Origin of the sequence: Anaerococcus degeneri (genome assembly GCF_017874475.1) — a bacterium.
Taxonomy (GTDB): Bacteria; Bacillota; Clostridia; order Tissierellales; family Peptoniphilaceae; genus Anaerococcus; species Anaerococcus degeneri.
Genome location: NZ_JAGGLO010000003.1, coordinates 1 through 57,671 on the forward strand (window position 1 = coordinate 1; position 57,671 = coordinate 57,671).

General features: G+C 36.1%; 45 protein-coding genes, 2 tRNA genes and 1 rRNA gene (1 of these 48 running past the window's edge). 5 read left to right on the plus strand and 43 right to left on the minus strand.

Going from position 1 to position 57,671, the window contains the following annotated elements; translation table 11 throughout:
* The 16 genes from J2Z38_RS04305 to J2Z38_RS04380 all read right to left on the minus strand — a co-directional run.
* A 16S ribosomal RNA gene (locus J2Z38_RS04305) occupies nt 1–550 on the minus strand; the annotation flags it as partial.
* 423 nt (nt 551–973) lie between these two features.
* Entirely contained in the window at nt 974–2,074 is a 1,101-nt protein-coding gene (locus tag J2Z38_RS04310; protein ID WP_209772854.1) for a tetratricopeptide repeat protein, read from the minus strand.
* A complete protein-coding gene (locus J2Z38_RS04315; protein WP_209772856.1) occupies nt 2,074–2,775 on the minus strand; it encodes a hypothetical protein in 702 nt (233 codons plus the stop codon). The genes J2Z38_RS04310 and J2Z38_RS04315 overlap by 1 nt, the downstream gene beginning before the upstream one ends.
* A complete protein-coding gene (gene argS, locus J2Z38_RS04320; protein ID WP_209772857.1) occupies nt 2,776–4,473 on the minus strand; it encodes an arginine--tRNA ligase in 1,698 nt (565 codons plus the stop codon). It abuts the gene before it with no gap.
* A 9-nt stretch (nt 4,474–4,482) separates the two neighbouring features.
* Nucleotides 4,483–6,828 carry an endonuclease MutS2 gene (locus tag J2Z38_RS04325; protein ID WP_209772858.1) on the minus strand — a complete coding sequence of 782 codons (2,346 nt, stop codon included), beginning with the start codon at nt 6,826–6,828 and terminating at the stop codon, nt 4,483–4,485.
* Nucleotides 6,828–9,038 (minus strand): peptidase U32 family protein, encoded by a 2,211-nt coding sequence (locus J2Z38_RS04330; RefSeq protein ID WP_209772859.1) that lies wholly within the window; start codon nt 9,036–9,038, stop codon nt 6,828–6,830. Before J2Z38_RS04330 ends, J2Z38_RS04325 begins: the two co-directional genes overlap by 1 nt.
* Nucleotides 9,031–9,528, minus strand: a complete 498-nt coding sequence (locus J2Z38_RS04335; protein ID WP_209772861.1) for a cell division protein ZapA — start codon at nt 9,526–9,528, stop codon at nt 9,031–9,033. Before J2Z38_RS04335 ends, J2Z38_RS04330 begins: the two co-directional genes overlap by 8 nt.
* A 9-nt stretch (nt 9,529–9,537) precedes the next feature.
* Nucleotides 9,538–11,925 (minus strand): phenylalanine--tRNA ligase subunit beta, encoded by a 2,388-nt coding sequence (gene pheT, locus J2Z38_RS04340; protein ID WP_209772862.1) that lies wholly within the window; start codon nt 11,923–11,925, stop codon nt 9,538–9,540.
* 8 nt (nt 11,926–11,933) lie between these two features.
* A complete protein-coding gene (pheS, locus tag J2Z38_RS04345; protein WP_209772864.1) occupies nt 11,934–12,956 on the minus strand; it encodes a phenylalanine--tRNA ligase subunit alpha in 1,023 nt (340 codons plus the stop codon).
* A gap of 228 nt (nt 12,957–13,184) precedes the next feature.
* Complete coding sequence (locus J2Z38_RS04350) at nt 13,185–13,850, minus strand: TrmH family RNA methyltransferase (protein WP_225304615.1); 666 nt, start codon at nt 13,848–13,850, stop codon at nt 13,185–13,187.
* A 53-nt stretch (nt 13,851–13,903) separates the two neighbouring features.
* A complete protein-coding gene (rplT, locus tag J2Z38_RS04355; protein WP_209772871.1) occupies nt 13,904–14,257 on the minus strand; it encodes a 50S ribosomal protein L20 in 354 nt (117 codons plus the stop codon).
* 10 nt (nt 14,258–14,267) lie between these two features.
* A complete protein-coding gene (gene rpmI, locus J2Z38_RS04360) occupies nt 14,268–14,468 on the minus strand; it encodes a 50S ribosomal protein L35 (protein ID WP_037328888.1) in 201 nt (66 codons plus the stop codon).
* A 1-nt stretch (nt 14,469) separates the two neighbouring features.
* On the minus strand, nt 14,470–15,027 hold the full coding sequence (gene infC / locus J2Z38_RS04365) for a translation initiation factor IF-3 (protein WP_209772873.1): 558 nt from the start codon (nt 15,025–15,027) through the stop codon (nt 14,470–14,472).
* Between the two features lie 174 nt (nt 15,028–15,201).
* The gene (locus J2Z38_RS04370) at nt 15,202–16,056 is read right to left on the minus strand and encodes a DegV family protein (RefSeq protein WP_209772876.1); all 855 of its coding nucleotides are present in this window, start codon (nt 16,054–16,056) and stop codon (nt 15,202–15,204) included.
* Nucleotides 16,056–16,568 carry a DUF1836 domain-containing protein gene (locus J2Z38_RS04375; RefSeq protein ID WP_209772878.1) on the minus strand — a complete coding sequence of 171 codons (513 nt, stop codon included), beginning with the start codon at nt 16,566–16,568 and terminating at the stop codon, nt 16,056–16,058. Before J2Z38_RS04375 ends, J2Z38_RS04370 begins: the two co-directional genes overlap by 1 nt.
* A 41-nt stretch (nt 16,569–16,609) precedes the next feature.
* Nucleotides 16,610–17,356, minus strand: a complete 747-nt coding sequence (locus J2Z38_RS04380; protein ID WP_209772880.1) for a hypothetical protein — start codon at nt 17,354–17,356, stop codon at nt 16,610–16,612.
* Between the two features lie 74 nt (nt 17,357–17,430).
* On the opposite strand from J2Z38_RS04380, the gene J2Z38_RS04385 reads away from it, so the two are divergent.
* On the plus strand, nt 17,431–17,910 hold the full coding sequence (locus tag J2Z38_RS04385; protein WP_209772882.1) for an aminoacyl-tRNA deacylase: 480 nt from the start codon (nt 17,431–17,433) through the stop codon (nt 17,908–17,910).
* A complete protein-coding gene (locus tag J2Z38_RS04390; protein ID WP_225304616.1) occupies nt 17,907–18,590 on the plus strand; it encodes a hypothetical protein in 684 nt (227 codons plus the stop codon). The genes J2Z38_RS04385 and J2Z38_RS04390 overlap by 4 nt, the downstream gene beginning before the upstream one ends.
* Here the strand turns inward: J2Z38_RS04390 and J2Z38_RS04395 are convergent.
* The 10 genes from J2Z38_RS04395 to J2Z38_RS04435 form a co-directional block, all read right to left on the minus strand.
* Nucleotides 18,583–18,888 (minus strand): dihydrodipicolinate synthase family protein, encoded by a 306-nt coding sequence (locus tag J2Z38_RS04395; protein WP_209772884.1) that lies wholly within the window; start codon nt 18,886–18,888, stop codon nt 18,583–18,585. The two genes, J2Z38_RS04390 and J2Z38_RS04395, sit on opposite strands and share 8 nt — an antisense overlap.
* Nucleotides 18,885–19,058: a dihydrodipicolinate synthase family protein gene (locus tag J2Z38_RS10755; protein WP_209773162.1), complete on the minus strand. Its 174-nt coding sequence runs from the start codon at nt 19,056–19,058 to the stop codon at nt 18,885–18,887. Before J2Z38_RS10755 ends, J2Z38_RS04395 begins: the two co-directional genes overlap by 4 nt.
* Nucleotides 19,059–19,144: 86 nt before the next feature.
* Nucleotides 19,145–19,276: a hypothetical protein gene (locus tag J2Z38_RS10635; RefSeq protein WP_263641970.1), complete on the minus strand. Its 132-nt coding sequence runs from the start codon at nt 19,274–19,276 to the stop codon at nt 19,145–19,147.
* A 147-nt stretch (nt 19,277–19,423) separates the two neighbouring features.
* Nucleotides 19,424–20,773 (minus strand): acetyl-CoA hydrolase/transferase C-terminal domain-containing protein, encoded by a 1,350-nt coding sequence (locus J2Z38_RS04405; RefSeq protein ID WP_209772886.1) that lies wholly within the window; start codon nt 20,771–20,773, stop codon nt 19,424–19,426.
* 156 nt (nt 20,774–20,929) lie between these two features.
* The gene (locus tag J2Z38_RS04410; RefSeq protein ID WP_209772889.1) at nt 20,930–22,111 is read right to left on the minus strand and encodes an acetyl-CoA C-acetyltransferase; all 1,182 of its coding nucleotides are present in this window, start codon (nt 22,109–22,111) and stop codon (nt 20,930–20,932) included.
* A 35-nt stretch (nt 22,112–22,146) separates the two neighbouring features.
* Nucleotides 22,147–22,989, minus strand: coding sequence for a 3-hydroxybutyryl-CoA dehydrogenase (locus J2Z38_RS04415; protein ID WP_209772892.1), 843 nt, complete (start codon nt 22,987–22,989; stop codon nt 22,147–22,149).
* A 12-nt stretch (nt 22,990–23,001) separates the two neighbouring features.
* A complete protein-coding gene (locus J2Z38_RS04420; RefSeq protein WP_209772894.1) occupies nt 23,002–23,781 on the minus strand; it encodes an enoyl-CoA hydratase-related protein in 780 nt (259 codons plus the stop codon).
* A 235-nt stretch (nt 23,782–24,016) separates the two neighbouring features.
* The gene (locus tag J2Z38_RS04425) at nt 24,017–25,018 is read right to left on the minus strand and encodes an electron transfer flavoprotein subunit alpha/FixB family protein (protein WP_209772896.1); all 1,002 of its coding nucleotides are present in this window, start codon (nt 25,016–25,018) and stop codon (nt 24,017–24,019) included.
* A 9-nt stretch (nt 25,019–25,027) separates the two neighbouring features.
* Nucleotides 25,028–25,837 (minus strand): electron transfer flavoprotein subunit beta/FixA family protein, encoded by an 810-nt coding sequence (locus J2Z38_RS04430; RefSeq protein ID WP_209772898.1) that lies wholly within the window; start codon nt 25,835–25,837, stop codon nt 25,028–25,030.
* A gap of 22 nt (nt 25,838–25,859) precedes the next feature.
* Entirely contained in the window at nt 25,860–26,996 is a 1,137-nt protein-coding gene (locus J2Z38_RS04435; RefSeq protein ID WP_209772900.1) for an acyl-CoA dehydrogenase, read from the minus strand.
* Nucleotides 26,997–27,390: 394 nt separating this feature from the next.
* Between J2Z38_RS04435 and J2Z38_RS04440 the strand changes: the two genes are divergently transcribed.
* Complete coding sequence (locus tag J2Z38_RS04440; protein ID WP_209772901.1) at nt 27,391–28,815, plus strand: FAD-binding oxidoreductase; 1,425 nt, start codon at nt 27,391–27,393, stop codon at nt 28,813–28,815.
* A 79-nt stretch (nt 28,816–28,894) separates the two neighbouring features.
* Here the strand turns inward: J2Z38_RS04440 and hisS are convergent, their stop codons facing one another.
* From hisS to J2Z38_RS04505, 13 genes are all read right to left on the minus strand, one after another.
* A complete protein-coding gene (gene hisS, locus J2Z38_RS04445; protein WP_209772903.1) occupies nt 28,895–30,181 on the minus strand; it encodes a histidine--tRNA ligase in 1,287 nt (428 codons plus the stop codon).
* Between the two features lie 76 nt (nt 30,182–30,257).
* Nucleotides 30,258–30,932 carry a DUF6873 family GME fold protein gene (locus J2Z38_RS04450; protein WP_209772904.1) on the minus strand — a complete coding sequence of 225 codons (675 nt, stop codon included), beginning with the start codon at nt 30,930–30,932 and terminating at the stop codon, nt 30,258–30,260.
* 41 nt (nt 30,933–30,973) lie between these two features.
* Nucleotides 30,974–31,047, minus strand: a tRNA-Cys gene (locus tag J2Z38_RS04455).
* Between the two features lie 11 nt (nt 31,048–31,058).
* Nucleotides 31,059–31,133, minus strand: a tRNA-Gly gene (locus J2Z38_RS04460).
* A 205-nt stretch (nt 31,134–31,338) separates the two neighbouring features.
* A complete protein-coding gene (locus J2Z38_RS04465) occupies nt 31,339–32,670 on the minus strand; it encodes an MATE family efflux transporter (protein WP_209772906.1) in 1,332 nt (443 codons plus the stop codon).
* Nucleotides 32,671–32,763: 93 nt separating this feature from the next.
* Complete coding sequence (locus tag J2Z38_RS04470) at nt 32,764–34,686, minus strand: FtsX-like permease family protein (RefSeq protein ID WP_209772908.1); 1,923 nt, start codon at nt 34,684–34,686, stop codon at nt 32,764–32,766.
* Nucleotides 34,673–35,431, minus strand: coding sequence for an ABC transporter ATP-binding protein (locus J2Z38_RS04475; RefSeq protein WP_318527693.1), 759 nt, complete (start codon nt 35,429–35,431; stop codon nt 34,673–34,675). Before J2Z38_RS04475 ends, J2Z38_RS04470 begins: the two co-directional genes overlap by 14 nt.
* Nucleotides 35,432–35,511: 80 nt before the next feature.
* Entirely contained in the window at nt 35,512–36,453 is a 942-nt protein-coding gene (locus tag J2Z38_RS04480; protein WP_209772912.1) for a sensor histidine kinase, read from the minus strand.
* Complete coding sequence (locus J2Z38_RS04485) at nt 36,440–37,114, minus strand: response regulator transcription factor (RefSeq protein WP_209772914.1); 675 nt, start codon at nt 37,112–37,114, stop codon at nt 36,440–36,442. Before J2Z38_RS04485 ends, J2Z38_RS04480 begins: the two co-directional genes overlap by 14 nt.
* A 215-nt stretch (nt 37,115–37,329) precedes the next feature.
* Nucleotides 37,330–39,198, minus strand: a complete 1,869-nt coding sequence (locus J2Z38_RS04490) for an ABC transporter ATP-binding protein (protein ID WP_209772915.1) — start codon at nt 39,196–39,198, stop codon at nt 37,330–37,332.
* Complete coding sequence (locus J2Z38_RS04495; RefSeq protein ID WP_209772916.1) at nt 39,191–40,954, minus strand: ABC transporter ATP-binding protein; 1,764 nt, start codon at nt 40,952–40,954, stop codon at nt 39,191–39,193. Before J2Z38_RS04495 ends, J2Z38_RS04490 begins: the two co-directional genes overlap by 8 nt.
* Nucleotides 40,942–41,394: a MarR family winged helix-turn-helix transcriptional regulator gene (locus J2Z38_RS04500; protein WP_209772917.1), complete on the minus strand. Its 453-nt coding sequence runs from the start codon at nt 41,392–41,394 to the stop codon at nt 40,942–40,944. Before J2Z38_RS04500 ends, J2Z38_RS04495 begins: the two co-directional genes overlap by 13 nt.
* A 231-nt stretch (nt 41,395–41,625) precedes the next feature.
* Nucleotides 41,626–48,117, minus strand: coding sequence for a Cna B-type domain-containing protein (locus tag J2Z38_RS04505; protein WP_209772919.1), 6,492 nt, complete (start codon nt 48,115–48,117; stop codon nt 41,626–41,628).
* Between the two features lie 213 nt (nt 48,118–48,330).
* Here J2Z38_RS04505 and J2Z38_RS04510 point away from each other — a divergent pair, with 213 nt between their 5' ends.
* The gene (locus J2Z38_RS04510; RefSeq protein WP_209772920.1) at nt 48,331–49,236 is read left to right on the plus strand and encodes an AAA family ATPase; all 906 of its coding nucleotides are present in this window, start codon (nt 48,331–48,333) and stop codon (nt 49,234–49,236) included.
* Nucleotides 49,229–50,959, plus strand: a complete 1,731-nt coding sequence (locus tag J2Z38_RS04515; protein WP_209772922.1) for a VWA domain-containing protein — start codon at nt 49,229–49,231, stop codon at nt 50,957–50,959. Before J2Z38_RS04510 ends, J2Z38_RS04515 begins: the two co-directional genes overlap by 8 nt.
* Nucleotides 50,960–51,310: 351 nt before the next feature.
* On the opposite strand, the gene murJ is transcribed toward J2Z38_RS04515, so the two are convergent.
* The 4 genes from murJ to J2Z38_RS04535 form a co-directional block, all read right to left on the minus strand.
* Nucleotides 51,311–52,882, minus strand: coding sequence for a murein biosynthesis integral membrane protein MurJ (gene murJ / locus J2Z38_RS04520; RefSeq protein WP_209772924.1), 1,572 nt, complete (start codon nt 52,880–52,882; stop codon nt 51,311–51,313).
* A gap of 69 nt (nt 52,883–52,951) precedes the next feature.
* On the minus strand, nt 52,952–54,610 hold the full coding sequence (locus tag J2Z38_RS04525) for an amino acid ABC transporter ATP-binding/permease protein (RefSeq protein WP_209772926.1): 1,659 nt from the start codon (nt 54,608–54,610) through the stop codon (nt 52,952–52,954).
* Nucleotides 54,600–56,342: an ABC transporter ATP-binding protein/permease gene (locus J2Z38_RS04530; protein WP_209772929.1), complete on the minus strand. Its 1,743-nt coding sequence runs from the start codon at nt 56,340–56,342 to the stop codon at nt 54,600–54,602. Before J2Z38_RS04530 ends, J2Z38_RS04525 begins: the two co-directional genes overlap by 11 nt.
* 169 nt (nt 56,343–56,511) lie before the next feature.
* Nucleotides 56,512–57,671, minus strand: the 3' portion of a protein-coding gene (locus J2Z38_RS04535; RefSeq protein WP_209772932.1) for a 4Fe-4S dicluster domain-containing protein. It continues 367 nt past the right edge of the window; the window shows 1,160 of its 1,527 coding nt (coding positions 368–1,527); the start codon falls outside the window, past its right edge; the stop codon is at nt 56,512–56,514.

Below are 57,671 nucleotides of genomic sequence, written 5' to 3' on the forward strand. Positions count from 1 at the left end.
TGATTCCGGACAACGCTCGGACCTTACGTATTACCGCGGCTGCTGGCACGTAATTAGCCGGTCCTTATTCCTATGGTACTGTCATGTTCTTCCCATAGAAAAGATTTTTACAACCCGAAGGCCTTCTAAATCACGCGGCGTCGCTGCATCAGGGTTTCCCCCATTGTGCAAAATTCCCCACTGCTGCCTCCCGTAGGAGTCTGGGCCGTGTCTCAGTCCCAATGTGGCCGTACACTCTCTCAAGCCGGCTACTGATCGCTGTCTTGGTGGGCCGTTACCCCACCAACTAACTAATCAGACGCAAGTCCATCTTAGAGCGATAAATCTTTGATGATAATCTCATGCGAGGCTATCATGTCATAGGGTATTATTCTTCGTTTCCAAAGGCTATCCCCTTCTCTAAGGCAGGTTACTCACGCGTTACTCACCCGTCCGCCACTAATCCACTTAAGTTCACTCCGAAGAGATCATTTAAGTTTCATCGTTCGACTTGCATGTGTTATGCACGCCGCCAGCGTTAATCCTGAGCCAGGATCAAACTCTCATTAAAAATTTGTAATGAGTGTCATTTTATTCTGACTCTTTCATTTACATCTGACTTATATATCAAATGCGTGATTTAAAATTCTTTTTCAAGAATCATTTTTGTAAAGAAATTAACTAGGTTAATAGTTGTTTTCGTTTACGATTTTTTCGATCTTTTAAAGATCATCAAAAATCATTGATATTTATTTGTTTAAAATGCTTTTGCATTTCTGGTTCAGTGTCTGGCACCTTTCGTGTGCTGACTATTATATAGTACCACACGTTTTTTTGCTTGTCAAGTTTTTTTATCATTTTTTTATGATTTTTTTGACTTTGAACAAGTTTCTCTCTTGCCGACATTTAATACTATAACACCCTCAATGTTCTTTGTCAAATATTTTTTTAAATTTTTCCATTATAAATTAAAAAAGCCCATTTTCTGGGCTTTTTATAGTTTATAGTGTGTTTTTATGATTTGAAGGTTTTCTTTTATCTCTTCTGTTAGGTCATCATAAGTTAGGAGTTCTTCTATATCTTCTTTGGCCTTTTCCTTATTTCCCAAAACAAGATTTATTTGTATCTTGTTGTAGGTCATTCTTGGGTCTTGTGGATATTTTTTAAGTCCTTGTCCTATGATTCCTAAGGCTTCTATTTCTTTTTTATTTAAATACAAGCTTATGGCATAGTCGTTGTAGAGTTCCCTAAAGTCTGCATTTAAGTCTAAGGAATTTTCAAATGCCATGATTGAATTTTCATATTGGCCAATATTTTGATAGGCAACTCCCAAATAATAATAAGCATCTGCCCTTTTTGTTTTTGATAGGAGTTTTGTTAGAGTTCTTACAGCTTGGTCGTTATTACTTTTTCCTATATAATAGAGGGCTTGTTCTATTTCTGCATTATCATCAATGGTCATTAGCTTATTTCTGATGTCATTTTTTGCTATTTCATCATCTGTTAATCTCAATGCATTATTATAATAGGACCTGGCCTTGATATATTCACCAAGGTTTGCATATATATTTCCTAGCTCATAATAAGAAAGTTTGAACTTTTCATCATGCTTTAGGATTTCCTGAAGAATTCGTAAAGCTTCTTTTACAAAGGAATTTTGATATTCTCCATCATCTTCATAGGCTATTGGCCATAGGAGTCTGGCATACAAATAGGTATTGTATTTATTTTCTGGCGCTAAAACATAGCCTGCCCTTGCCATTAAAAGTGCCTTGGTTTTGTCAGTTTCTTCGTAGTTTACTGACTTATTGGCTGTATAATCACCAATATTTTTAAGATATTTTTTCAATATCTTTTCGTAGTCTTTCCTATATATAAAACTAGGATCAATGGCTATATTTAATAGCATGGCTTCTAGAATTATTTCTAGATTTATCTCGCTTGCAAAATCTCCAGACTGGATTCCGTCTTTCATATCTTCCATATATATAGGAAGGGATATCCCTTTGAGGTCCTCGTTTGGACTTTCTTCTTTTAATTCTATATAGGCAAGCCTGTCTGTATATTTTATAAAGTATCCGTCTAAAATACCCATTAGCACCACCCCATGAACTTTCTTTGTCTGTAGGAATGTTCATTTAAGTGTTTGAACAAGATTCCCCTAAAGAGCATGAAGCCTGTGTGGATTGCACCAATTATGAGGCAGGCAATAATTTTGTCTATCCCCATTGGTTGGCCGATAGAAAATCTCATGCTTAGGTAAAATTCAATGCCAATAAATATTAGGCTGTAAAGGCCATAGTGAAGAATGTTGTTTTTTACAAAGTTTACTGATTCAACTATTGCATTTACCCCACTTCTACCATTTAGGTAAATTTGCTCATATATTGATGATAAGAGGATTTGGATAATGATTGTTACCACAATCCTCGCCCTTGCCGGGAAGTTCACCATAAGGAGGTTTACAAACATTTCTAAGAGATAAACCCAAAACATTGTTTCTATCATAGGGCCAAAGAAATTTCCCACAGCATTTTCTAAAGAAGACTTACCAGTATTTCCGAATTTTACGACTGATACAAGGCTTTGGACTACAAAGCAGGATATGATTACTCCTATGAAGTAGTTTACAATTCCGCCTATAGTCCCGCCTACGACACCAAAATTAAATTGGTTATTTTCAAAAATTGTATTTATTAAGATAAAAATGAAGACCATATAAGACTTGTTAATCTTTTTTATAGTTTCCTTAAAAGCTATTTTAGATACTACTAAAAAGTCTTTAATTTTATTCATTTACATCTTCTCCACAGTTCTAATTCCAAGTAGGCCTAGGGCTGTTTTGATTACTATTGCTGTTACATAGGCTAGGGCTAGTCTTTCTTCCTTTAATTTTTCGTCTTCTACCATGATTTTTGATGAGTTGTAGAATTTATTAAAGCTCTTAGCTATGTCTGTTAAGTGTCTTGTGATAAGTGATGGTTCGTATTTTTCCTTCGCTTTTACAACCACATCTTCAAAACCAGCTAGTTTTTTAACTAAGGTAAACTCTTCATCGCTTGTGATTTTTTCAATATCTAGTGGTTTGATTTCATCAATACCAGCCTTCCTTAGGACGGATTTTGCCCTTGCATAGGTGTATTGAACGTAAGGTCCTGTTTCACCATCAAAGTTTAATACCTCATCCCAGTCGAAAACATAGTCCTTAATCCTGTTGTTGTATAATTCTTGGAATTTAACAGCTCCAATACCTACTATTCTTGAAACTTCATCGATATTTTCAACCGCATCATCACGATTTTCCATGATTTCACGTGTCTTATCTATAGCTTTATTTAATACATCCTCCAAGAATACAACTTGGCCCTTTCTTGTTGATAGGGTTTGGTCTTTTAGACTTACCATACCAAAGGAGATGTGTTTGCATCCCTTATAAAAGTCATAGCCCATTAGTTCAAGGATTCTCCAAAGTTGTTGGAAGTGTAAGTTTTGTTGAGTGGCTACAACGTAGAGGTTTTCATCAAAGTTGTATTCTTTTTTTCTGTTGATGGCTGTTGCAATATCTCTTGTTATATAAGCAGATGAGCCATTTGACTTGATTATTATTGATGGTGGAAGATCAAACTCCGAAAGGTCTATAATTTGCGCCCCATCAGATTCTACAAGGAGGTTTTTCTCCTTTAGTTCTTCTAAAATCGCTGGCATATATTCTGAATAACAAGCCTCGCCCTTGTAGTTATCAAATTCTATATCAAGGAGTTTATAAACCCTATCAAATTCATTGAAGGAAATTTCCTTAAACCAAGACCAAAGTCTAGTAGCTTCTTCTTCGCCTTCTTCGAGGTTTTTAAATTCTTGACGTGCCGCATCCATCATTTCTTCATTTTCGCTTGCTTCTGTGTTATATCTAACGTAGAGGTTTAAAAGTTCTTGAATTGGGTTGGCATTTAATTTATCGTCATCTCCCCAAAGCTTATAGGCTGCAATCATGGTTCCAAATTGGGTGCCGTAATCACCTATATAGTTGGTTGCTATGGTATTATAACCCAAAAATTCGTGGATATTTCTAAGAGCGTCGCCGATTACAGTTGACCTGATGTGGCCAATGTGGAATGGCTTTGCAATATTTACTGAAGAAAATTCTACAATTGCAGTCTTTCCCTTACCCATGTCAGATTTTCCGTAGTTTTCTTTTTTCTCTATGATTGTGTTTATAACTTGGTTTTCGAATTTTTTCCTATCTAAGAAAAAGTTTATATAAGGGCCAACGTTTTTAACCTCAGCAAAATCTTCAAGATCTAAGGCACCAACAAGTTCTGTTGCTATTTGGGCTGGATTTTTCCTTAAAGTTTTTGCAAGTTGGAAACAAGGGAAGGAATAATCTCCCATGTTTTCTTGAGGTGGAATTTCTATTAATTGGTAAATCTCATCTTTAGATAGGCCTAATTCTTTGCCTTCTAATTTTTCAGCAATAATCTCTTTGTAATCTTTCATTTTTCCTCCTTAGGCAAATTTTACAATGGTAACGCCGTAACCGCCTTCTTCGTCATCTCCAAACCTATAAGATTTTATTCTCTTATCTGTTTTCAAATTTTCACTTACACCCTTGATTAGGGCTCCTGTACCCTTGCCGTGGATTATTTTAGCCTGGTCAAGCCCTGCTAACATGGCATCATCAAGGTATTTATCAAGGTTTCTCATGGCTTCGTCATATCTTTGCCCTCTTAAGTCTAAGCTTACAGAAATATTCATAGCCTTTTTTACACTATACACCTTATTGATGTTTTTCTCAGTTTGGTTTTCACCTTCAATCTTCTTGACGTTCTTAATATTTGAATCCATCTTAAGGATACCCATCTGAACTTTGATATTACCCTTGGCATCTGGTGGCTCAATGACTTCTGCCTTTTCATTTAGACCGGCTATAATAACCATATCTCCGATTTTCAACTCATCAGGAGCATCCTTCGATCTTTTTTGACCAAATCTGTCCTCTTGCCTTTCTATATAAGAATCCTTGTACTTATTTCTAATCTTGTTTAGGGACCTATCAATATCGCTTGTATTAGCATTTTTGGATCTTTTGGCCTCTTTGAGCATGGCCTGGCTTTCCTTATTAGCCTTGTCAAGGATTTGGTTAGCCTTTTCTTCAGCCTCTCTTATAATTTCTGCCTTGGCTTCGTCGATTTCTTTTGATTTGTTTTTGAGTTTATCTTTAATAGACTGGATTTCTCGTCTGTAGGCCTCGATTTGCCTGTTTTTCGCTTCCATCTCAGTCTTGTCGTCTTCGATTTGGTCTAAGATTTTGTTGATATTTTTGGTATCCTCGCCAATCAGACTTTTCGCTTTGTTTAATATCTCATCTGAAAGTCCAAGTCTTTTTGAAATTTCAAAAGCATTTGACTTTCCAGGTGTGCCTATTTCTAGCTTATAGGTTGGAGATAGGGTATTGACATTAAATTCAACTGAAGCATTCATCACCTTGTCATTTTCCATGGCGTAATATTTTAATTCGCTATAATGAGTTGTGGCAAAGGTCATAACTTCTTTTTCTGTTAGGTGGGAAAGAATTGAAATCGCTAGGGCCGCTCCCTCGATAGGATCAGTTCCCGAACCAATTTCATCAAGTAAGACCAAGGAATTTCCTGTCACATTTTCTAGGATATCCACAATATTTGTAAGAGATGCAGAAAAGGTCGAAAGACTCATTTCAATCGACTGCTTATCTCCTATATCTAAAAATATATCATCAAAAACATTTACTGTAGACCCTTCTTCTGCCGGTATAAAAAGGGCAGTTTGGGCCATCAAAGTAATCAAACCAACAGTTTTTAGGGAAACTGTCTTGCCTCCTGTGTTTGGTCCTGTGATTATAAGGGTGGTATAGTCTCCGCCAATTGCCACATCTATCGGCACAACCTTGCCAGGTAGGAGTGGGTGGATGGCCCCTTTAATATTTATAATTTTTTGATTATTGAGCTTTGGCAAAGAATAGTCATTCTCAAGGCCATATTTCGCCTTGGCCTGGAGAAAATCTATCCTTGCTATGATTTTCTGATTTTCTAAAATTTCTACATCGAATTTTTCAGCAAACCTTGAAAGCCTATCTAAAATCCTTCTAATTTCCGCTTCTTCCTTAAGCTCAAGGTCCTTATATTGGTTATTTAGCTCAACAATTGCCGATGGCTCTATAAATAAGGTGTTGCCTGAAGCTGACTTGTCGTGGACAATGCCGTTAATTACAGAACGCTTGTTGGTTTTTATTGGTACGACATACCTACCATCCCTTACAGATACCACCTTGTCTTGGAGGGCGTCCTCGTATTTTGAAGAAGTTACATAGGAATTAAGTTTATTTTTAATTTCTTCTTCCTTGCGGCGTAGGCTCCTTCTGATTGACAAAAGCTCTCTTGAGGCATTATCTGCGATTTCTTCCTCATTTAGAATCGACCTGTCGATTTCATCTTTGAGAAATTCATTGGTCGAAACCCTATCAAAAAGGTCAGAGATATATGGGTCATCAATGTTTCTGCTATATTCTTTCAAATATTCCGAAACTCTCAAAAGACTTAAAATTTTCAAAAGGTCAACTGGGTCGAGAATCCCATTTCTCCTGATATAGCCAACGATTTCTGTAAAATCATAAAGACCAAAGATGTCAATATTGCCATTTCTAGCAATCACCTTGGCCATAGCACCAGTTTTTTCAAGCTCATCTTCTAGATATTCCATATCTGTGGATGGTCTTAGGTCTAAGATTTGTTTTTTGACCAGGCCTGAGCGTGCCATAGCCGAAAGCTTTTCTAATATTTTTTCGTATTCTAAAACTTCTAGGCTTTTTGCCTGCATTAAATAACTCCTCTTTCGTAATTTAGCTTGTCTTTATAAGATTTATTTTTATAAGCGATGAGGTCCTCATCAGAGAAAACTGAAACAAGCATTGAAACCCCATTATCAAATAAATTTTCATCAAATCCAGCTGGATTAAATGGATATATTTTTGTGAGCGAATCCCTTCTTACAAGTTTCATCCTATCTCCATTTATAGATAAAAACTCACTATCCCTAAATTTGCAAGTCTCACAGCCCCTTAGACCACATTTTTTTATGGTTGAAAATGGGCAATGGACCATATTCATTAGTTCAATTCTACCAAAAGATAAGGCTTCCACTTGGTATCTTTGGGCATTTTTATTTATATTTGCAAGTGTATTTTCAACTGAAGATTCGATTTTTTCTGCAAAATCCGAATAAAAATCAAAGGCATAGGAATTTATAACGTTTAAATACCTGCCAATCCTTATTTTTATGCCCGCTTCTTTGAAATCCGCAATAAAATCCAAATCCCTGTAATTATTAAAAATCACACCCTCGATGGAATTAGCCTTTATATGTGAAATCAAGTCATCAATTTCATAGTCCATATGACTGTCAAGATTTAAATACAAAGAAAAATCCTTATATTTTGGGTCGTATGATTTTATGTAGACCTTATCAAATTCTTTAAGAAGACTTGGATTTATATCATTTGTCATAAGTTCAATATTTTTTTCAGGATTTTTCGTACTTGGGTCTTCAAGTTTTGGTTTTACTATTTTTATCGCTTGCCTTTTGTATTTTCCTGCAATTTTTCCCTTTAAAAGTTCAATCGCATCTCGCCTTAATTGATTTATGTCTTTTTTTCTTAGGAAAATTCCTTGATCTATTTTGATTTCAATATCAAGGGGCTTAAATATTTCATCCTTGAACCTGTCAAGATTATCTCTGATGCTTGCTTCATCCAGAGAAATATTTTGAGCAGACTCAATTTGATTTTCGCCGAAGGCAACAACTTCCATATCTTTATAAGATATTTTAAGTCGAGGTTTTTCGACAAGCCTTCCTTCAAAATAAAGGCTAACCGGCAAATTTTGATACGAATTAAGTCCCTCTTCCAAGTCATCTTTGATATTTTCTGAATTTAGCATTAAAATATCAGAATTTACCTTGGCATCACTATACTTATCAAGGAAAATTACCTGACCTTTCTTGTAATCTTCTGTCAAAGTCAGAGGTAATTTCTTTTCCCTATCTGTTGTAACTTGGAGATTATCTCCCTTGTGAAGGTCTGAATTAGCAGTAAAAGCTTTTTTGTTTTTTATTATGTCAACAATTCCTACAGACCTATGCTTAATATCTCCTTCTTTAAGGATATAGTCACGTCTTTGGTCGAAAATGAAACCTTTTGTATAACCTCTGTTTGAAATATCTCTTAGTTTTTCGCTATCATAATACTTGCCATTTACCTTTTTCTTATAGGCTACAACTGAGTTATAGACATATTCAGGGCTCTTCATCCTGCCTTCGATTTTAAGGCAATCAATACCGAGCTCCAACAAGGAGTCGAGATTGTCAATGACATTTAGGTCTTTCATATTTAAGTAATAATCATCGCCGTAAACTTTTCCATTATTTATAAGTTTATATTTTTGCCTGCAAGGTCCAGCGCACCTGCCCCTGTTGGCAGACCTCTGTCCAAAGTAGGAACTCATAAGGCATTCGCCCGAATAGGAAACGCAAAGTGACCCATGGACAAAAACTTCCTTTTCACAAGGAAGTTTGGCTATTTTTCTGATTTCTTCTATTGGTGTCTCACGGGCAATTACAATTCTTTTAAAACCCAAATCCATTAGGGCCCTGGCTCCGTGATAGTCTCTGACTGCCATTTGAGTTGAAGCGTGAAAATCAAGACCTGGCATCTGATCTCTTATGATTGAATAAAAACCAATATCCTGGATTAAAATCCCATCAACTCCGTATTGATAGAGTTTTTCTATATAGGAAATAGCCTTATCCATTTCAGAATCTTTGATAAGGGTATTCATGGTTATGAAAACTTTCCTATCGAAATAATGGATATAGTCTATGACTTCTTCAATATTATCTATGGTGAAATTTTCCGCATAGGCTCTAGCGCCGAAATCGTCAAGGGCCAGATAGAAAGCATCTGCCCCTGCTGCGATTCCTGCATAAAGCATATCCATATTGCCAACAGGTGCAAGGATTTCAGTATTAATCATCAATTTTTCCCTTCAAAATTTCATTTTCCTTGGTAAGGTCCATGGCTTGTTTTTGGAGGGCCTTTATTTTCTCCCTTAATTTGTCAGCATCATTTTCTGCTTTTGTTAAGTTTAAAATCTCTGCGTCCTTTTCTTGGAGGAGGATTTTTAAATCTTTTAGTTCTTCTTTTTTCTCTTCAAGGTCTGTCTTGTAGGTTCCGTATTCGTTTTTAAAGGTTTCTAGCTCATCTTTTAAGGCTGGGAAATTTTCTATAGCCTCTTTATTTTCCTCGTAATATTGCCTAAAGGATTCCTTATCCTTAAAATATTCATCAGCTATATTAAGACTAGCCAAAATAAGCTGCCTATCAAAAGTGAGCTTATCAGATTTTACATCTTTAATCTTGCCGTCAACATAAGCTGCTATTTTTTCTATACTCTCTTTTGATTCTTTGGTTACAAGAGGATATTTTACACCGTCAATTTTAACTTCAAGTCTAAGTTCGCTCACTTTTTTCTCCTATCCACGTAATACTATGTTTTTCGCCTTCAATTCTTCAAGGATACTTTCTTCCACGCCCTTGATATCTTCTTCCTTTAGGGTTCTGTCGGCTTTTCTGTACCAAACCCTATAAGAAATTGATTTTTGATTATCGGCAATGCCCTTGCCTGTGTAAATATCAAATAATTCTATCTTGTAAAGAAGATCACCGGCTTTTTCTTTCATGATATTTTCAATCAATTCTGATTCCACATCCCTGTCAGCAACAAAGGAATAGTCACGTTCTATGGCTGGGAATTTTGGAATTTGCTTATATTTTTTATCAGTAATTCTAGATTGGGCAATCTGGCTTAGGTTGATTTCTAAGATGATTGCACCCTTGTTTATATTATACTCTTCACGCACTTCATAGGAAATCTCGCCAATCACACCGATTTTTTGGCCAGCAAAATAAATATCAGCGCACCTACCAGCATGGAAGGCATAAAGATTTTCATTTGTCTTGTATGAAAACCCAGTAAAACCTATATTTCTCATAGCTTCTGTAAAGAAATCTTTCATATCATAGAAAGAATAATCTCCATAAAGACCCATGGTTAGGGTGAGATTTTCCTTTGGAAGCTGATCATTTGTCTTTTCAAAAGTCCTATCAAGTTCGAAAAATCTCATGTCTTTTTGGCCGTACTTGATATTTTTTGCAATAACATCAAGCATGTTGGCTATTTGAGTTGTCCTCATAACAGAGAAATCTTCGCCGAGCGGATTTATTAGGCTGATATAGTCCCTAAGTTTTGAATCCTTTGCAATACCTAGTCTGTCATATTCTCTTGGTGAAATAAAAGAGTAGGTCGCAAGCTCTGAGAACTTTTGTCCCACGAGTTTGTATTTTAAATCATCCCTTAAAAGTCTAAGTGGAGATCTCTCACCTTTTTTAAGTGAAGATACTAATGGCTTGGATTCAATTTTTCCCATGCCGTAAAGTCTTACAACTTCTTCTATAAGGTCAGCTTCGATAGAAATGTCGTTTCTAAAATAAGGAGCTTTTGCTGTTATTGTGTCTTCATCAATATCTTTAACTTCAAATTCCAATAATTCTAAGTTTTTAATTGCCTCTTCTTTGGTAAAGTCAACACCAGTTAGGGAATTTAGCCTGGTTATTCTTAGCTTAACTTCCTTATCGTCATTTTCTTTTTTGCCTTCATCAAAAGACCCGCCGATAATTGTACCTATGCCGAGTTCTTCAATTAATTTCATAACTCTTTTTGAAGCTATCTCTGGAGTTTCAACTGCAACTCCCTTTTCAAAGCGAGAACTTGCCTCACTTCTAAGATTTAGTTTCTTAGATGTATCCCTGATATTATCAGCGTCAAAACTTGCCGCCTCTAGGAGGATATTTTTAGTATCATTTGTAATTTCAGAATCAAAACCACCCATTACTCCTGCAAGGCCAATGGCTTCCTTATCATCAGCAATAACAAGCATAGATGGATCAAGTTTTCTTTCTTCGCCGTCAAGGGTTTTAATAACTTCACCCTCTTTGGCATCCCTTACTATAATTTTTTTGCCAGCTAGTCTATCAAGGTCATAAGCATGGAGAGGTTGACCAGTTTCAAGCATAACAAAGTTTGTAATATCAACGATATTATTAATTGGTCTCACACCTGCAAGCATCAAGTAATTTTGTAGCCACTGAGGAGACTTTTCAATCTTGACATCTTTTACAACTCTTGCGGTAAATCTCAAGCAAGAATCACTTTTGACTTCTACTCCATTTGCATAGTCTTTTATATCTTCACCATTTGTTGAATATTCTAATGAAGGATAAGCGATTTTTTCTCCAAAACTTGCTGCAGTTTCTCTTGCCATACCTATTATAGATAAGCAATCAGACCTGTTTGGGGTAATTTCATATTCTATAACTGGAGTATTTGAGAAAAGTGCTTCGCAAGCAGGTGTGCCTGGTTTAAATTCTCCAGCTAGGACAATTACTCCTTCTCTTAATTCTTTTGGAATTACAGAATCATCATAGCCAAGCTCGCTATAGGCTGTAAGCATACCTTGGCTTACAATTCCAAAAAAGTCATGGTCTTCGATAAGGATTCCATTATCCATCTTTGTGCCAGATGTGATTACTGGTAGAAAATCTCCCTTTTTTGTATTTTTTGCATTGGTTATAATAGTTATTGGTTCATCTCTTCCAATATCTATGGTTAAAACTCGTAGCCTATCTGCATCTGGGTGGTCTTTTTGTTCTAAGACATGGCCTACCACAATGCCTTCAAGGTCAGATGTGTGGATGGTAACTTCTTCTACGTGAGATCCAGTTTCAGAAAGTCTGTCTGTTACCCTCTTTAAATCTTTATCTATTTTTATATAATCTTTTTGCCATATTAAAGGTACTAACATTTTTCCTCCTAAAACTGTTCTATAAATCTCTTGTCGTTATCATATAATAGTCTGATATCATCAAGGCCGTATTTTACCATAGCAATCCTGTCAACTCCAAGACCGAAGGCGAAGCCAGTGTATTTTTCGCTATCAATTCCGCAAGCTTCAAGGACATTTGGATGAACCATACCGCCGCCTAAAAGTTCCATAGACCAACCGGTATTTCCACAAGCTGGACAACCCTCACCCATACAAATAGGACAGGTCACATCTACTTCTAGAGATGGCTCAGTGAATGGGAAGTGGTGAGGCCTATATCTAAGACTCATCTTATCTCCAAACATTTCCTTGATGAAGGTCTCTAAAGTTGCTTTAAGATTTGCCATTGAGACGTTTTCATCAACTACAAGACATTCTAGCTGGTGGAACATTGGTGAGTGGGTTGCGTCAACTTCGTCATTTCTAAAAACCCTTCCGGCAGAAACCATCTTAATTGGAAGTTTGCCCTCATTCATTACCCTAATTTGCATAGAAGAGGTGTGAGGTCTTAATAGGACTTCCTCATTGATATAGAAAGTATCTGATGTAGACCTAGCTGGGTGGTTTTTGGGACTGTTTAGGTCGTCAAAAACATATTTGACTGTGTCAACCTCAGGGCCACCAACAACATCAAAACCCATATTTTGGAAAATTGTTTCAAGTTCTTCCATAGTTTGGTTTATAACTGACAGATGACCTGATTCATACTTGTCAAAATGAGCTGTTACATCTATTTTTTCTTCTTTTATCTTTTCTTTTAGAAGTTCTTTTTTAATTTTTTCATTTTTTTCTCCAAGTAAAGATTCAATTTCCTTGCTAGTTTGGTTTATTAGCTTACCTGCACTTGGTTTTTCCTCATTAGGTAATTTTGCTATTGACTTTTTAAGGTCAGTAATAGTTCCCTTTTTACCTAAAAATTTTATCCTAAGTTTTTCTAGGGCTTCAAGACTCTCTGCTTTTTCAATTTCTGTCTTGGCTGTTTCTAAAACTTGCTTTAAATTCTCTTCCATTTTTCCTCCAAATAAAAAAAATCCGTCCTCTACAAAGGACAGATATAGCTCTGCGGTACCACCTTAATTGATTTATAAATAAATCCGCTCATTACTTTAACGAAAAGTTTACGTATCGACTACTCAATTCATCTCAAAGTTCATCGGTGAATAACCCTAATCGTGACTTAAAAGGCTCTCAACATCCCTTTCTTGCTGTATAAGAATAATTAAAGTCTTTCCGAATCATCACATAAGTCTATTCATAATTATGCTTGCAGCTATGGCTGCATTTAGAGATTCGATTTCTCCTTCCATAGGGATTTTGATAAAGTCATCAGTTATTTCTCTTAATTTTTGACTTAGGCCATTGGCCTCATTTCCTATGGCAAGGATGATTTTAGAATCTTTCTTAAAATCTCTTATATCTAGCCCATCCATATCTGCTGATAGGACCCTATAGCTAGGTTTTAGTTTGTTTATATCATCATGAGTCATATCTAGGATATTTAGCCTAAAGACGGATCCCATTGATGCCCTGAGTGTTTTTTCATTGTAGATATCAACTGTTCCCGGCATTAAAATCACGTCTCTAAAACCAAAAGCTTCGGCCGAGCGGATCATTGTGCCAAGATTACCTGGATCATTTATTCCATCTAAGAGCAAAATCTTAGATGAAGAAATTTCCCTAGGTTCTTTCTTTTTTATGACAGCGCCTATTCCATCAGGGTTTGCCATTGATGATAATTTATTAAAAAGGGTTTCGCTAAAGACTAAAGTTTTATACTCAGTCTTATAAGAAAGGCCTTCTTGTAAAAAAATAAAATCTACCTTAGCAGATGAAGCTATGGCCTCATCTACTAATTTCCTAGATTCTATAATAAATGAATTTTCTTTATCTCGATACTTTTTCATTTTAAGCTTATTTATAAACTTAAAATTTTGATTTGATACCGATTCTATTAGCATTAAGCGTTTTTCTTAGCTGCTTCTACTAATTTAGCAAATTCTTCTGGGTTGTTTATTGCAAGTTCAGCTAACATCTTTCTATTTATGTCGATGTTTGCTTTCTTTAGGCCGCCCATAAGTTTTGAGTAGCTTGTGCCATTGATTCTTGCTGCAGCATTGATTCTTGCAATCCAAAGTTTTCTGAAGTCTCTTTTTCTGTGTTTTCTACCAATGTAAGCATATGATAGAGATTTCATTACAGCTTGGTTAGCTGTTCTGAATAGAAGGCTTTTGGAACCGTAATAACCCTTTGCTTGTTTTAATACTTTTTTATGTCTTTTCTTTGCATTTACTGCTCTTTTAATTCTTGCCATCTATATCCTCCTATGCACCAATTAACTTTTTAACGTTTTTGTATACAGTTTGTGAAACTTCTGCAGGTTTTCTTAGTCTTCTTTTTCTGTTTGGTGATTTCTTAGCTGTTAAGTGTCCCTTATAAGCTTTTCTTCTCATGATTTTGCCAGAGCCTGTTACTTTAAATCTCTTAGCAGCTGCTCTTTTAGTTTTAATCTTATTTTTTGCCATCTTATTCTCCTTTTTCATCATTTGGTTCTAGAAACATAACAAGAGATCTGCCTTCCATCTTAGGCTTTTTGTCAATCTTGCCACAGTTATCTAGCATACCGTTGAACTTATCCATTAATTCATAGCCAGGTTCTTTTCTACCAAGTTCCCTACCACGGAATCTTATAGATACTTTGACTTTATCCCCGTTGTTTAAGAATTTTTTAGTTTGATTTGCCTTAGTTTGCAAGTCATTGTCTTCGATATTTAAAGAAAATCTTGTCTCTTTAAGTTGAGCATTCTTTTGTTTTTTCTTATTCTCTTTTTCTTTTTTCTCTTGATCATATTTAAACTTGCCATAGTCCATAATCCTTGTTACAGGTGGCTTTGCCTGTGGACTCATAAGTACAAGGTCAAGACCCTTTTCGTCAGCCATATCTTGGGCTTCTCTTAGGGAAGTGATACCAACTTGGTTACCTTGATCATCGATTAGTCTTACTTGACTAGCTCTAATTTCATCATTGATTCTTAAATCTTTTATAGTTATACCTCCAATGTATTGTATAAAAAAAGCGGGCACAAAGTACCCGCAAATAATCTATCAAAAATAAATCTTATTAACCTAAAAGCCTATGCCGTTAGGTGAGTTTGGGTACTTCTTTGTTGTTTACATGTATCATAATACTAGCTAAAATAGTAATTGTCAAATAAATAGGGATTTTTTTGATATTTTTTTGAATTTTCAAACTGGTTTTTAGTCTAGGATAAAAAATCCTATACCAATTAGACCTGGGCCAGTATTTGCACCCAAGGTTGGGGAAATCTGTTCTTCCTTATAGACCTTAGCATTTTCTATAATATCTTTAAGTCTTTCTTTCATCTTTTGGTGGCCATCTGGATAATCGCCTTCAGATATAAAGAAGTAATAATCTTTTACACCTTCAAGATTTTTTCTAATTATCTTTTCTAATTGGCTAAGGGTTTTCTTTTCGCCCCTAACAATTTTTTCTATAGCAAAGCCGCCTTCTGGTGGATCTGTCTTAATAATAGGTTTTACTGAAAGGGCATCACCAATTTTACCAAAAGTTTTTGGCACCCTTCCGCCTTCTACTATATATTTAAAAGTATCTATAGTAAAAAAGACCTTGGAATCATAAATCTTTTCTTCTAATTTTTTTGTTATTTCTGCAAAACTTCTGCCTTCGTCAATTAGTTTTTTTGCATAAGTTGCATAGTAGCCCTGGGCAAGTGTTAGGTTACCGGTATTAAATGCGTAAATCTCAAGGCCAGGAACTTCCGCTAACTTGCAGGCATTATAAGTTCCTGAAAACTTATTTCCTATATTAATACAAATTACCTTTTCAAATCCATCTTCTTTTATTTTTTCCAAAAGCTCATTTATATCTCCTGGTGAAGGCATGGATGTCTTTGGCAATTTATTATTGGTTTTTATCCAAGAATAAAAATCTTCAGGGCTGATTTCTAGCCTATCTTTTAGGAACTTACCATCTAAATTTACATATAATGGTAAGTAATAGAACCCTTCTTCCCTTATGTAATCAAGACTTAAATCACTTCCTGAATCTACTAATATAGCTATCTTTTCCATTATATCTCCTTGCGGTTATCTATTACTAATTGGGTGTATAATTTTGTAAAAAGGGAAATAGCCAAGTAGGAAAGAACCTTATCGTGGTGGTCAGTGTAGTCAAAAGAAATATTTACCGCTTTGACCTTTTCACTTGTAAGTATGCCTTTTCTTGCTTGGTTAAATATATTTTCAAAATTTTCGTAAACGTCTTGTAGACCAAAAGTTGACATTTCTATATCTATGCCCTTGGCCAAGTCTTCTATTGAAATCACCTGTTTAAATATTGATATAACAACCAATTGGGCTATGGAAGACCTGTAATACTTTTTCTTTACTGGTTTGTCAATATATCCTAATTTGACATAATTATTTACCATAGAAGAACTGATCAAATTTTTTTCAACTACATGGAGAGGACTTAAAATTTCATTTAAGTACCTCAAAAGTCCTTCCTTATAAATACCATCATTAGGTAGACTATCCCAACTTGGCAGGTTAATATTTTCTAATTCATTAATTTTTTCAATCATATTCTCTCCACATTATACCCCATCTAGTTCATATTACTAGATTACAGGTCACAATCTATATCTATTTCTACCCTCTCATTGGCCTTTGTAATCGCCCTTATATCTGTAAAATTAGATTTATAAAACTCCTTAAATTCAAGGCTTACTTCTTCCCTATCACCTATTTTTGTTGGAAATAGGATTTGACTGTCAGCGTCATCTATCATCTTATCCAAGTAGGCAAGGGATTTTTTATTTAGATTTGTAATTGGCAAAAATATTATATCTGGATTTTCAAATCTAAGTTCATCCAAGAGGTCTAAGTACCTATCATTATCAACATTTTCAAGCTCCATCGACCCTCCGTAAAAAATTATCAAATCATCTAATTCTATTAAAAAGCAAAGTTTTATCCCATCTAGGGAAAATGCCCTAACAAATATTTCATCTCCATTAAAATGTAGACTTAATTTGTCATCTTCTCCCAAAAGATAGACATTATCCTTTTTATAGAGTTTTTTAAGGTCTTTCATCCCGAGTTCATCTTTGTTTAAGTAGATAATATTATCCTGGTATTTCAAATCTCTAATATTCTTATTTAGGACATAAGTTAAAGACCTTAGCTTACCAAGGTTGAAAATATCTTCTGTGTAGGCATCTTTTCCCTTATCTGTAGCAAAAAATATAATATTTCTTGACTCGGGTATATCAAGCAAACCCTCAGCATAGTCAAAAACTAAAAAATAATCCCCGTAAGCTAGGCTATAGCAGGAATCATAAATATAATTCACAAGTACTTTTTCACTCATCGTATCTCCTTAGATTTTTTATACCCAATATTACATTTTTTATTATTGCCGTATAATCTTTTTGAGGTGATTTTATGAAAAAAGAAATTAAAACTAATGCAATGAGATTTCTCGATAATTTAAATATAGAATATGAACACATAGATTACGGTCTTGACCACGAATTTGTTTCTTCTGTAGATTTGGCAGAAGAGGGCCATACAGACATTCACACAATCTTTAAAACCCTTGCTACAGAAAGCAAGGAGGGCGATGTTTATATACTTGTCATAAACGGAGCAGATGAGATAGATTTCAAAAAAGCCGCCAAGGCCATTGGTGTGAAGAGTCTTTCCATGCTTGCCCTAAAGGACCTTAAGAAAACTGTTGGTTATGAAAGAGGAGCTACAACTCCACTCGCTCTTAAAAAAGATTACCCAGTTTTTATTGACCAAAAGGCAAAAGATATGGATTTTATCAAGGTTTCTGCAGGTAAGGTGGGCCATTCCCTAAAAATAAGGCCAGATGATTTGCAAAAAGCTACTAAGGCTAGCTTTGCCGATTTGATAAAATGATTTTAACAAGATTTGAAAATGGCAAAAAAATAACCTACCTGGTCACAGATGGTTATGGTTTTGAAGAAATTTCCCAAAATCAAAGTCAATTTGAGGATTGTTTTTGCCTAGAAATTGAAAATGACCCTGAAAATGAAAAATTAAGACTCCTTGTTATCCTCTCCCCAATTTTTATTGCAGCCTTTGATAACGGAAGTGTAGAACTCGAATTTCTTAAAAAAACCATAGAAAATTCTTCCTATCCTTTTGCCCTATATCCAAATTTTTTTGGGGATTTTGACAAGGACCAATATTTCAAGGCTTATGAGACTAAAGACGAAGGAAAAATTACAGAAGATATAATTTTAAGGGAAGATAAGACCATAGAATTTTATTTCAATTTGCTAAAAGACACCTATCTGAAATCTCTTCTTGCCATGTTTGATGGCCTTATAGAAAATGATGAAAATAGGAAAATCCTTTTGCAATATTTTGACCAAATGAGAGATGATATTGTCATAAATGGTAGAAGGTCAATTTTAGCTAATGGCATCCAGGCTTTTTATCTAAATAAATATGTAGTTGTGTGGATGCTTGACCTTTTTGCCTTTATAAAAGAAAATAAAGCTGACGTTTTGCCCTACCTTAATCCAATCATGGACCTGGTAAATGACCTAAAAACGCCAGCCAATATTAAATAAAATTTAGAAGTGAATCGTAAGATTCTTCTGATAAATATTTTGGGGCCACATCTAAAACGGTGATGGCTCCTTTTTTGCCTTCTTGGCTTAATCTATAAAGAGCCCTAGAATAGGCAATATCTACTGCCGCTTTATAGTCAAGCTCACCACTCGCATCCTTGATTCCTACTATATTTTTTATTAGAGATAATTTTTCTACAGTTTCAATGTCAATAGACACATTGGTCCTTGATGGAACTGTATATAAAATTATTGGTAGGTCCGTACTTTCTGCTATGGTTTTAAAGTGCAGATTCAAACCTTCCTTAGTGTCGCCTTATTGTAATAAGGAGTCACCACAAGAGGGCCATCTAAGCCCTTTATTTCACTAACTTTTTTAGAAAAATCAGCCGGTGTCCTTGTATTATTTGAACCAGTACCTGCTATTACAGGGATTCTTCCATCAATTTTCTCTACTGTGTATTTTATTAGATCGTATACTTCTTTCCTCTAAGATTTCCCTAATCTTACTTCCAACTAATCCACTTGCACCAACTACCGCTACATTTACCATTTTATTCTCCTTTATATTCACAATCATTTTTTATTAAATCTTCTAAAGATTCTCTTTTTACCGCAAGATAAGCCCCGTCATCTTCAACAAAAACCACAGCCGGTTTTAGGAGTTTATTGTAATTTGAACTCATCGCCAACGAATAAGCTCCGGTGTTATCAACAACAAGTATATCTCCTCTTTTTTGGATAAGGCCTAGCAAATAGAAAAAGTAGGACAAATTGTAAAAAAAAGAAAAACCAGAGCCAGGATTCATATCCCGCTCTGGTTTTTAAAATTCTTAGATTCTCTTATTAGTATTTCTCCAAATACCGATATCTTCTGCTGCCTTGATTAACTCATCCCTATTGTCTGGGTGGGCTAGGCTTACAAGAGCTTCTGCTGCTTGCCAGGTTGTTAGACCTTTGAAGTTTACAATGCCTTGTTCTGTTGCAATGTAATGTGTGTTGCTTCTTACGGCTGTGGCTTGGGTGCCTGGTACGAATGTTGGAACGATGTTTGAAATTCTCTTGCCATCTTTATCAACTCTTGATGAGTTAAGGGCAATTATTGACCTTCCGCCTTTTGACCTATAAGCACCTAATACAAAGTCTAGGGCTCCGCCTGCTCCAGAAATGTGTTTAGTTCCAAAGGATTCAGCAGAAATTTGTCCCCAAAGGTCCACTTGTAAAACTGTATTGATTGAAACAAAGTTATCAAGAGATGCTATTACATCAATATCATTTACATAGTCAACTGGAGCTGCCATTAGCTCTTCGTTATCATCTATATAATCATAAAGTTCTTGGCTACCGGCTGCGAAAGCATATGTTTGACGTCCAACATCTATATTCTTCTTGCGTCCTGTAATCCTGCCTGCTAGGGCCATTTCCCTAAAGGCATCAACATACATTTCTGAGTGAACACCAAGGTCTTTTAGGTCAGATTTTGCAATTTCTGATCCGATAGCGTTAGGTAGTCCGCCTATACCTATTTGGATAGTATCTCCATCACGAAGCATATCTACAACAAAGCTTGCTGCCCTAAGTTCTTCTTCACCAAATGAAGCCTTTGGAAGTGTTAGCATTGGATAATTTGAAGATTGGTAAACATAATCTACATCTTTGATATTTATAAAGTTATCATATCCACCTAGGGCTCTTGGAACATTTTCATTTATTTCAAGTATTACCTTATCAGCTGTTTCAAACGATGCCATAGCGTGACTTACAGATACACCAAAATTGAAGTTTCCGTGCTTATCCATTGGACTAACTTGGAATACTGAAACTGCAGCTTTTGGAGCATTTTCTCTGATATATCTTGGTAGCTCGCTGTATTTGATTGGTATAAAGAAAGCATTATAGTCTTTTGAATTGATTAACTTTCTTTCTATACCTGATGAGTGCCAAGAATGGTAGGTAATATGTTCTCCTGTTGGATCAGCTGTAGCTGTTGGTGAATTGTAAGAAAGGATTCCTCCCCTTACCTTTACGTCTTTTAATTCATTTACTCTTTCAGCTAAGGCCTTATCGAAGTCAATAGGTGTTAGGGCGCACCATCCCATTTCTACCCAGTCGCCGTCCTTAACCATAGCTGCTGCTTCTTTTGCAGTGATTAGTTTTTCTTCATATAATTTTTTAAAATCCATATAAACCCCTTTTATAATATCGTTTTCTTATGATATTAACTATATACCCATAATTGAAAATTATTATCAATCTTTAGTTAAATTTTTAATATTTTATCGAAAATTAACAAAAAAAGGCATGCAGATAAGAACTACCTGCATACCTTAAAATTTATCTTATCTTTCTACTATAACTGCAGTACCCATACCGCCACCTATACAAAGTGTTGCGATACCTTTTTTAGAATCTCTCTTTTGCATTTCATATAGAAGTGTTGTAAGGATTCTTGCTCCTGATGCACCAACTGGGTGACCGATAGCAATAGCTCCACCGTTTACGTTAACTATGTCTGTATTTAGACCTAGTTCTTTGATTACTGATAAAGCTTGGGCTGCGAAAGCTTCGTTAGCTTCGATTAGGTCGATGTCTTCAAGTGTTAGGTTAGCTTTTTCTAGAGCTTTTCTAACTGTTGGGATTGGGCCTGTACCCATGATCTTTGGATCAACACCTTCTGTAGCATAGCTTACGATTGTAGCAAGTGGAGTAACGCCAAGTTCTTTAGCTTTTTCTTCACTCATTACTACTAGACAAGCTGCTCCGTCGTTGATACCTGAAGCGTTAGCTGCTGTAACTGTACCGTCTTTGATGAAAGCTGGTCTTAGGCCAGAAATGCTTTCTGTTGTAACGCCTTCTTTGATATATTCATCAGTGTCAACTACTGTTACTTTGCCTTTTCTACCCTTAACTTCTACTGGCACGATTTCGTCTTTGAATCTGCCTTCAGCTCTAGCTTTTGCTGCTTTTTGTTGGCTTCCTGCAGCAAGTTCGTCTTGTTCTTCTCTAGTTAGACCGAATTTTTCAGCTATATTTTCTGCAGTAACTCCCATATGGTAGTCATTGAATGCGTCCCAAAGTCCGTCTTTGATCATTTCATCGACAACTTTTTTATCACCCATTCTTGCTCCCCATCTTTCGTCTGTTAGAAGGTATGGAGCGTTAGACATTGATTCTGTACCACCAGCTAAAACTACATCACAGTCACCTGCAAGAATCATTTGAGCTGCTAAAGATACAGATCTAAGACCTGAACCACAAACGATGTTTAGGGTCATTGCTGGTTTTTCTATTGGAATACCTGCGTCTAGTGCGATTTGTCTAGCGATATTTTGGCCGTTACCTGCTTGAAGTACACAACCAAGGATTGATTCATCTATATCTTCTGGTTTGATACCAGCTCTTTCGATGGCTGCTTTAGCTGCTACTGCACCTAGTTCTCTTGCTGTAACTGTTTTGAATGCTCCGCCGTAAGCACCAACTGGTGTTCTTGCTGCACTTGCTATAACTACTTTTCTTGTCATAATTTCTCCTTTAATTTCTCTTAAATCTATTTATCTTATTTGCTGTAATCGTAGAAGCCTTTGCCTGTTTTTCTACCAAGGTCTCCAGCTCTTACCATTTGTCTTAATAGTGGGCATGGTCTATATTTGCTATCACCAAATTCATTGTAAAGAACTCCCATAATAGCTAGGCATGTATCAAGACCTATAAGATCTCCTAGAGCAAGAGGTCCCATTGGGTGGTTTGCACCAAGTTGCATACCCTTATCAATATCTTCTACACTTGCAAGACCATCAGCTAATACGCCAACTGCTTCGTTGATCATTGGGATAAGAAGTCTATTTACTACGAATCCTGGACCTTCTTTAACTTCGATAGGTTGTTTGCCAAGATCTTCAGCTAGTTTAAAAATTGCTTGGTTTGTTTCATCAGATGTGTGAAGACCTCTGATAACTTCAACAAGTTTCATAACTGGAACTGGATTGAAGAAGTGCATACCAATTACTTTTTCAGGTCTTTTTGTAACAGCTGCTATGTCTGTAATTGAAAGTGAAGATGTGTTTGAAGCAAGGATTGCGCCTTCTTTAACAACTTCATCTAATTCTTTAAAGATTTCTTTTTTAAGTTTTGGATTTTCTGTTGCAGCTTCAATTACTATGTCACAATCAGCTAAATCTTTAACTTCTGTTGTATAAGAAATGTTTGCTAGAGCTTTTTCTTTAGCTTCTTCAGTCATTCTTTCTTTTGATACCATTTTTGTATAAGATTTTTCTATTCTTGCCTTGCAAGCATCTAGAAATTCATCTTTGATATCTCTTACAACTACTTCATAATTTTTAGCAGCAGTTTCTACAATACCGCCACCCATGATTCCTGATCCGATTACACCTATTTTCATTAAAAATCTCCTTTATTTATTTTTAAATTCAGCTTTACCTTTATTGATAAAAGCGTTCATTCCTGTTTTTTGATCTTCTGTTGAGAAGGTTAGGGCAAATAAGTTTTCTTCAACTTTGATTGCGCTGTCTATATCTACTTGACCACCTACGTTTATAGCTTCTTTTGAAGCCCTAACTGCAACTGGTGCGTTAGAAGCGATTTTTTCTGCAAGTTTTTGTACAGTTTCTTCAAGCTTATCTGCTTCTACTACTTCTTGAACTAGGCCAATTTCGTAAGCCTTGTCAGCCTTGATGTTGTTTGCTGTATAAATTAGATATTTAGCATAACCTGGTCCAACTAATCTTTGAAGTCTTTGTGTACCTGCAAAACCTGGAGTAATACCAAGACCTACTTCTGGTTGACCAAATAAAGCCTTATCGCTTGCAATCCTGAAATCACAGCTCATAGCGATTTCACATCCACCACCAAGAGCAAAGCCGTTAATTTGTGCTATAACTGGAATTGGTAGGCTTTCAAGTTTTCTAAATACGTGAAGACCTTTGTAACCAAATTCCTTAGCTTCGATAGCTGTAAGTGTTGACATTTCTTTAATATCTGCACCTGCAACAAAGCTTCTGCCTTCGCCTGTAAGTATTGCTACCCTAAGATCTTTGTTAGCTCTAACTTCATCTAATAGTGTGTTTAGTTCGTCTAGTACTTCTGAGTTAAGTGCGTTTAAAGCTTCTGGTCTGTTGATAGTTATTTTTGCTATGTGACCATTAACTTCATATTTTACAGTTTTGTAAGTCATCCATCCCCCTTAGAATTAAATCGTTTACAAATTTTTCTTAGTACAAAGCTTCCTTAAACTTTATACCCAATTTCCGTTCTTATACTTATATTATAACAGTTGATATTTTTTTGTCAATCTTTTTTTGTATTTTTTTTAACAAGATTTACAAACGATTTTCCACTAACTAATTATAGATTTTTTTATCTATAAAAGAAAAACCACTATTTGAGAAAATAGTGGTTTAATTTTTATATTAGGCTTTTCTAGCTTTGATTTTTTCTGTTAGGGCTGGAACTATTTCAAATAAGTCTCCAACTATACCATAATCAGCTACATCAAAGATAGGCGCATCTGGATCTTTGTTTATAGCAATAATTGTATCTGACGCATTGATACCAGCTAAGTGTTGGATAGCTCCAGAAATACCTATTGCTATATATACCTTTGGTCCAACAGTTTTACCTGATTGGCCAACTTGGTGAGAGTGTGAAATCCATCCAGCATCTACTGCTGCACGAGATGAACCAACTGTAGCTCCAAGTGCTTCTGCTAGTTCTTCAATAATTTTGAAGTTAGCTGCTTCACCTAGTCCACGTCCACCAGATACGATATATTCAGCTCCAACTAAGTCTACATCATCGCCTTCATCTCTTGGGATAAAGTTAAGAATCTTAGTTCTAATTTCGCCTGTATATTCTATATTATCTTCAATTTCTTCGATATTATCTTTTCTACCTAATGCTTCTTTAGAGAATACGCCTGGACGTACTGTACCCATTTGTGGTCTAGAATCTGGGCAAAGAATTTGTGCCATTAGGTTACCACCAAAGGCAGGTCTTGTCCATTGTACGTTGCCTGTTTCAGCGTCAACGTCAAGTTCTGTACAGTCTGCAGTAAGACCTGTGTGTAGTCTAGAAGATACTCTTGGACCTAAATCTCTACCTTGGTTTGTTGCACCGATTAAGATTGTATTTGGATTATGATTTTCAACTAATTTGCATACAGCGTTTGCGTAAACATCTGTATTGTATTCTTTATATATTTCGCCTTCGCATGTGATTATTGCATCAACGCCGTGGTCTTTTACTTCTTCCTTAGCCTTTGATACTTCCTCACCAATTATAACTGCTACTAATTTTCCACCAAGTGTGTCAGCCATTCTTCTACCTGGATTTAATAATTCAAGTCCTACATTAACAGCTGATCCGTCTTCCTTAGTTTCAACTAATACCCATAGGTTTTTATTTTCTGACATAGTCCCTCCTTAAATAAGCTTCTTATCAGCTAATGCTGCAATTAGCTTATCTGCTGCTTCGTCAGCTTCCATATTTTCAAACATTTCGCCAACTTTTTCAACTGTTGGTGTGTAAGATTTATTTACTCTTGTTGGTGAACCTTTTAGACCGATAGCTGTTTCATCTATAGAATCTTTTAGTTCTTCAAAAGTAATTTGTTCGATGTTAGCTTTTTTAGCTTTTAGTTTGTTCTTGATTTTTGGATATCTTAATTCTTCGTCACCGTATTTTGTAAATGTAACAAGTGCTGGAAGAGTCATTTGGATTTCAAGTGCTCCGCCTTCAACTTCTTTAAGAACTTTTAGTCCTTCTTCATTTACTTCTGCAGTGTAACCATAAGTTACTTGTGGAAGGTCTAAGTGTTCAGCAAGTTCTGGACCTACTTGTGCAGTATCGCCGTCGATTGCTTGTAGTCCACAAAATACCATGTCTGGTTGGCCTTCAGTTTCAGCTACTTTTTTGATAGCTTCAGAAAGTATATAAGATGTAGCTAGTGTATCAGAACCACCGAATTTTCTGTCTGTAACTAGGTAAGCATTGTCAGCACCAACTGCTAGACAGTCTCTAAGCATTTGATCTGCTTGTGGAGGTCCCATTGAGATTACTGTAATCTTAACTTCTGGGTCTTTGTCTTTGATTCTTAGAGCTTGCTCTAGAGCAAAAGCATCGTAAGTATTAAGGATACTTGGAACGCCTTTTCTAATTAGTGTATTTGTAACCGGATCAATTTTAATTTCATTTGTATCCGGAACTTGTTTTGCACATACGAATATGTTCATATATATCTCCCTTCGATTTATCTTATCTTAATAATGCTCCGCCAACTACCATTAACATAACTTCTGAAGTACCTTCATAAATTTCTGTTATCTTGGCGTCTCTCATCATTCTTTCAACTTCGTATTCTTTTGAATAGCCATAGCCACCGAATAGTTGAACTGCTTTTGTTGTAACATCCATAGCTGTTCTTGCAGCTTTTAATTTAGCTTCTGCTGCTGCTACTGAATAGTTTTCGCCAGCATCTTTAAGTGTTGCTGCCTTGTAAACTAGGTGACGAGCTGCTTCTATTTCTATAGCCATTTCAGCTATCTTAAATTGTGTATTTTGGAAATTAGCTATTGGTCTACCAAATTGTTGTCTTTCTTTAACATATTTGATTGCTTTGTTTAATGCGCCTTCTGCAATACCAAGTGCTTGAGCTGCTATACCAATTCTACCACCGTCAAGGGTTTGCATAGCATATTTAAAGCCTTTACCTTCTTCGCCAAGCATATTTTCTGCTGGAATTCTACAATCACGGAAAACTAATTCCATTGTTGAAGAAGCTTTGATACCCATTTTGTCTTCTTTTGAACCAAAGTCAAAACCTGGTGTTCCTTTTTCAACTATGAAAGCTGAAATTCCTTTTGTACCTTGAGATTTATCAGTCATTGCAAATACTACATAAGTATCAGCGTGACCTGCGTTTGTTATAAAGATTTTTGTACCGTTAAGAACGTATTCGTCACCGTCTTTAACAGCTACAGTTTTTTGTCCTGAAGCATCTGTTCCAGCATCTGGTTCTGTTAGAGCGAAAGCACCTAATTTTTCACCTGAAGCAAGTGGAACTAGATATTTTTCTTTTTGTTCCTCACTACCAAATTTGTTGATTGCGTCAGCACATAGAGATGTATGAGCAGAAACAATAACACCTGTTGATGCACAAGCCTTAGATAATTCTTCAACACATAGAACGTATGTAAGTGTATCTAGACCGATTCCGCCGTATTCTTCATCAAATGGGATACCAAAGAAACCAAGCTCTTGCATTTTAGCTACGTTTTCTTCTGGGAATCTGTGTTCTTCGTCGATTTCAATAGCTATAGGTGCTACTTCTTTTTCAGCGAAGTCTCTAAACATTTGTTGCATTTCTAATTGTTCTTCAGTTAATTTATACATTTTCTCTCCTTATAATTTTGACTTTGGATTAAATATCCATACATTATTATCCTACTGTTATTATCTTAACAATCATTTGCGTAATTGTCAAATAAAAATCAAAGTCTTTTTTCACTAGACTTTTTGCTTAATGTTTTAGAAGCTTCGCCCTTTATTTCAAGGAAAAAATCTTGCTGCAAATTAATCTAAGCTTGAATATTATTCAACCAAAAGAAAACTTCTACACACAAGCTTTCATCATAACTATACCTTTTAAGACTCCTAATTCAATCGTTTTCTTATTATTTATCAAAGAGAGAATCATTGCAAATAATTATTATTTTTGCACATTGTTAAATTATTTGTTATAATCATATCACATGAAAATGAAATTGTTATTTTATTAGGAGGTAATATGACAGATTACAACAAAGTTAGTGAAGATATCATTAACAAATTTAGGGAGAGCGTTGAGGGCAAAGTTTATACCGCTGACGATATCAACGAAGACTACTACCACGACGAAATGCCAATCTATGGTTCTTATCAACCAGAAGTACTTATTGCAGCTAAGTCTACACAAGACGTTTCAAATATTATGAAAATTTGTAATGAAAACAAAATTCCTGTTCTAGCACGTGGTGCTGGTTCTGGCCTAGTTGGTTCTGGTGTTGCTATCAATGGTGGAGTTATGATTGATATGCAAGAGATGAACCAAATCCTTGAATACGACCTTGATAACTTAGTTGTTAGGGTTCAACCAGGTGTTTACTTACACGACCTTGCTGAGGATTGTCTAACAAAAGGATATATGTACCCACCTGATCCAGGTGAAAAATTTGCTACCCTAGGCGGCAATGTTTCTACAAATGCTGGTGGTATGAGAGCTGTTAAATACGGTACAACTAGGGACTATGTAAGAGCTATGGAAGTTGTTCTTCCAACTGGCGAAGTTACAAGATTTGGTGCCGTAGTTTCTAAAACATCTACAGGCTATTCACTAAAAGACCTAATGGTAGGTTCTGAAGGAACCCTTGGTATAATCACAGAATTAACCCTAAAAATCGTTCCTCAAGCTAAACACACTATTTCTCTAATCGTTCCATTTGAATCTTTAGATGAATGTATAGCTGCAGTTCCAGTTTTATTCAGAGCCAACCTAAAACCACAAGCTATCGAATTTATGGAAAGAAAAATTATTCTTGCTTCTGAAAAATACATCGGCAGAGAAACCTTCCCTAAAAACATAGAAGGCACAGATGTTAATGCTTACCTTCTAATCACCTTTGATGGCGATAACGAAGAAGAAATTGATGGCCTAATGGAACAAGCAGCTGAATTATTAGTTGAAAGCGGAGCTATAGATGTCCTTGTTGCTGATACTCCAAATGCAATCAAAGATGCTTGGGCAGCAAGATCTTCTTTCCTTGAAGCAATCAATAGCCAATACAAACTAATCGATGAATGTGACGTAGTAGTTCCAATTAACAAAATCGCTCCATTTATCAACTATGTAAATGAAATTGGCGAAGAATATGACTTTGACGTTCAATCATTCGGTCACGCTGGTGACGGCAATCTTCACATTTACACAGTATCAAATGAAGAAGATAAATTAGACGAATTTAATGCACAAGTTCACGACTTCATGGAAAAAATCTACACCAAGGCTTATGAATTTGGCGGACAATTATCTGGTGAACACGGTGTTGGCCACGGTAAATTAAAATACCTAGCAGAATACGAAGGCAAACTCAACACAGACCTAATGAGAGGCATCAAGAAAGTATTCGATCCAAACATGATCCTAAACCCAGGAAAAGTTGTTACAATAGACTAATAAAAAGATTTTTAACCAAAAAATCAATTTATAAGACAAAAAAGAGCTTAGTCTTTTGACTTAAGCTCTTTTTGCTTGCTTATATATTATCAAAATCAACGAGATCTTGGTCACCAGTTTCCATATTTCTTACAGAAACTTTTCTCTCTTCTCTCTCAGCTTGGCCGATGATATAGGCATATTTAACTCCGACCTTATCTGCATAAGAGAATTTCTTCTTCAATTTACCGCCTTCTAAGTAAATATCAGCTCTTTTTCCTTGTTCGTGTAGCTTGTTTAGAATATCTATGGCGTAGAAATTTTCTTCATCAGACATTGGAATTACAAGTATTTCTGTAAGTCTAGCTTCTTTTTCATTCACAAGACCAATTTCCTTTAATTGGTAGAATAAACGGGTCAAACCGATTGACATACCTACACCTGGGAGGGCTTGTTTAGAAAAGTTTGCTGCAAGTGTTTCATAGCGACCACCAGAAGATACAGACCCTATTGATTCATAGCCATTTATAAAGGTTTCATAAACTGTGCCTGTATAATAATCAAGGCCCCTTGTGATGGCTGGATCGATTTTAACATTAGTATCTGGAATACCAAGGTGGATCATGTAGACATAGACGGTTTTTAATTCGTCAAGACCCTCCCTATATAGGTCATTATCCACAAAGTCGGTTAATTTTTCTAAAAGTTCTTCATTTGCCAAATCTGATTCTATAAAGGCTAGAATTTTGTCAGCCCTTTCGTCATCAACTAAGTCTAGAAGCTCATTCCTTGTATTTTCCATACCAATCTTATCTTTTTTATCGATAAGCCTTAGGACGTCAGTTGTATCTGTGATATCCATAGCATTTAAAAAGCCATTTAAAAGCTTTCTGTTATTAATCCTAAAGGTCACATCTGGTGTATCAAGTTTGTTGAAAATCTCATAAATAACCCTTGGTGGGATGGCGTCATTGGCTATGGCAAGGTTGTTGTGTCCGATTATATCTATATCACATTGGTAAAATTCCCTGTAGCGGCCCTTTTGGTTTCTCTCTCCCCTATAAACTTTGGCTATGTGATAGCGTTTGAAAGGGAAATTTAAGTCTGCAAAGTGCTCTGCCACGTACCTTGCAAGAGGGACTGTGAGGTCAAACCTAAGACTCATATCCCTAGTTTCAGAGGCAATTTCATAGATTTGCTTTTCAGTTTCCCCGCCACCCTTGGCAAAAAGTATTTCATTTTTTTCTATAACTGGGGTATCAATTGGCAAAAATTGAAATTTTTTGTAAGTTTCTTCTATAATATTTTTCATCTTATCAAAGGCCAGCTGGTCTTCTGGCAAAAGTTCCATAACGCCGGCAATGGTTGATGGTTTTACAATTTTCATATTTCTCTCCTATATCTCTTTAGCTAGGTATATTATACGATATTTTGCCAAAGAAAAAAGCCCCTATGCTGGGGACTTATATTTCAATGATAGAACCCAGGTCTACAAGTTCTGTATTTGGATATAGAATTTCTATGTTTTTGTGCCTGCAAATTTCTTCTATCTTATAAAAGGCCTTGTGCCTAGAAATATCTCCGCTAAAAATTAGCTGGTTTCCAACCAAACCACAAGTCCCACCTAAAAATCCCTGGTCAAAGCCATCAAGGATTACCTTGTCATTATCAACTAATTCAATATGGGCCTTATTTCTAAGAGCCTTATAGATTCCATAATCGCTAGTTATTAATAAATCTCCAAGGGGAATTATAGAACACCTAGTATAGCCTTGGTTGACTTTGAGATGGGATATTTCATTTTCTTTGAAGAAATTTTCTATATTTTCTTCTGTAAAATTATTATGGATATAAAAGTCCTTAAATTTTACGATATTATAAATAGCATCTTTGGGATAATTTAAACCTACACTTTCTCCCTTAATTAGCTCATAACCCTCTAATTTCTCCTCGTAATAAGAAAAGACAGATTCATCTACTACTATAGTTTTTTCATCGATTTTAAACAAGGACAAGTCCGGATGGTCACCAATCCTTGGATCTAGGTTGGGATTGGCTATTGTTTCTATAAAGGAAAAACACTTTGCACTTAGAAAATTTTTGAAATCCTCGCTTGCCTTGTAGGAAATAACTAACATAAAAATCCTTTCAATAAAAAAATCCCCAGCTGGGGATATTTTGGAGGCGCCACCCAGATTTGAACTGGGGGTAAAGGTGTTGCAGACCTCTGCCTTACCACTTGGCTATGGCGCCATAATAAAAAATGGAGCGGATGACGAGATTCGAACTCGCGACCCTCGCCTTGGCAAGGCGATGCTCTACCACTGAGCCACATCCGCATATAAGTATTATAACATTTTTATTTGTCTTTGTAAAGACTAATCTAGATTTTTTTTGGATTTATGTTAGCTTATGAGTTTTTCTCCCTTAAGCTTACTTTTATATTATATGATAAGTTTTAAGTCTTGTCAAGTTTTATTATTATATTTTCACAAAAAACCTATAGCAATTTCAAAATCTAATAAAAAAGGGCAAAGCCAGACCCTAGTGGATTGGCTTCGCCTTTTTTAATTCGTTTAATTCTTCCCTTATCAAAAATATGGAAATCACCATAGTTAAAAAATCTGATATGATTAAGACATACCAAATTGCTTCCTTGGCCACAAAGTTTGCAACAAAATAAGCAAAAAGCGCCACAAATACATAGCCCCTAAGAAGGGTAATGATAAAGTCAAACCTTGGTTTACCAACAGCTGTGAGGTATCCTCCATTTGTTATATTAAAGCCAAGGAGCAAAAAGCTTATAGCAAAAATCCTAAGTGACTTTGCGGCGAAAACCATAAAGTCTGGACTCACATCAGTCAAAAATACATTTATGAAAAATTCTGGCCACAATTCTATAGCCCCCACCATTATTAGGGAAAGGATAGCAACTGATCTTAGCATATATTTTCTAATAATTGGAATATTATCGTATTCTTGGGCTCCGTAATAAAAACCCAAAAGTGGTTGGCTGGCTTGGTTTATAGCAAGCATGGTATTAACCACAAAGGTCATTACATAGGCAATTACAGAAAAGGCAGCAAGGCCCACTTCCCCATAAAGCTTTCCTATAGCAAGGTTAAAGACCAAAATACAAAATCCTGTCGAAAGCTCTGATAAGGATGCAGGGAAGCCATAGGAAAAAATTTCCTTAAACATAAAGGCCTTGACCCTAAATTTCCTGAATTTCAAATAAGACTTTGGTGATAAAAAGTAAATCAAATAGCCAATAGTTGGAATTGTTTGAGCCAAACCTGTAGCCACAGCCGCTCCCCATAATCCCCAATGAAATTTGAAGATGAAAATATAGTCAAGAACCACATTTGTAAGAGCTGACATCAGCATAAGAACAGTTGTAATCGATGGCCTTCCATCCGCCTTGACCATAATCTCAAAAACATAGGAAGTGAGATAAAAAGGCAAAAAGAAAATCAAAATAGATAGGTATTCCTTAACCATTTCTACCATGTGGCCCTCTGCGCCCAAAAATCTTACAAGAGGATTTATAAAAATAAAACCTACAATAGAAAGACCCAGGGCAAAGATTACTGAAATAGCAACGCCTAAACTAAAAAATTCGTCGGCACCTTCCTTGTTTTGCCTACCTTTTTCGTGGGAAATAAGATTTAAAGAACCGATTGAAATTAAAATTGCAAAGGCAAAAGCCAAGGTCACAAAGGGCATAGAAATATTTACAGCTGCCAAACCCTCGCTACCAACGCCCCTACCAACAAAAATACCATCCACCATGGTATATGTCGAAAAAAGGGTCATGGTCGTGATGGTAGGTATTAAATATTTTAGAAAATTTTTAATTAATGATTTTTTCTCCATTTACACTCCTTAATACCTATAATATAACTCTCGAGCCTTCTTTGGTCAAGATTTTAAAGCAAAATAAAAAATCGACTCGAAAGAGCCGAAATTTTATGAGATTAACTTGTAATATTCCCTGCTACTTAATTTGTAATAAATCAAATACAAAAAAGCAAAAATTACAAAGCCTATTATAAAGGAAGTTATTTTTATGGATTCATTTACGCATCCTAGCATGACAAAGATTTTTGAAATCATCTTAAAGGCAAAGCCTACGTGGATGCCTGCAACTATCAAAGGTAGGAAGAAAAATACCAGAACTTGCTTATCTATAGTTTTTTTGATTTTTTCTTCTCCTATGCCAAGTTTCCTCAAAGATTCATATTTATTTTTATCGGCAAAACCTTCTTGGATTTGCTTGTAATAGATTATTAGGCCAGTTGCCACCATAAAAATTAAGCCAAGAAAGATCCCAACGAAAAATATTGCCCCGTAGAGTTTGTATCCTTCCAAAACAAAACCATCATGAAATCCTATACCAAATTCGTTTTGGACATCCTTAGTTTTTTCCTTGAAAACCTTCATATCCTCATCTGATAAATCAAAATTATAGACATGGACTATTTTATTTTCATCTATGCTTAATTTTTCATCTAAATTTCTGACTACTAGATAATAAAAATCAAACATGTAGGACACTATTGAAGTATTTCCAGAATTTTTATATGGGAAATCTTTAATATCTGACTTTTTCCTTAATTTTTGGCCATTTATATCAAGTTCTGAAAGATCAGCCAATTTAGGGGACTTATAGAGTAAAAACTCCCCATCTTTTAAATTCGAAGCTTCTGCTATTGATTCGTCATTAACTTCCACGAGTATTCCCATTGCCTTATCATCCATTGCATTTGGGTTTTCAAAGGCATAGCGTTCTCTCCTAGCCTTAAAGGTATCTCCATCTTTTTCAAAGACAAGAGGCATATTTTTGTAGTCTTGAATGTTTCTTGCCTCTAAATTATTTTCTTTGATGATTTTTTTAACCTGGTCAATAGAATACTCATCAACACTAGCAAGTCCCACATCTCTTGGATATTGCCTAGATCCCACATCCTCAACACTCCTATAAAGACTTATGGCTGATGATAATAAAATAATAGCAGCTGTGGACATGATTGTAATCGATCCAAGTCCCTTGGCATTTGATCTTAATCTAAAAATCAGGCTTGAAACTGAGATAAATCTTTCAGTCTTGTAATATGATTTGGAAGCCTTCATCAATTTTAATATCACTATTGAAAGTGATGAGAAAAGGAAAAATGTTCCTATCATTACAAGGACAACAGCCAAGAAAAAGTAAGTAAGGGCCCTTAAAGGATTGTTTATAGTTTGGGCTAAGTAATATCCAGACCCAAGCAGAATTAATGATACAAACGCACTTAAAACCATACCCCTTGGCCTTTTAAAGGTTTTTTCTTCCTTAAATAAGTCTAGAATTGATTTTCTTTTTATTTTTATAATTCTGGTTAATAAAATTAGTAGAGAAATTCCTGCAAAAACCAAGAAGCTAATTATATAAGCATCTCTGGCAAAACTTAGGTAAAAATTTCCTTCCATTAGCATGAGCTTTAAAAAAATTGTTTCTAGCAATTTATATATGACTGTAGCAGATATTATACCAAATAAATATCCCAAAGCCGATATAATCAATGATTCTAAGGCCAATATTTTTGAGAGATGTTTTTTATCAAGACCTAAAATCGCATAGAGGGAGATTTCCTTAAGTCTTTTATTTAATAAAAATCCATCTGAATAATATAAAAATATCAGAGAAAAAATCCCCATTACATAAATAGCAATTTTCAATATATAATAGATGCTAGACATGGCGTAAAAATCTTTTAAAGTATCGGCATTCATTAAAAGCAAAATCGAAGTAAATGAAAAAACCATAAATCCGTAAATCAAAATATATGGAAGATAGACTTCCTTATTTTTTCTAATCCCATCTAGGGCAAGGCGCTTAGTGAGTTTCATTCTTTGCCGCCCTTAGAAAGTTTAATGAATCTGAAATTCTCTTATAAAACTGATCTCTGCTGTCATCTGCCTTGTATATTTCATTGAAAATCTTGCCGTCTCTAATAAAAAGGACTCTTTTAGCAAAGGATGCTGCAATATTTGAGTGGGTCACCATGAGAATTGTATTCCCATCTTGGTTTATTCTTTCAAAATAATTTAACAAGTCTTCACTAGATGAGGAATCGAGTTGGCCCGTTGGTTCATCTGCCAATATTATTTTTGGATTTATTATTAAGGCCCTTGCTACAGCCATCCTTTGCTTTTGTCCACCGGATATTTCTGCCGGATACTTATTTAAAAGTTCAGTAATTCCAAGCTTATTGACAATAGGCATAAGCTTATTTTCAAAATCATCTGGATTTTCTTCTCTTAAAACTAGGGGCAAAAGAATATTTTCCCTCACATCAAAATTATCTAAAAGATTAAAATCTTGGAAGATATAGCCAAAATTATCCCTCCTAAAATCTGACTTTTCCTTTTCAGATAAGGACAGGATTTCCTTGTCATCAAGGAAGATTTGCCCGCTAGTTTCCTTATCAATAAGGGAAATGATATTCAAAAGTGTGGTCTTTCCTGAACCAGACTCACCCATGATGGCTAGGAAATCACCGTCCTCGACTTTTAAATTCACATCCTTTAGAGCTGTCACAGCGTTGGCTGTATTTTCCTTATAAATTTTTCTTAAGTTTTTTATTTCTAACATATTTTCACCTCTCATAATATAATTATAAAGGCTTAACAAAAATAAGTCCCTTTGCCCGGCTTACAAAGAGACCCCTTTTCTTACAATTTTGTAAGTTTTGGAAAATTTATCATGATTTTTGTAAATTTCCCCTCTTCTGATTCGATTTTTATATCTAAGTTTAGGTCATTGCCAATGGATTTTACAAGATAAAGGCCTAGGCCAGTTGATGACCCAAGTTTCCTGCCATTTTCACCTGTATAACCCATTTCAAAAACCCTAGGCAAGTCTGCCCCTTTAATTCCAAGCCCATTATCCTCTATAATAAGGAATTTTTTCTCAAAATATACTTTTACTATGCCAGCTTCTGGTGTATATTTCAAAGCGTTATTTAAAATCTGACCTATAATAAATCCTAGCCATTTTTCATCACTTACAGTCATAAATCCAAGGTCGCCCACATCTAAGCTAATTTTTTTGGAAATAAAATCGTAAGACTTTTCTCTGATTATTTCCTTAACCACAGATTCAATTCTTACTTCCTTAAAGACATAGTCGTTGGTTTTTGAATTGTACCTTACAAAGCCAAGGAGAATATTTAAATAATCTTCGATCCTCTTATTATTTTTTATAAGTAATTCAAGGTCTGGCTGATTATCAGCTAAGATGAGCTTGTTTTCAGCAATAGGCGTTTTTATTTCATGAATCCATAGCCCGTAAAAATCCCTAAGGTCGCCTTCAATTTCATTGTAGGCAAGTAATAGGTCCTTGTACTTTTTATCGAGACTTTCTAATTCATCTAGGATAATTTTTTCCCTCTGGCTTGGATTTTTTGAAATTTCTGTAAAAGTTTGTACCTCTTGATTAAAATACTTATAGAGAAAATAGGCTAAAAAAATAAAAAAGCTTATCAAAAACCCATAAATTATTGGAAATTTTTCTAGGTTGAAACTTATGAAAACCAACAAATAAGTAAGGCTAATAATAAAAAAGAAAATAAAAGATACCTTATTTTCCTTCAAAAAATTTTTAAGCTTCAACATAATAACCGTATCCCTGCTTAGTTTTTATAAAATCATCCACCCCAAGACCAGCCAAAGACTTTCTTAGTCTAGAAATATTGACTGTTAGGGTATTATCGTCGATGTAAATATCTGTCGACCACAAACTTGTCATTAGCTTATCTCTAGAGACAACATTTCCCTTATTTACCATAAGGGTTTCCAATATTTTAAATTCATTTTTGGAAAGCTCAAGACTTTTTTCACCAAAACTAATTGACATTGACCTTAAATCAAGAATTAGGCCTCTAATTTCAAGCCTCGATAGATTATCCTTATAATCGTAAGCCCTCCTTAAAAGTGCCTTGATTTTGGCAAGCAAAAGATCCATTTCAAAAGGTTTACTCACGAAATCATCTGCTCCCATTTCCATAGCCATGATTTTATTCATAGTATCTTCTTTAGATGATAAAAATATTATTGGAACATTTGAGATATCGCGAATCTTCCTAGTCCAAAAATACCCATCATAAAAAGGTAGGCCAATATCCATGACAACAAGGTCAGGTTTTTCTGATTTAAAAACATCAAAAACCTTCTCAAAATCACACACAAGGGCGACTTCAAAACCCCACTTCTCAAGCTCATTTTTTAATTTTTCTGAAATTATCTGGCTATCATCAACCACAAATATCTTAAACATAAAATCTCCTAAAAATATTATAACACAAAAACCCCAGCTAATGCTGGGGTAAAAATTAAAATCAAATATTTTGTATCATATTTATCGATTATTGATGAGATTCCTCGTCGAATCCTCACGGATTCTCTGTCGAAATGACGGTTGTTTTGTCATTTCGAACGAATGTGAGAAATCTCATAAATTCAAGATTTCTATTTAAAGAATATGAAAATAAGTTAATCAAGTTCCAACTTACCGGTATAAAGTTGCCAGTAGGTTCCTTTTTCTTTTATTAATTTGTCGTGGTTGCCACGTTCTATAATCCTGCCGTCTTCCATTACCATGATTACGTCAGAATTTTGGATGGTTGAAAGCCTGTGGGCTATTACTATGGAAGTTGATCCTGTCATTAGCTTATCCATTGCCTCTGTGACATCTTTTTCTGTGGCTGTATCTATGGATGAAGTCGCTTCATCAAGAATAAGCATCGGAGGTTCTGCGATAGCTGCCCTTGAGATTGAAATCAACTGGTTTTGACCATCTGATAGGCTTGAGCCATCGCCTTTGATTTCGGTGTCATATTTTTCTGGCAGCCTTTTTATAAAGGAATCCGCACCAGAAAGTCTTGCCGCAGCCTTCACATCTTCATCGCTTGCCCTTAGTCTGCCATACTTGATATTGCCCTCAATTGTGTCTGTAAAGAGGTTTACTTCCTGGAGAACCATACCAAAGGCACGTCTTAGGGCATCTTTTTTAATATCCCTTATGTCAATTCCGTCAACCATGATTGACCCATTATCAATTTCATAAAACCTGGTTATGACATTGGTAATAGTTGTCTTTCCTGCTCCGGTAGAGCCAACAAAGGCAATCTTTTCTCCAGGCTCTGCATAAAATGAAATATCCTTAAGAATTTGGTTTTTCCCATCATAGGAAAAGTCAACATTCTTAAATTCAAGTCTGCCTTCTAGCATCTTGTAGTGTTTCCTATCGCCATCATCCCACATCCAAGCATAGCGGCCTGTTAGGTCATCACACTCAGTCACAGATCCGTCTTGATTTTCCACAGCGTGGACAAGTTCTATAAAACCTGTATCTTCCTTTATTGGCATATCAATTATTTCAAAAATCCTATCTGCCCCTGCCATAGCTTGGAAAACTGCGTTGGCCTGTTGGCTCACATTCACAATCGGATTTTGGATTTGCCTAATATTTGATAAAAAGGCTGCCAAAACTCCCACAGTCATGTCGCCCTGGATTGTCAAATAAACCCCGTAAACAGTGATGACTCCATATAAGATATTTACCATATTAAGTAAAAATGGCATCATCCTACCTGCATAGGTATTGGCACGAGTGAAGGCAATCCTTACTTCCTCAGTCTTATTCCTAAAAGTGTCGAGGATTTTTTCTTCCCTAGAAAAGACCTTTACAACCTTTTGGCCTGATAGGGTTTCCTCAGAAAATCCTTGAAGACTTGAAATATGTCCCTGGCCTTCTCTGAAAGCTGTCGAAGACTTATAGATAATCCTTGATAAAATTGGAATCAAGATTGTAAGGCCAATAAGCATTGTAAGTGTTAAGTTAAAGCTTAATTTAAACATAACTAGGATTGTACCCACAAGCATAATTGTGGCCCTTACAATGGTAGGGACTGTGTTTGCCAAGGCCTGGCTAAGAACGTCAGTATCATTTGTAAACCTTGACATAATCTCGCCGTGCTTATTGGTATCGAAAAATCCTATTGGCATCTTTTGTACTTTGTCAAAAAGCTCTAGCCTAATATTTCTTATAGATCTTTCTCCAACCCTAACCATGAGCCTTGAATATATAAAGGAAGTAAGGGCAGAAACTGCGTAGATAGCACCCATTTGAAGACAGGCAATTTTTAGACCTGATACATCAGACTTTAATATATAATTATCAATAATTGGCTGGAGCATGTTTACTCCCCAGATCTGGGTGAGGGCCGAAACTATTACACAAACTACAATCAAAATCATCTGCCACCTATAAGCAAAAAGGTAAGATAAGAGCCTTGCTATTGACGAAAATGAAACTTTTCTCCTATATGATTTGTCATTCATTTTGTAATCATTAGTCATTAGCTCTACCTCCTTGCTCTTGGATATCGACAGTCTCCCTGTAAACCCTGTTGGTCGCATAAAGCTCGTCGTGAGTGCCGATTGCTTCGATTTTTCCTTCATTCATAACTATAATCCTGTCTACATACTTAAATGAAGATACCCTCTGGGAAATAATTATCTTGGTCAAATCCTTGTTGTACTTGTTAATCCCATCGATGATAGCAGTTTCTGTTTTTGTGTCAACTGCAGATGTGGAGTTATCCATAATAAGGATTTTTGGCTTTTTAAGTAGTGCTCTGGCAATAGTTAGCCTTTGTTTTTGCCCACCAGAAACGCCTGTTCCGCCCTGGCCAAGGACTGATTCATAGCCATCATGGCGATTTCTTACAAAATCATCGGCCTGAGAAATCTTACTTGCAAGCTCAATTTCTTCCATAGTCGCCTCATCATCTCCCCATCTGAGGTTATCGGCAATAGATCCTGAAAATAGGGTATTTTTTTGAAGAACTATTGCCACATCATCTCTTAAAGTTTTTAGGTCATATTTTTCTACCGAATGGCCACCTACTTTTAGAGACCCTTCGCTTATATCATAGAGTCTTGGAATTAGCTGGACTAGGGTAGATTTTGAAGACCCTGTTGGCCCTAAAATACCAATTGACTCCCCGCTTTTGATGTGAAGATTTATATCTTCAAGCTGGTAAGAATCCGAATCTTCCTCATATTTAAAGGAAACATTGTCAAAATCAATTGATCCGTCTTCTAATTTTAGACCTTCTACTTTCTTTTCGTTATCCATCGAAGGCACTCTACTAATTACCTCGACAACCCTTGTAATACCTGGTGAAGCTGACATAAACATGGTCAAAACCATAGACATGCCGATAAAAGCTCCAAGAAGCATGGTTGCATACATATTAAAGGCCACAAGGTCACCGACCTCAAGCCTTCCTTCGATGATTTCAATCCCGCCAAAATAAGTAATACCAACAAAAGTTGCAAACAAAACTACATTGGCAAGAGGAAAGACAAGAGACATTGGTCCTTGAGATCCGTCCGCATATTCAAACATTTTTTCATTTTGGAAGACAAACTTATCAAGTTCGTATTTTTTCCTAAAAAACGCCTTAATCACACGCATATTTTTAAGATTTTCCTCCACAACTAGGTTGAGCTTGTCATATTGGTAGCGGGCCTTTCTAAATTTTGGAATAGCATAGGTTGTAAGTCCCATCAAAAGGGCAAACAAAATTGGCACAGCTATCAAAAATATAAGTGACAATTTTAGGCTCGACTTAAGAGCCAAAACAAAGGCCACAATAGCCATAGCTACAGTCTTGATTACAAACCTGGTTGATACAAACATAGAAAAAGTAATCTGTTGGGTGTCAGACGACAACCTTGTCAAAAGCGAAGGAACCCCAAAATAATCTATATCTTCAAAAGAAAATCGCTGGATATTTTCAAACTGGGCAAGCCTTGCATTGCGGCCCATACCAGACGAGGCGATACCAGCGTTCTTAGTCGCCTGCATACCACAAAACATGGTTATAAGGGAAAGAATTACCATCAAAATCCCGTATTTTATGGCAAGTCCCAAATCTTTTCCCTTGACAGCTTCATTAAGGGTCATGCCCATAATAGCTGGAATAGCAAGCTCTAAGATAGTTTCAAGGCTGGTATAAATCCTTGAAATATTTCGATTTTTCTTAAACTCTCCCAAATATCTTTTGATATAGGAAAAGGACTTGTAAAATTCTTTTATACTTTCCATTCATCCTCCTTTATAAAATCTTCTCTAATTGTGTCGTTAAGAAGTTTAAGGGCATCTTTAATCTCCCTAACCTTCTTATCGCCCAATTTTTCGTACATTCTCTTATTTGATTCACTAATAGGTTTTAACCTCTCGTCTCTAATTTCTTCACCCTTTGCGGTCAGGCTTAAAATCCTCATCCTCTTATCATTTTCCGAAGGAATAAGGTCAATCAGCCCGTCTTCCTTAAGGCTTTTGATGATATTATTTACAGTTTGCTTGGGAGCCCCAAGTTTTTCTGCAATATCTTTTTGGCTAGGATTTGCCATGTGGCCGATGTGGATAAGGATAATAGTCTCAAGGTCGCTTAGACCGTAAAACTTGGCCCTCTCCCTATTGTGGCCATTTGCGCACCTCAGCAAAGAAAAAATAGAGACCATCGGATCAAGTTCAAAATTCATAAATCCTCTTTCTCTAAAATAAATAAACAATTATTTGTAATACTTATTATAGTACTATTTAGGACTATGTCAAGGTATAATTTTTATATAAAAGAGAAATCCAAAGTTCATAAGATGTCTCGCTAACGCTCGACATGGCGGAGGGGATTGATATTAATACAACACCCCGAGCATTTCTTTACTTTTCTAGACAAAAAAAGACCGCAAGCCTTAGCTTACGATCTTTTAATCTTATTCTTCGTCCTCATTCTTTTTATCTCTTGTAAAGAATAGTCCGACACTTGATGCTGCCATCAATCCTATATATAGTTCATAATTGCTTATGATACCAGTAGTTGGATTTAGGAAATTTTTCACATTTGATACTATCTTTGTACCTGTTTGTTCCATTTTCTTAACAAATTTTGTGCCTGTTTGGTCTGATTTTTTCTTAGTATCAGTTTTGACAGGTGGTATTTCCTTTTCTGGCTTTTCTGGAATCTTTTCTTCTGGTTTTTCTGGAGTCTCTGGTTTATCTGGTTCTTCAGGTTTATCTGGTTCCTCAGGTTCTTCAGGATTATCCTCTCCTGGTATTATCGGATCAGGTTCTGGCGTTGGAGTAGGAGTTGGTTCTGGTTCCGGAGTAGGAGTTGGCTCTGGTTCTGGGACTGGATCTTTGGTTTTGTATGTGTTTACAACATAAAGACCATCCACAGTAGTCTCATAATCTAAATTATCAAATGGATTTCCATTTATATCCAATTCTCTTACAGAATAAGTGTATTTATTACCTTTTTCGTCTTTTTCGTCCTGCTCGCCAAAGTTTACTTCTATGAAGCCATCCTGATTTACTACATTTCCTACTTCAATCCTTTGTCCTTCCACATCGTGAGGAACTTCACCATCTATATTTCTTTGAAGTTGGAAAAATACATTTGGCTTAGTAATATTATTTGGTACATTCACCCATTTCTTATAAGCAACTATATTATTTGGATCTTGTGGCTTTTGGCAGGCATTTTCTACCTTGAAAATCAAAGTGTTATCTGTTGAATTGTCAATATCTTTTTTAACGGTTGATAGGTACTTGTTACCATTTCGTTCAAAAATATGATCTAAACCAACACCAACTTCTACGAGCTTATAAGTGTAAGGATAATTATCCTTATCTTTAAGAGGAAGATTTTCCCCAATTTGGGTTACAACATCTGGATCAATAGTAATACTATCTTTTACAACTTCTTCCTCACTATCAGGTTTAGAGCTTTTTCTAATAAGTTGAAGATCAACTTGACCATGGTCCTCTTCAGGCCCACCTTGCCAAATCTTAGTCGCCTTGACTGTGATTTTCTTAGATTCTGGAGTAGGAGTTACTTCCTTATTTTTAGTATTTGTTACTGTTAGGCCATCTTTGCTGTATGTTGCGGTATAACCTTCTGGTACATATTTATTTCCTTTAACGTCAACTTCTTTTACAGAATAGGTGTATTCATTTCCGTTATCATCAGCTATATCTTGATCTTTCCAAGTTACTTCTGTTATATCTTCAAGTTTTTTAATTTCTTGACCTTGAACCTCTTGAGCATCTCCGCCTTTGATTTTCCTATAAAGTTTAAAGTAGATAGTAGGCCTTGTTTCGCCTTTTTCTAAATCGCCTTTCCAAACTTTTGTTGCGGTGATGTCTTTTTTCGCAACTCCGTAGGTATTGGTGACTATTAAGCCATCTTCTTTTGAAGAGTAATTTTGATGACTAAATTTATTACCACTTTCATCAACTTCTTTTACAAAGTAAATATAGTCAACTCCATTTTCGTCAGTCTTATACTGCTTGCCGAAGTTTGCTTTGTTATCACTATCAAGATCGGTTGTGTTTACAACTTTCTCTCCTTGATTTTTTTCTGAAGTCTTTCTCCAAAGTTCAAGTTTGACTGTAGGTCGTGTTTCATTATCTGGAACACCAACCCATTTCTTTTCACCAATTACATCGATTTTTGGACTTGTATATTTGTTGGTAATGGTTAACTTATCATCACTATATTTAGATTCATAATTAGTTGGAACATTTGGTTCCATAGCGTAGTAGGTAAATTCCCTACCACTTGGGTCGTGCTTTGGAAGGTCTTTGAAGGTTTGAGACTGCTCATTATCTCCCTCAGGAGTTGTAGTAAATTCTCCAACTTTTTCATCAATTAGAGCTTTTGATTTTTCTTCATCTGACAAGTCTTCTTTGTATTCTGCCTTGTAGCCCTTTCTCCAAAGTTCAATAGTTGTAGTTGGCTTAGTTCCGCCTTTCCAAACTTTCTTAACTGTAATATCTATAATATTTTTATTCGGAGTTTCAGTTTCTCCTGGTTTGACGTTTTTGTTTACTACGGTTAGGGTCTTTTCATAGTCTTTTTTATTATCAGTTTTTTCTAATTTTACTTTTATTGGATCTGCTGATAATTTTGAACTAGTCTTATCATAGTCACCTTCAATGTAATATGGAGTATAGCCATGGTTTTCTATTTCTTCAACCTTATAGTCTCCGTCAAATAGATTTTCTAATACTTTTGTTTCGCCAGCAACCAATTCAAATTCTTCTGTATATTCTGTTGGCTCATTATTTTTAGATCCATTTATCTTTGGGCCTGTGACTTTGAATTTAAACTTCAATGGAGCTGGAACTGCCATTCTGGTCATGGTTGACTGTTTCTCTACAGGTTGGTTTTCTAGGACTTTTTTGATGGTGAATTTGCCCTGTGGTTTTTCAAATTTTGCTACAAAAGTGTAGTTATCACATACACCTTGGTCTTTACCTAAAAGACCTTTTGATTGATCTTCTTTGCGTTCCCAACCTACAAATTGATAGCCCTCATCAGGTACAATTTTTACACCTGTTTTGTCAGAATTATTAGTATCAGGTACTGGGATATTAGAAAATTTCAAGCCCTTTACAACGTCATAGTGAACAGTTTTGGCTTTACCACCTTCTTCGAGTTTACCGTTTTCGCCAGCTTTGAAGGTCACTCTGACATAACCTTTTGGTGTTTTAGAAGTGTCACCATCTGGGACTCTTATTAGCCTTACGTCCCTATAATAGAAAGTAATCTCTTTTTTACCAGTTTTATTAATTCCTAAGAACTCATTTGTTTCCTCATTAACATCAAAGACGAGTTGTTGTTGTGGCTTTTCTCCCTCGGCTAGGACCCAACCTGGGATTTTTTTGTAATTCCTAGCATCATAGTCACGGTTTCCGTTTATCACTTTTTCTTGTTTTATAATAGAATACTTTTCTATAATATCTTTTTTAGCTTCATCTGTTGTATCCTTATCTAGTTCAGCCTTGGCTCTTTCATCTAAATAATTAACCTTATACTCACGCCTCCTAAAAGGCCTATAAAAGAATTTGAAGACATTGTTTGGATTATCTATCATCTTATTTGGATTATTAGGATCAGGGATTTTCTCTGGCCCAACCCTAAAGGTTTGGAAGTAAGAGTTGTTTAGTCCTACACGGTCATTGTATTCCTTGTATTTAGCGTAAATATCTGAATCCTTATGCTTTTCAAATTCTTTAGGAGTAGCTAAGATATAATCAACATCCTGCTTATCACCGGTAGCCAATGCCATATGGTTAGCCCTTTGATTTTCAAGAGTTATTTTTACAGGATTTTCATTCTTGCTAGTATCTAATCTATATTCCCTGTCTAAGAAATAATGTTCAACCTCAACATCGACCATTTGGTTTGGTACCCAAATTGCTTTTAGGTAGATTGGAGCTACAACGTCAGTGCCAAATGAATATAATTCTGGGACCTTATATTTTTCTCGATATGAATTATCCTGTTCGTTAGTATAGTTGCCATCATCATCTTTTTTATAATGGATTACTTCCCAACCTAGAAAGTCATATCCTTTCTTTTTTGGTTTTTGAGGTTCTACTAGCTTTTGTCTTTGGACGACAGTAAAGATTTGCTTATCGCCTTCGTCGTCTCCTTTTTTGGCGTAGGTGATTTCTTTCTCATCATCTATGTCACCTTCTTTTATTTTTTTTCTTTCTGTGGTGACTTTTTCTTCAGAAATTTTAGGCAATATTCCTCCATCTGGATCAAAGGTCACCTTCCATTTATAGTCTGGCTCGTCCCATATAGCATAGAGGTTGAGTGGGTGGTTAGGCATTTTTTCGCCCGGGTTTTCCCAAACCATCTTCTTACCAGCAGGGTCTAGAGCCCAGCCCTTAAATACCATTTGGTCTGAAAGATTGTCCGGTCTTTTGACTCTTAAGTTCCCTTCATCATCTTTTTCTACTAAATCTGTAAGGCCTAATTTTTTTAAATTTTCTGGATCATCCAATAAGTTGGCTGGATTTTCTTTTTTATATTCTTCGTTGCCTTCTAAATCAGGACTTAGAGCCTTTAGAGGAAACTCGTAGAAGGTTTGTAATTGGTTTGTTGAGTCAAACTCATTGTCGTCCTTAATTTTTGATGGGTCGTAGTTAAATCTTAGTGGATACTTATTACGAGTGTATTCAAATTTAAGGTAGCCATTTGTTTCAAATCCGTCCCAGCCGTCAGGGTCGCCCCAGTCATCGGCATTATTAAAGAAGGCCTTAATAAATTTCATCTCACCTACAGGGCGTTCTCCATACATGTCTGTATATGTCTTGGTAGGAAATGGAGTTACTTCTGCACGCTCTTCGTTTTTAGCATCTATTTCATCCGAATTAAGATAATCCGGTGTTTCATTAAGTCTCTTACCGGTAAAGCCTTGAACCTGAGGATATTTAGGCGCATAAGTTTCAGAATTGGTATCTGCCTTATACCTGTATAGGTCGTAGCGGATAATTGTTTCGTCTTTCTTGAAGCCGTCCATCCAAAAGTCCATGTGGTGAGGCATAGAGTCTTCAGCTTGTTTTATACCGAAGGATAGAGTTGTATAATCGGTCCAATCTAATTTTATGCTTGATCCATCACCCTTATCTATGTGCTTAGTATAGCCGCCCCTAGTATCGTATCCTTCCATGTCTAAGAATTGGTCGGCATTTAATCTATAAGGAGGTGTGTCCAAGTGAGTAGGAAAAGCTGAATTACTATAGTTTGGTCCCCAGCCAAAGGATTGCATGCCTTCGCTAAAGCCCTTGGTTTGCATAGCGTCGTTTGGCCAGCCAAGCATTAGCTGGTTAAATCTTGCCTTGTAGTGGTAAAGATTGCCAGGACCGCCCTTCTTCACTACCTCGCCTTGAGCTTCGTCATATCCCCAAATTTCAGGATAAAAAGTGTTTTCAGCAGGTAGGGCATTGGACTTAGTAAAGTATAGGTCATAGACTTGTCTGTCATAGTAGATATTGTAGACAGTCTTACCTGTTGCATCAACAGACTTAACTAGGCTTACATTTTTCGGATCCTTGTTTTGATCATGCGTTAAATCTTTGTTGTAAACAAAGAACCTGTTTAAATAAAGATCTTTGCCACGATTAAATCTTGCGTTACCCCAAATCTTGGATAGACGTTTTTGGTCTAGGTCTGGAAAGACTAAGTCTTTTACAGGTTCATTATCGAGGTCTGGTCTCATACCTGTGGCTTGGTCTTTATATACATGAGTACCTATATAGTCGTACTCACCTGCGTGGTCTGCCTTTTCTGCCCAGAATTGGACAGCATAGTCTGCCTGTGGATTGTCCTTCCATACAGCTGTGAAGGTAAGGTTTCCTGCTGGCATAATCAAATTCGCATCAAGATCTTTGATAGCGTCAGTTCCAACTTTAATTATTTCTTTTGCCTTAAAAGTTTTTCCATCCTTTGTTTTTAAATCTACAGATGGCTTCCAGCCTTGGAATTCGCCGCCTACTTTTGTAGGAATATCTTCAACGGCAATTTTAGGAATTTCTTGTCCATAATAAAGGGTACGGGCTGGAAGTGGTGTTCCACCTTGTGTGTCAAAAACTACATCAAAATGGGCACGGTTGTAGCGGTATTCTAAGATAAAATCCCTAGTATCTTCTGGAACTTGCATTTTTATAAATTCCGCTTCTGGCACAAAGCCTTTTCTTTGAGGATCTTTTTCTTCCAATGGAGTGACTTTCATAGTAGAACCGATGTAACCACTTTGAGTGGTAGAATATGCATTCTCTTCCTCTATACTTCCGTCTAGATTTGTGTATTTACTAAAGTCTTCTAGGGCTTGGAAGACGTGCTTTACTTTAAATTCAACTTTCTTGCCAGGATATTTAAATTCTTGCTTTTCTTCATACCTAAAGCCATCTTCTTCATTACCAGTATTCTTTTTATTATTTGCTGCATTTTTTATAATATCATAGTTAATTTTATAATCTTTGATTTCAGTTTCGCTAGTATCTTTTGGTTTATTGTAACCAGGAATGTCAGGTAAATTAATGGTTTTATTTACCTTAGCTTTTTCATCATCTGTTGCCTTTTCCCCAACACTTGCTATGTAAGGTTGGTAGTTTACTACATATTTCGGTTTTCCCTTATCATCTACTCCCCTTTCTACCAGATAGTCTGTATGCAAGGTATAGATGGCTGGTTGGTCTGGATTTTTTGTAAGTTTTTCTACCGTTTCTCCTTCTCCAGGTTTTACTGGTTTTACAGGAATATTAGATCCTAGTACAAGAGGGCAAGTCTTATCTTCGTTAGCTGTACTTGGCAAGGATCCATCCCCATCAGTTGCAAAAGCTGGGGCGATATTTGATGCCATCATAATTGTGGCTATCAAAAGTGCCATAAATTTTCTCATTGTTTTCATATTCGTCTCCCTTTTCACATATTTCTTTATCTATCTACTTTAACAGTTTAGGTTACTAATTGTTACAACCTTATTATATAACAAATCTATGGTAAATGAAAGCTCATTTGTATATATTTACACTATTATCGGCCTTGGACGAATTGTTTTTTGCCTTCATTTTAATTTCGTGATATTTTTCCTGCCTATTGTATAATAAATCCGAGGTGAATTATGATTAATTATTTAAAAGACCAGGGCATTAATGAGAATTTGATTGCCCTTTTAGAAGAATATAGACAAAAAAATGGACTTGATAATAACGATAGGGTTATCAAGCCTGAGTATAAATACTATGGGAAAGATGTCTTAGAACAGGCTATCGCTGCCCTTCTTGCCGGGAAGAATATCCTCCTTACAGGGGCCAAGGCGACTGGAAAAAACGTCCTTGCTTCAAACCTTTCCTATCTTTTTAAAAGGCCAACTTACAATGTTTCCTTCCATGTTAATACCGATTTTGCTTCCCTAATAGGAGCTGACACTTTCAAAAATGGCGAGGTGACTTTTAGGAAAGGTCCGATTTACGAAGCTGCTATTAATGGTGGTTTTGCGATTTTAGATGAGATAAATATGGCAAAAAACGAGGCGATTTCTGTCCTCCACGCAAGCCTTGACCACAGGAGGATTATTGATATTTCTGGATTTGATAAGATAAACTTAGATCCAAATACCAGATTTATTGGAACTATGAACTACGGTTATGTCGGCACTCGTGAGCTTAACGAGGCTCTTGCATCAAGGTTTATGATTATAAATGTGCCAAATATTACCAAGGCCAATCTTGATTTGCTCCTTAAGGATAATTTCCCAACCCTCAAGGAAAAATACAGGAAGGCCTTGATTGATATGTTTATCTCCCTACAGATGAAGAGCGAAAACAACGAGATTTCAACAAAATCTGTTGACCTTAGGGGCTTAATCGGGGCTATTGAGACTATGAAAATCGGCCTTAATCCATTTGACGCTATCAAAATGGGTCTGGTGAATAAGTCTTTTGACCAATTTGAAAGAGACCTTGTCCTTGATTTAATAAAGACAAAAATACCTGAAAAAATAGACGAGAGTGTCTTTGATGAGTGAGAATTTTGATAAGATAAGAGAATATAATATCATCTGGGATTTTGCGGAAAAATATGACTTTCTTCCCCAAAAATCCTATCCCATGGACCAAGTTTATAAAAATATGACCAGGGGTTTTGTAATCAAGACCTTTGATTTTGATGTTTTGGATTCATACTTTGACTATTTGAGAGCTGAAAGTCCCTTTTTCCCAGAATTTTCCTTCATTGCCAATCTCTTGATGGAAGACATTGCCTACAAGACCTTGGATAAGGACAATCTAGTTATCGAATCTTTGAGGAAGGACTATGCTAAAAAAGCCCTTCGCAAATACAATTTCCACGAGGCAGACAACCTAAAAGAGCAAATCGAAAAGGCCTATTATGGACAAGTCCTAGGTAAGCCCATCACTGAAGGCCCATTTTTTAGGACAATTTACAGGGATATTTTTAAGATTTACGAACTTGATACAGGCAAACTCATTGAGAAATTAAACCAAGTTTTTAAGACCTATTTCACTTTTGAAAAGTCCAGGGAAAATGAATCTCTCCTCAAGGAGATGATTAAGGATAAAAAGCCTAAGGATTTTAAAAATTCAAAAAAGGATGCCAAAGACTTTGACTTTTCTGATGACTTTATAAAAGACCAATTTAATATTGGTTCGGCAGAGTTTACGGGAAATATTTATCTGGAAGAAAAAAACAAGGACATGGACAGGCACCTTATCCTATTGAATGCTGACAAAGAAGGCTACCACGGGAGTGATGAATTTATTGAAGACTTTTATGGCAAGTCGGTTTTTCCGGAAATGAGGGTCAAGTCCCTTGAGAAAAAACTCGCAACTGGGGTCCATTCTGGGAAATTTTTGTATTTTACCAAGGGAGTTTACACAGATAGCCCAAATGCCAAGTTTTATAAGAAAAACAGGGATGAGGTTTTTGAGAAAAATAAAGATTACATTGAGAAAAATCTCGCCATAAACAATCGTTCCATCAAGGAGCTTGCTCAGACAATAAAAAATTCTATAGCAAATTACGAGGATTTTTCTGAAGTCTCCAAGGCCTACGGGATTGTTGATTCTACAAAGGCTTGGAAGGCCAGCGTCCTTAAGGATTTTAATATTTTTGATAATGTAGAAAACGACGACGTTTCTACTTTTAAGGTCGATTTGCTTTTGGATTCTTCTGCCAGCCAGAGAAACAGGCAGGAAATTATAGCCAACCAAGCCTACATCATAGAAAATGCCATGGATGAGGTGGGCATCCCTATTAGGGTAATGTCCTTTTCGACCCTTCGTGACCACACAGTTTTCAATCTCTTTAGGGATTACAATGAAAAACACAACAACAAGGAGATTTTCAAATATTTCGCCTCTGGATCAAACAGGGATGGCCTTGCCTTTAAGGTTTTAAATGAACTAATTGACAAGACTAAGGAAAATGAAAAGCACATTGTAATCATCCTTTCAGACGGCAGGCCAAATGACGAAAAGGCCAATATAAATACGGTCAAACTCCTTGAGAAGGAACAGTATATCGGAGATGTGGCTGTGAAAGATACGGCTAAGGAAATCAGGAATATAAAAAACGAGGAAATTTCTGTGTTGGGCGTCTTTACTGGCGAAGACGAAGATATAGAAAATGGCAAACTAATTTATGGGGCAGATTTTTGTAGGATAAGTAGCCTTGAAAACTTCTCCAAAATTGTTTCAATTTTTATGAAAAATACTATTATGAAAATTTAAAAAGATGGCAAACTTGAGCTAAAAGCTTAAGAGCCATCTTTTTTGTTTATTAAAAAATCTCTTATTTATGAGATTCCTCGTCGAGTTCTCCGAACTCTCTGTCGGAACGACCTCTGTAACATCGAACCTTTCAGCGCCGTCCCGAACGACGCTTCAGCGGAGGAGGGCCCTTATAAAGCAAAGACCAGCACATAAGCAGACATACTCTCCAGTCATGGAGTGTACCCCGAGCGAAGTCGAGGGGGCTGAAGTGAGGAATCTCATAAACTAGGGTCCTTTCTTATCATAAATCGGAATATTCCTTAGTGATATTTTTAAAAAATAAAGATGGCAAGATTTTATGCCATCTTTTTAGTACCTATTTTTTCTTTTTCTCTTTGCTACCCTCTTTGATTCTCCTTTTTTGTCAAAAAACTTGTGGTAGACTTGGTTAACTAGGTCCATGACTTCTGGAATCCTAGCTAGTAAAATTAGCAAAATATAAACAAAGCCTGCCACAATAATAGCTACGAAAAGGGCGATTATATGGCTGATTTTGCCTGCAAGCATGGTGTAAGTTACATCTGCCAAAAAGGCCATAAGACCTGTTGCAAGGGCAATTTTCCCTAGGGAAATTAAAGTTGATTTGAAATTAAAGGACCCAAAATTGTCCCTGAACTTATAAATCATCATCATTGACCCAATAGCAGTTGAGACAACTGTCGCATAGGCTAGACCCTTGATGTCAAAATACTTGATCAAAACAAAGTTTAAAATAATATTTAAGACTTGTTGGATCACAACGATAATAACAGGTGTTTTGCTATCGCCAACCGCATAAAATCCCCTATCCACAACATCTGTTATGGATTGGAAAATGATATAAGGGGCATAGGCTGACAATAGACTTGCAACGATGATTGTATCTTCGCTTGTGAAGGCCCTTCTTTCAAAAACTAGCTCGATTATTGGCCCTGAGAGGACCATCATGCCAATGGTTGCAGGAATTACAAGGCTCATGGATGTGACAACAGCAGATGAGATTGATGATTTCATCTTACTTATCTCTCCCGCCTGGCCCAGGTGGGCAATTTTTGGGAAAATCGCTGTTGTTACAGAAACTGTAATTACCCCTGTGATTAGGGTGAGCATGGTTTTTGAATAAAACAATTTTGAAATGGCAGCCTTTCCGAAAAAGTAAGACGCCATGGAGTTGTCTGCTATTATAGAAAGTTCGCCAGCGGCAGATGAGATAATTATTGGCACTGCCACAATCATCAGGCTTTTGACATACTTGTTGTGGATGTCTACAATTCTTTTGTGTTCGTAGCCTGCAAGTCTTACCGCCTTTGGAAATAAGATATATTGCAAAACATTTCCCAAAAGAGCTCCTACAATCAACAAATAAGGATTGCCTGTGATACCTGTGAGGACTGTGAAAATTATAATGACAATATTCATCAAGATTCCTGTAATGGCAGGATCAAAGAAATTGCCCTTGAGGTTTAAATAGCCCCTGAAAATCGCAGAATAAAGATAGGCAAAGACTGCAAACATCATTATTCTTGTGTAGTTTGTCGCAAGGTCTAGCCATTCCCCTTCAAGGTCGGGGCTTAGAATTTTAGAAAATGGCCTTGCAAAAACAATACCAAAGATTACCGCACCAAGGGCAAAGCGCATCAAAATATTAAATACATTTGAAGTAAATTCCTCTGCGGCTTCCTCGCCCTCTTCATTTTTTGCTTTGTTATATATAGGTATAAAACCTGAGATAATACCCATTGCCACGAAGTTTGACACAACTACAGGCAGGGTGTTGGCTGTTGTATATACACTTTTTAGATCACCTGCTCCAATGTAATAAGCCATCACACCTTCTCTTAAAAATCCGAAGACCTTTGAGATGATGGTTATTATCATGAGCATCAAAGTAGTTTGACCCATAAATTTCCTCTCTTATAATGACTTTCCTATATTATATCTAAAAAAGGTCGCATTTACAAATATAGGGTTTTAGGAATTCCTCCTGCCCTTAATTTGAATTTTCTCATCAGCTATAGATAGGCTTGATAGGGAGTGACTTACGAGAATAATAGTCTTATCCTTGCTCTCTTTTTTGATTGATTTTAGGATGCTTGCTTCATTTAGGATATCAAGATTACTTGTTGGCTCGTCAAAAAGCATGAGGTCTGAGTCATGGAGGAAGGCTCTAGCTATACCAATTCTCTGTCTTTCCCCAGCTGAGAGGGTAGATCCTAATTCTCCTGCCCTGGTTTCATAAGCTTGTGGAAGAGATGTGATAAAATCATGGATAGAAGCTTTTTTTGCCGCCTCTATTATTTCTGTGTCTGTAGCGTCAAGCTTGGCAAGTCTGATATTGTCCTTTAAGCTAATATTAAAAATATAGGTGTCTTGGCCAAGAAGACTTTGCATTTGTCTTAAATTTTTGCTTGGAATTTCTTTAACATTTTTGTCATTTATCCTTATTTCTCCTTGGTCCACATCCCAAAATCTCATTAAAAGTCTTAGGAGGGTTGATTTTCCAGACCCACTTTTGCCATAGAATCCAAAAATCTTACCCTTGACAAAATTCAAAGAGAAATCTTCGAGAATTTTCTCCTCTCCGTAGGCAAAGGAAATCTTATCTATTTCTGCAGATTCAAAGGCTTTCTTGTCATCATTTCCCAAAACTTCGTCAACTATCGGTTCTTCTTCCAAAAGATCTAGGACCCTGTCCCCACTTGCAAGGGTGTGAGAAAGGATATTGCCAAGGTTAGAAAGGGCAACAAAGGGACCAAAGCTTGAAAACATAGCTATACTTGGTATTATAAATCCCTTTATGTCGACAATATTATTTTTATAAAGAAATAGGGATAAAAGGAGCATTGCAAAGGAAAAAACTAGGATAAGGCCTCCGATTAGGGCTTCAGAACCTGCCTTTATTTGATCAAGTTTATTGGCAGTTGACCTTAATTTCCTAGATCTTTTCCTAAGGATAGAAACCTGTCTATCTTTTAGGTCAAATTGCTTAACCTCGTCCATATTTCTGATAGTTTCAAGGACAAAAGAATTTAATTCTCCGGTTTTATTCCTAAGATCAAGACCCAGACTAGAATTTTTTTTGCCAATTACCATAGGACTTATTAATCCAATAGTAATATAGGCAAAAAATGCCAGAATAGCTTGGTAGTTAGAAAAACTTCCTAGGAAGATTTCCATAATAATTAAGTAAGTTATGGCTATTCCAATCGGTGAAATTGTGTGGGCGTAGAAAACTTCTAGCAATTCTATATCTGATGTAATCAGGCTTATGAGGTTGCCCTTGTCCTTGCCAGCTAGTTTTGCTGGGGCGAGACTTCTCATTTTCTTAAAGACAAGGTGTCTGATTTTTGCTAAAATTTTAAAAGCAAGATAATGGTTGGCGTATTGCTCAATATAATGGAAAATCCCCCTTAAGATAGCAAAAACTACCATCAGTTTTATTATAAAAATGCTTTTGCCATCGTTTTGATAATTCGACAAAATCCCGTAGCCTGCAAGGATTGTCACAAAGCTTGCACAAAGGTGGCCAAGGCTGCCTATGATGATGGCTAGGGCCATGACTGGTTTTAATTCTCCAACAAGGCCTATCATATTTTTCATTATACTAAGGCTAGATCTCCTAGTTTTCATAGCTTACCCCCTTTGCGTAAGAGCAAAGCTCTTTTTGTTTATCAAAAATATTTTTATAAGACTTACAATTTTCATATAAATCTGAGTGGGTGCCGGATTTTTGAATTTTGCCGTCTTCTAAGAAATAAATCCTGTCGCTTGCCACCAAGTTTATTAGCTTGTGGGAAATGATTAAAACCGCCTTTTCTTTGGCGAGTTTTTGGATTATGGCCATAATTTTTTCCTCGTTTGGCCCGTCAATATTGCTTGTAGCCTCATCAAAAATATACAAAAGTCCATCAAACAAAAAGGCCCTGGCAAGGACAAGTCGCTGTCTTTGACCGCCTGAAAGGTTTGAAGCATTTTCTAAAATCTCTGTATCAAGCCCTGCCTGGTCTTTGAAATAGTCGTATAAATTGACCTTTTTTAGGGCATCTAGCATTTGCTCGTCAGTCAAATTTTCTCCTGCAATTTTCAAATTTTCCCTGACGCTTCCCTTAAAGACCTTGCCATCAAAATCCACATTTATTATTTTTTTGTTAAGGCTCTTTGGATCATAAGAATTTTTTTCAAGTCCATTTATAAGGATTTTTCCATCATAGGAAAGGCCTGGATCCTTGATTAGATTAGCTATTGTGGATTTTCCGGACCCACTTAGGCCGACAAGGCTTACCAGTTCTCCTGTTTTTATTCCAATATTAATGTTATCTAAGATTTGCCTTTGTCCATCATAGGAGAAGGTCAAATTATCAAAGCTAAGGTCAATTTTTTCTCCTTCTAGACTTTCACTTCCCAAGTCCCTATCAAGACTATCAATTAGGACCATGAGCTTGTTTGAGGCAGCAATTCCATTCATGGCTATGTGGAAATATGATCCGAGTAGTCTTAAAGGAAGGAAAAATTCTGCAGCCAAAAGGCTGATAAATACAAGGCCAAAAACATTTATGTCTCTTTGACTAAATTCTACAAGGGCAACTCCAATACCAGCCGCAGCGCCCCCATAGGCTATAATATCCATGACAGATGTGGAATTTAGCTGCATTACAAGAACTCTCATAGTCGCTTTTCTAAATTTTTCGGCGAAATCATCCATCAAGTCCTGCCTATAAGAATCAGCTCCGTAAGATTTTAATTCATTGAGGCCTTCAAGATTTTCTAGAAATATATCAGCAAGGCTCATATAGGATGTCCAATAAGAACCCAAAAGTTTTTTGGCAATTTTTTGGATTAGGATTATAGAAACTGGGATTAGGGGCAGGCAAATTAGAAGGGTGATTGCCGCAGTTTTGCTTATATAGGAAATACAGGCAAAAAGTATTAGGGCTGATGATAGGGAATAGTAAAGTTGTGGTAGATAGGATGTGAAATAAATCTCCAACTGGTCAACTCCCTCCACAGCTAATTGCAAAATAGCGGATGTTGGCAATTTTTCCTCAAAGTCTATCCTATCGTCAATGAGTTTTTGAAAGATTATTTTCCTCATTTTTTCCTTAATAAATTTTGTTGAATGAAAAGATATTCTTGTTACCATATATTGGCAAAAAAGTTTTATAGCCAAAAATAAAATCCCATAGAGAATAATTTCTACTAGGGAAATCTCCCCTATCTTTTGTCTAAAGACTAAGGAAACAACCTGACTAAATATGCAAACTATACCAATTTGCATAAAGAGAGACACGAAGCGAAAAAGTAAATTTACATACAAATATTTTTTTGATCCCTCAAGCATTTCTAGAAGTTTTTTATTTACCATAATTACCTCATTTTTATTCTAATATTGTTAATAATATATTAATTTTATTTTATCATACGAAATAAAACTGTGCAATCGATTTTCAGTATCAAGGATATTTCAAATATATAAAAAAACTCGGAAATTTTCACACAAAAAAGAGGAGCTTAGAGCTCCCCTATATTATTTATTATTTTTGTAAAACGCTGTCGTTTGGTCTATCTTCTGTTGGGATATTTGTATTGTCTGCTGGTGATTTGAAGATTGATGCTGCCGAGAAATCTTTAACAGCTTTTCCAGATTTTTTGATATCAACAACTGTACCAGGGCCTCCAACGCAGCCTCCCATACAAGCCATTCCCTCGATTAGCTTGCCGTTCATCTTGCCAAGTTTTGCCATTCTAGCTAGTTTCACACAGTCAGCTAGGCCTTCTGCATTTTCCATATTTACTACTACATCAGGGTCGATTTCGTGGATTCTCTTTTCAACCGCTTGGGCAACACCACCACTTACAGCGTAGTACCTTCCAGTTTGAGACGCATCCATAATATCGTCTTCTACTTCTATTTCAGCTGGCTCTATACCCTTAGCAAGAAGCATGCCTAAAAGCTCTTCGTAGGTAATTACAAAGTCAATAACTTCTGCAACTTCTGGTTCAAGGGCTTCAAGCTTTTTAGAAATACATGGTCCTATGAACACTACTTCGCAGTTTGGATCACGTTTTTTCATTTGCTTGCCTGAGTAAATCATAGGTGTAGATGACTCTGAAATCTTGTCGTTGATTTCTGGGAAATTTTTTCTAACCATTGATTTCCATGAGAAACAGCAAGATGTACCCATAAATGGTATTTTGCCTGTTGGCACAGACTCTAAGAATTCATGTGCTTCATTCATTGTAGTAAGGTCAGCACCTAAACCTACTTCAATCATATCATCAAAGCCTAGCATTTTGACAGCTTCCCTGATTTGTTTTGGGCTTACATTTGCACCAAATTGGCCTACAAAAGATGGGGCTACTATAGCATAAACCTTCCTATCTGATTGGAGAGACTTGATTAATTGGTAAATTTCTCCCTTGTCTGATATAGCTCCAAATGGACAGGTTATTATACACCTACCACAAGCTACACACTTATCTTCATCTATTGATGCACGACCTAATTCATCTGATTTAATCGCCTTTACACCACAAGATTCGGCACAAGGTCTTTTTTGATGGTTTATAGCATTGTATGGGCAAGCTTCAACACACTTACCACATTTGATACATTTTTCTTGATCAATTATAGCACCCTTAGCTGTGTATTCTACTGCGTTTTTTGGGCAGACATTCACACATGGGTGGCCAA

Excerpts from the sequence above, each read along its gene's own strand:
- J2Z38_RS04310 (WP_209772854.1), bottom strand. The coding sequence starts at position 2,074 with ATGGGTATTTTAGACGGATACTTTATAAAATATACAGACAGGCTTGCC.
- J2Z38_RS04315 (WP_209772856.1), bottom strand. The coding sequence starts at position 2,775 with ATGAATAAAATTAAAGACTTTTTAGTAGTATCTAAAATAGCTTTTAAG.
- argS (WP_209772857.1), bottom strand. The coding sequence starts at position 4,473 with ATGAAAGATTACAAAGAGATTATTGCTGAAAAATTAGAAGGCAAAGAA.
- J2Z38_RS04325 (WP_209772858.1), bottom strand. The coding sequence starts at position 6,828 with ATGCAGGCAAAAAGCCTAGAAGTTTTAGAATACGAAAAAATATTAGAA.
- J2Z38_RS04330 (WP_209772859.1), bottom strand. The coding sequence starts at position 9,038 with ATGATTAATACTGAAATCCTTGCACCTGTTGGCAATATGGATATGCTT.
- pheT (WP_209772862.1), bottom strand. The coding sequence starts at position 11,925 with ATGTTAGTACCTTTAATATGGCAAAAAGATTATATAAAAATAGATAAA.
- pheS (WP_209772864.1), bottom strand. The coding sequence starts at position 12,956 with ATGGAAGAGAATTTAAAGCAAGTTTTAGAAACAGCCAAGACAGAAATT.
- J2Z38_RS04350 (WP_225304615.1), bottom strand. The coding sequence starts at position 13,850 with ATGAAAAAGTATCGAGATAAAGAAAATTCATTTATTATAGAATCTAGG.
- rplT (WP_209772871.1), bottom strand. The coding sequence starts at position 14,257 with ATGGCAAGAATTAAAAGAGCAGTAAATGCAAAGAAAAGACATAAAAAA.
- rpmI (WP_037328888.1), bottom strand. The coding sequence starts at position 14,468 with ATGGCAAAAAATAAGATTAAAACTAAAAGAGCAGCTGCTAAGAGATTT.
- J2Z38_RS04370 (WP_209772876.1), bottom strand. The coding sequence starts at position 16,056 with ATGGAAAAGATAGCTATATTAGTAGATTCAGGAAGTGATTTAAGTCTT.
- J2Z38_RS04375 (WP_209772878.1), bottom strand. The coding sequence starts at position 16,568 with ATGATTGAAAAAATTAATGAATTAGAAAATATTAACCTGCCAAGTTGG.
- J2Z38_RS04380 (WP_209772880.1), bottom strand. The coding sequence starts at position 17,356 with ATGAGTGAAAAAGTACTTGTGAATTATATTTATGATTCCTGCTATAGC.
- J2Z38_RS04385 (WP_209772882.1), top strand. The coding sequence starts at position 17,431 with ATGAAAAAAGAAATTAAAACTAATGCAATGAGATTTCTCGATAATTTA.
- J2Z38_RS04390 (WP_225304616.1), top strand. The coding sequence starts at position 17,907 with ATGATTTTAACAAGATTTGAAAATGGCAAAAAAATAACCTACCTGGTC.
- J2Z38_RS10635 (WP_263641970.1), bottom strand. The coding sequence starts at position 19,276 with ATGAGTTCAAATTACAATAAACTCCTAAAACCGGCTGTGGTTTTTGTT.
- J2Z38_RS04405 (WP_209772886.1), bottom strand. The coding sequence starts at position 20,773 with ATGGATTTTAAAAAATTATATGAAGAAAAACTAATCACTGCAAAAGAA.
- J2Z38_RS04410 (WP_209772889.1), bottom strand. The coding sequence starts at position 22,111 with ATGACAAGAAAAGTAGTTATAGCAAGTGCAGCAAGAACACCAGTTGGT.
- J2Z38_RS04415 (WP_209772892.1), bottom strand. The coding sequence starts at position 22,989 with ATGAAAATAGGTGTAATCGGATCAGGAATCATGGGTGGCGGTATTGTA.
- J2Z38_RS04420 (WP_209772894.1), bottom strand. The coding sequence starts at position 23,781 with ATGACTTACAAAACTGTAAAATATGAAGTTAATGGTCACATAGCAAAA.
- J2Z38_RS04425 (WP_209772896.1), bottom strand. The coding sequence starts at position 25,018 with ATGTCAGAAAATAAAAACCTATGGGTATTAGTTGAAACTAAGGAAGAC.
- J2Z38_RS04430 (WP_209772898.1), bottom strand. The coding sequence starts at position 25,837 with ATGAACATATTCGTATGTGCAAAACAAGTTCCGGATACAAATGAAATT.
- J2Z38_RS04435 (WP_209772900.1), bottom strand. The coding sequence starts at position 26,996 with ATGTATAAATTAACTGAAGAACAATTAGAAATGCAACAAATGTTTAGA.
- J2Z38_RS04440 (WP_209772901.1), top strand. The coding sequence starts at position 27,391 with ATGACAGATTACAACAAAGTTAGTGAAGATATCATTAACAAATTTAGG.
- hisS (WP_209772903.1), bottom strand. The coding sequence starts at position 30,181 with ATGAAAATTGTAAAACCATCAACCATTGCCGGCGTTATGGAACTTTTG.
- J2Z38_RS04450 (WP_209772904.1), bottom strand. The coding sequence starts at position 30,932 with ATGTTAGTTATTTCCTACAAGGCAAGCGAGGATTTCAAAAATTTTCTA.
- J2Z38_RS04465 (WP_209772906.1), bottom strand. The coding sequence starts at position 32,670 with ATGGAGAAAAAATCATTAATTAAAAATTTTCTAAAATATTTAATACCT.
- J2Z38_RS04470 (WP_209772908.1), bottom strand. The coding sequence starts at position 34,686 with ATGAAACTCACTAAGCGCCTTGCCCTAGATGGGATTAGAAAAAATAAG.
- J2Z38_RS04475 (WP_318527693.1), bottom strand. The coding sequence starts at position 35,431 with ATGTTAGAAATAAAAAACTTAAGAAAAATTTATAAGGAAAATACAGCC.
- J2Z38_RS04480 (WP_209772912.1), bottom strand. The coding sequence starts at position 36,453 with ATGTTGAAGCTTAAAAATTTTTTGAAGGAAAATAAGGTATCTTTTATT.
- J2Z38_RS04485 (WP_209772914.1), bottom strand. The coding sequence starts at position 37,114 with ATGTTTAAGATATTTGTGGTTGATGATAGCCAGATAATTTCAGAAAAA.
- J2Z38_RS04490 (WP_209772915.1), bottom strand. The coding sequence starts at position 39,198 with ATGACTAATGATTACAAAATGAATGACAAATCATATAGGAGAAAAGTT.
- J2Z38_RS04495 (WP_209772916.1), bottom strand. The coding sequence starts at position 40,954 with ATGGAAAGTATAAAAGAATTTTACAAGTCCTTTTCCTATATCAAAAGA.
- J2Z38_RS04500 (WP_209772917.1), bottom strand. The coding sequence starts at position 41,394 with ATGAATTTTGAACTTGATCCGATGGTCTCTATTTTTTCTTTGCTGAGG.
- J2Z38_RS04505 (WP_209772919.1), bottom strand. The coding sequence starts at position 48,117 with ATGAAAACAATGAGAAAATTTATGGCACTTTTGATAGCCACAATTATG.
- J2Z38_RS04510 (WP_209772920.1), top strand. The coding sequence starts at position 48,331 with ATGATTAATTATTTAAAAGACCAGGGCATTAATGAGAATTTGATTGCC.
- J2Z38_RS04515 (WP_209772922.1), top strand. The coding sequence starts at position 49,229 with ATGAGTGAGAATTTTGATAAGATAAGAGAATATAATATCATCTGGGAT.
- murJ (WP_209772924.1), bottom strand. The coding sequence starts at position 52,882 with ATGGGTCAAACTACTTTGATGCTCATGATAATAACCATCATCTCAAAG.
- J2Z38_RS04525 (WP_209772926.1), bottom strand. The coding sequence starts at position 54,610 with ATGAAAACTAGGAGATCTAGCCTTAGTATAATGAAAAATATGATAGGC.
- J2Z38_RS04530 (WP_209772929.1), bottom strand. The coding sequence starts at position 56,342 with ATGGTAAATAAAAAACTTCTAGAAATGCTTGAGGGATCAAAAAAATAT.